52 protein-coding genes are annotated in these 57,671 nt (G+C 43.4%); 31 read left to right on the plus strand and 21 right to left on the minus strand.

Features of this window, described 5'->3' with window-relative positions; all coding sequences use genetic code 11:
* From QL886_RS11775 to QL886_RS11785, 3 genes are all read left to right on the plus strand, one after another.
* The coding region (locus QL886_RS11775) for a TRAP transporter large permease subunit (protein WP_290178841.1) at window positions 1-191 on the plus strand (191 nt) is incomplete at its 5' end.
* Window positions 192-436: 245 nt separating this feature from the next.
* The gene (locus QL886_RS11780; RefSeq protein ID WP_290178842.1) at window positions 437-1,489 is read left to right on the plus strand and encodes a 5'-nucleotidase; all 1,053 of its coding nucleotides are present in this window, start codon (window positions 437-439) and stop codon (window positions 1,487-1,489) included.
* A 40-nt stretch (window positions 1,490-1,529) separates the two neighbouring features.
* Window positions 1,530-2,135: a rhomboid family intramembrane serine protease gene (locus QL886_RS11785; protein ID WP_290178843.1), complete on the plus strand. Its 606-nt coding sequence runs from the start codon at window positions 1,530-1,532 to the stop codon at window positions 2,133-2,135.
* A 57-nt stretch (window positions 2,136-2,192) separates the two neighbouring features.
* On the opposite strand, the gene QL886_RS11790 is transcribed toward QL886_RS11785, so the two are convergent.
* The 3 genes from QL886_RS11790 to QL886_RS11800 form a co-directional block, all read right to left on the minus strand.
* Entirely contained in the window at window positions 2,193-2,741 is a 549-nt protein-coding gene (locus QL886_RS11790; RefSeq protein WP_290178844.1) for a hypothetical protein, read from the minus strand.
* Between the two features lie 169 nt (window positions 2,742-2,910).
* Entirely contained in the window at window positions 2,911-4,779 is a 1,869-nt protein-coding gene (locus QL886_RS11795) for a sodium:solute symporter family protein (protein WP_057761858.1), read from the minus strand.
* A 3-nt stretch (window positions 4,780-4,782) separates the two neighbouring features.
* Window positions 4,783-5,043: a DUF4212 domain-containing protein gene (locus QL886_RS11800; protein WP_057761855.1), complete on the minus strand. Its 261-nt coding sequence runs from the start codon at window positions 5,041-5,043 to the stop codon at window positions 4,783-4,785.
* A 755-nt stretch (window positions 5,044-5,798) separates the two neighbouring features.
* On the opposite strand from QL886_RS11800, the gene QL886_RS11805 reads away from it, so the two are divergent.
* A complete protein-coding gene (locus QL886_RS11805; protein ID WP_290178845.1) occupies window positions 5,799-7,295 on the plus strand; it encodes an alanine/glycine:cation symporter family protein in 1,497 nt (498 codons plus the stop codon).
* Between the two features lie 136 nt (window positions 7,296-7,431).
* Here the strand turns inward: QL886_RS11805 and QL886_RS11810 are convergent, their stop codons facing one another.
* Complete coding sequence (locus QL886_RS11810) at window positions 7,432-9,069, minus strand: electron transfer flavoprotein-ubiquinone oxidoreductase (RefSeq protein ID WP_290178905.1); 1,638 nt, start codon at window positions 9,067-9,069, stop codon at window positions 7,432-7,434.
* 551 nt (window positions 9,070-9,620) lie between these two features.
* Here QL886_RS11810 and QL886_RS11815 point away from each other — a divergent pair.
* From QL886_RS11815 to QL886_RS11830, 4 genes are all read left to right on the plus strand, one after another.
* A complete protein-coding gene (locus QL886_RS11815) occupies window positions 9,621-10,433 on the plus strand; it encodes a DUF1285 domain-containing protein (protein WP_290178846.1) in 813 nt (270 codons plus the stop codon).
* 209 nt (window positions 10,434-10,642) lie between these two features.
* Complete coding sequence (gene murI, locus QL886_RS11820; protein WP_290178849.1) at window positions 10,643-11,632, plus strand: glutamate racemase; 990 nt, start codon at window positions 10,643-10,645, stop codon at window positions 11,630-11,632.
* Window positions 11,633-11,803: 171 nt separating this feature from the next.
* Window positions 11,804-12,778 carry a DUF4062 domain-containing protein gene (locus QL886_RS11825; protein WP_290178850.1) on the plus strand — a complete coding sequence of 325 codons (975 nt, stop codon included), beginning with the start codon at window positions 11,804-11,806 and terminating at the stop codon, window positions 12,776-12,778.
* Window positions 12,779-13,015: 237 nt separating this feature from the next.
* A complete protein-coding gene (locus tag QL886_RS11830) occupies window positions 13,016-13,315 on the plus strand; it encodes a hypothetical protein (RefSeq protein WP_057761845.1) in 300 nt (99 codons plus the stop codon).
* A 117-nt stretch (window positions 13,316-13,432) separates the two neighbouring features.
* Here the strand turns inward: QL886_RS11830 and QL886_RS11835 are convergent, their stop codons facing one another.
* The 4 genes from QL886_RS11835 to msrA form a co-directional block, all read right to left on the minus strand.
* Window positions 13,433-14,893, minus strand: a complete 1,461-nt coding sequence (locus QL886_RS11835; protein WP_290178851.1) for a lytic murein transglycosylase — start codon at window positions 14,891-14,893, stop codon at window positions 13,433-13,435.
* A 227-nt stretch (window positions 14,894-15,120) separates the two neighbouring features.
* Window positions 15,121-15,834 carry a DUF1499 domain-containing protein gene (locus tag QL886_RS11840; RefSeq protein ID WP_290178852.1) on the minus strand — a complete coding sequence of 238 codons (714 nt, stop codon included), beginning with the start codon at window positions 15,832-15,834 and terminating at the stop codon, window positions 15,121-15,123.
* 51 nt (window positions 15,835-15,885) lie between these two features.
* Window positions 15,886-16,578 carry a thiopurine S-methyltransferase gene (tmpT, locus tag QL886_RS11845; RefSeq protein ID WP_290178853.1) on the minus strand — a complete coding sequence of 231 codons (693 nt, stop codon included), beginning with the start codon at window positions 16,576-16,578 and terminating at the stop codon, window positions 15,886-15,888.
* Window positions 16,579-16,756: 178 nt separating this feature from the next.
* Window positions 16,757-17,278, minus strand: coding sequence for a peptide-methionine (S)-S-oxide reductase MsrA (msrA, locus tag QL886_RS11850; protein WP_290178854.1), 522 nt, complete (start codon window positions 17,276-17,278; stop codon window positions 16,757-16,759).
* Window positions 17,279-17,549: 271 nt separating this feature from the next.
* On the opposite strand from msrA, the gene cmoA reads away from it, so the two are divergent.
* The 4 genes from cmoA to QL886_RS11870 all read left to right on the plus strand — a co-directional run bounded on the left by cmoA (window position 17,550) and on the right by QL886_RS11870 (window position 21,242).
* The gene (gene cmoA / locus QL886_RS11855) at window positions 17,550-18,335 is read left to right on the plus strand and encodes a carboxy-S-adenosyl-L-methionine synthase CmoA (RefSeq protein ID WP_290178855.1); all 786 of its coding nucleotides are present in this window, start codon (window positions 17,550-17,552) and stop codon (window positions 18,333-18,335) included.
* A 31-nt stretch (window positions 18,336-18,366) separates the two neighbouring features.
* The gene (locus tag QL886_RS11860; protein ID WP_102091756.1) at window positions 18,367-18,930 is read left to right on the plus strand and encodes a hypothetical protein; all 564 of its coding nucleotides are present in this window, start codon (window positions 18,367-18,369) and stop codon (window positions 18,928-18,930) included.
* Window positions 18,931-19,033: 103 nt separating this feature from the next.
* The gene (cmoB, locus tag QL886_RS11865; protein ID WP_290178856.1) at window positions 19,034-20,080 is read left to right on the plus strand and encodes a tRNA 5-methoxyuridine(34)/uridine 5-oxyacetic acid(34) synthase CmoB; all 1,047 of its coding nucleotides are present in this window, start codon (window positions 19,034-19,036) and stop codon (window positions 20,078-20,080) included.
* A gap of 34 nt (window positions 20,081-20,114) precedes the next feature.
* Entirely contained in the window at window positions 20,115-21,242 is a 1,128-nt protein-coding gene (locus QL886_RS11870) for a DUF1176 domain-containing protein (protein WP_290178857.1), read from the plus strand.
* A gap of 151 nt (window positions 21,243-21,393) precedes the next feature.
* On the opposite strand, the gene QL886_RS11875 is transcribed toward QL886_RS11870, so the two are convergent.
* Complete coding sequence (locus tag QL886_RS11875) at window positions 21,394-21,612, minus strand: DUF2788 domain-containing protein (protein ID WP_290178858.1); 219 nt, start codon at window positions 21,610-21,612, stop codon at window positions 21,394-21,396.
* 378 nt (window positions 21,613-21,990) lie between these two features.
* Here QL886_RS11875 and argS point away from each other — a divergent pair, with 378 nt between their 5' ends.
* From argS to QL886_RS11890, 3 genes are all read left to right on the plus strand, one after another.
* The gene (gene argS, locus QL886_RS11880) at window positions 21,991-23,820 is read left to right on the plus strand and encodes an arginine--tRNA ligase (protein WP_165597600.1); all 1,830 of its coding nucleotides are present in this window, start codon (window positions 21,991-21,993) and stop codon (window positions 23,818-23,820) included.
* 87 nt (window positions 23,821-23,907) lie between these two features.
* The gene (locus tag QL886_RS11885) at window positions 23,908-24,711 is read left to right on the plus strand and encodes an SPOR domain-containing protein (protein ID WP_290178859.1); all 804 of its coding nucleotides are present in this window, start codon (window positions 23,908-23,910) and stop codon (window positions 24,709-24,711) included.
* A gap of 126 nt (window positions 24,712-24,837) precedes the next feature.
* Window positions 24,838-25,932, plus strand: coding sequence for a PTS sugar transporter subunit IIC (locus QL886_RS11890; protein WP_290178860.1), 1,095 nt, complete (start codon window positions 24,838-24,840; stop codon window positions 25,930-25,932).
* Between the two features lie 160 nt (window positions 25,933-26,092).
* On the opposite strand, the gene QL886_RS11895 is transcribed toward QL886_RS11890, so the two are convergent.
* From QL886_RS11895 to clpP, 3 genes are all read right to left on the minus strand, one after another.
* The gene (locus QL886_RS11895; protein WP_290178861.1) at window positions 26,093-27,079 is read right to left on the minus strand and encodes an SDR family NAD(P)-dependent oxidoreductase; all 987 of its coding nucleotides are present in this window, start codon (window positions 27,077-27,079) and stop codon (window positions 26,093-26,095) included.
* Between the two features lie 341 nt (window positions 27,080-27,420).
* Window positions 27,421-28,695, minus strand: a complete 1,275-nt coding sequence (gene clpX, locus QL886_RS11900; RefSeq protein ID WP_290178862.1) for an ATP-dependent Clp protease ATP-binding subunit ClpX — start codon at window positions 28,693-28,695, stop codon at window positions 27,421-27,423.
* A gap of 186 nt (window positions 28,696-28,881) precedes the next feature.
* Entirely contained in the window at window positions 28,882-29,514 is a 633-nt protein-coding gene (clpP, locus tag QL886_RS11905) for an ATP-dependent Clp endopeptidase proteolytic subunit ClpP (RefSeq protein WP_290178906.1), read from the minus strand.
* 918 nt (window positions 29,515-30,432) lie between these two features.
* Between clpP and QL886_RS11910 the strand changes: the two genes are divergently transcribed.
* From QL886_RS11910 to QL886_RS11940, 7 genes are all read left to right on the plus strand, one after another.
* The gene (locus tag QL886_RS11910) at window positions 30,433-31,461 is read left to right on the plus strand and encodes an urease accessory protein UreD (protein ID WP_290178863.1); all 1,029 of its coding nucleotides are present in this window, start codon (window positions 30,433-30,435) and stop codon (window positions 31,459-31,461) included.
* Window positions 31,462-31,579: 118 nt separating this feature from the next.
* Window positions 31,580-31,882, plus strand: a complete 303-nt coding sequence (gene ureA / locus QL886_RS11915; protein ID WP_057761815.1) for an urease subunit gamma — start codon at window positions 31,580-31,582, stop codon at window positions 31,880-31,882.
* A gap of 56 nt (window positions 31,883-31,938) precedes the next feature.
* The gene (gene ureC / locus QL886_RS11920; RefSeq protein ID WP_290178864.1) at window positions 31,939-34,128 is read left to right on the plus strand and encodes an urease subunit alpha; all 2,190 of its coding nucleotides are present in this window, start codon (window positions 31,939-31,941) and stop codon (window positions 34,126-34,128) included.
* Window positions 34,129-34,290: 162 nt separating this feature from the next.
* On the plus strand, window positions 34,291-34,923 hold the full coding sequence (gene ureE / locus QL886_RS11925) for an urease accessory protein UreE (RefSeq protein WP_290178865.1): 633 nt from the start codon (window positions 34,291-34,293) through the stop codon (window positions 34,921-34,923).
* A complete protein-coding gene (locus QL886_RS11930) occupies window positions 34,913-35,707 on the plus strand; it encodes an urease accessory UreF family protein (RefSeq protein ID WP_290178866.1) in 795 nt (264 codons plus the stop codon). The genes ureE and QL886_RS11930 overlap by 11 nt, the downstream gene beginning before the upstream one ends.
* Before the next feature lie 57 nt (window positions 35,708-35,764).
* Entirely contained in the window at window positions 35,765-36,454 is a 690-nt protein-coding gene (gene ureG, locus QL886_RS11935) for an urease accessory protein UreG (protein WP_290178867.1), read from the plus strand.
* A gap of 50 nt (window positions 36,455-36,504) precedes the next feature.
* Entirely contained in the window at window positions 36,505-37,257 is a 753-nt protein-coding gene (locus QL886_RS11940; RefSeq protein ID WP_290178868.1) for a HupE/UreJ family protein, read from the plus strand.
* Window positions 37,258-37,455: 198 nt separating this feature from the next.
* Here the strand turns inward: QL886_RS11940 and tig are convergent, their stop codons facing one another.
* Both tig and rdgB read right to left on the minus strand, forming a co-directional pair.
* Window positions 37,456-38,799 (minus strand): trigger factor, encoded by a 1,344-nt coding sequence (gene tig / locus QL886_RS11945; protein WP_290178869.1) that lies wholly within the window; start codon window positions 38,797-38,799, stop codon window positions 37,456-37,458.
* Window positions 38,800-39,333: 534 nt separating this feature from the next.
* The gene (gene rdgB / locus QL886_RS11950; protein WP_290178870.1) at window positions 39,334-39,987 is read right to left on the minus strand and encodes an RdgB/HAM1 family non-canonical purine NTP pyrophosphatase; all 654 of its coding nucleotides are present in this window, start codon (window positions 39,985-39,987) and stop codon (window positions 39,334-39,336) included.
* Window positions 39,988-40,539: 552 nt separating this feature from the next.
* Here rdgB and QL886_RS11955 point away from each other — a divergent pair.
* Window positions 40,540-41,169 (plus strand): superoxide dismutase, encoded by a 630-nt coding sequence (locus tag QL886_RS11955; protein WP_101205324.1) that lies wholly within the window; start codon window positions 40,540-40,542, stop codon window positions 41,167-41,169.
* A gap of 135 nt (window positions 41,170-41,304) precedes the next feature.
* Here QL886_RS11955 and QL886_RS11960 read toward each other — a convergent pair whose 3' ends face one another.
* The 4 genes from QL886_RS11960 to QL886_RS11975 all read right to left on the minus strand — a co-directional run bounded on the left by QL886_RS11960 (window position 41,305) and on the right by QL886_RS11975 (window position 45,081).
* Window positions 41,305-42,045, minus strand: coding sequence for an SDR family oxidoreductase (locus tag QL886_RS11960; RefSeq protein WP_290178871.1), 741 nt, complete (start codon window positions 42,043-42,045; stop codon window positions 41,305-41,307).
* A 284-nt stretch (window positions 42,046-42,329) separates the two neighbouring features.
* Window positions 42,330-43,106: a hypothetical protein gene (locus tag QL886_RS11965; RefSeq protein WP_290178873.1), complete on the minus strand. Its 777-nt coding sequence runs from the start codon at window positions 43,104-43,106 to the stop codon at window positions 42,330-42,332.
* A complete protein-coding gene (locus QL886_RS11970; protein ID WP_290178874.1) occupies window positions 43,106-43,924 on the minus strand; it encodes a DUF72 domain-containing protein in 819 nt (272 codons plus the stop codon). Before QL886_RS11970 ends, QL886_RS11965 begins: the two co-directional genes overlap by 1 nt.
* 71 nt (window positions 43,925-43,995) lie before the next feature.
* Window positions 43,996-45,081, minus strand: a complete 1,086-nt coding sequence (locus QL886_RS11975) for a polyprenyl synthetase family protein (RefSeq protein ID WP_290178875.1) — start codon at window positions 45,079-45,081, stop codon at window positions 43,996-43,998.
* An 825-nt stretch (window positions 45,082-45,906) separates the two neighbouring features.
* Between QL886_RS11975 and fadB the strand changes: the two genes are divergently transcribed.
* From fadB to QL886_RS11995, 4 genes are all read left to right on the plus strand, one after another.
* Window positions 45,907-48,066: a fatty acid oxidation complex subunit alpha FadB gene (gene fadB / locus QL886_RS11980; RefSeq protein ID WP_101205329.1), complete on the plus strand. Its 2,160-nt coding sequence runs from the start codon at window positions 45,907-45,909 to the stop codon at window positions 48,064-48,066.
* 230 nt (window positions 48,067-48,296) lie between these two features.
* The gene (gene fadA, locus QL886_RS11985; protein ID WP_191114290.1) at window positions 48,297-49,469 is read left to right on the plus strand and encodes an acetyl-CoA C-acyltransferase FadA; all 1,173 of its coding nucleotides are present in this window, start codon (window positions 48,297-48,299) and stop codon (window positions 49,467-49,469) included.
* 284 nt (window positions 49,470-49,753) lie between these two features.
* On the plus strand, window positions 49,754-50,329 hold the full coding sequence (locus QL886_RS11990; RefSeq protein ID WP_101205330.1) for an isochorismatase family protein: 576 nt from the start codon (window positions 49,754-49,756) through the stop codon (window positions 50,327-50,329).
* 233 nt (window positions 50,330-50,562) lie between these two features.
* Complete coding sequence (locus QL886_RS11995; RefSeq protein ID WP_290178876.1) at window positions 50,563-51,192, plus strand: HD domain-containing protein; 630 nt, start codon at window positions 50,563-50,565, stop codon at window positions 51,190-51,192.
* Window positions 51,193-51,286: 94 nt separating this feature from the next.
* Here QL886_RS11995 and asd read toward each other — a convergent pair whose 3' ends face one another.
* On the minus strand, window positions 51,287-52,123 hold the full coding sequence (gene asd / locus QL886_RS12000; protein WP_290178877.1) for an archaetidylserine decarboxylase: 837 nt from the start codon (window positions 52,121-52,123) through the stop codon (window positions 51,287-51,289).
* A 274-nt stretch (window positions 52,124-52,397) separates the two neighbouring features.
* On the opposite strand from asd, the gene dtd reads away from it, so the two are divergent.
* The 3 genes from dtd (at window position 52,398) to phoR (ending at window position 54,817) form a co-directional block, all read left to right on the plus strand.
* Entirely contained in the window at window positions 52,398-52,850 is a 453-nt protein-coding gene (gene dtd, locus QL886_RS12005; RefSeq protein ID WP_290178878.1) for a D-aminoacyl-tRNA deacylase, read from the plus strand.
* A 112-nt stretch (window positions 52,851-52,962) separates the two neighbouring features.
* Complete coding sequence (gene phoB / locus QL886_RS12010) at window positions 52,963-53,667, plus strand: phosphate regulon transcriptional regulator PhoB (protein ID WP_057761786.1); 705 nt, start codon at window positions 52,963-52,965, stop codon at window positions 53,665-53,667.
* Between the two features lie 58 nt (window positions 53,668-53,725).
* Entirely contained in the window at window positions 53,726-54,817 is a 1,092-nt protein-coding gene (gene phoR, locus QL886_RS12015) for a phosphate regulon sensor histidine kinase PhoR (RefSeq protein ID WP_290178879.1), read from the plus strand.
* 107 nt (window positions 54,818-54,924) lie between these two features.
* Here phoR and QL886_RS12020 read toward each other — a convergent pair whose 3' ends face one another.
* Window positions 54,925-55,515 carry a M23 family metallopeptidase gene (locus QL886_RS12020; protein WP_290178880.1) on the minus strand — a complete coding sequence of 197 codons (591 nt, stop codon included), beginning with the start codon at window positions 55,513-55,515 and terminating at the stop codon, window positions 54,925-54,927.
* Window positions 55,516-55,711: 196 nt separating this feature from the next.
* On the opposite strand from QL886_RS12020, the gene QL886_RS12025 reads away from it, so the two are divergent.
* Complete coding sequence (locus QL886_RS12025; protein ID WP_290178881.1) at window positions 55,712-56,434, plus strand: DUF3820 family protein; 723 nt, start codon at window positions 55,712-55,714, stop codon at window positions 56,432-56,434.
* A gap of 48 nt (window positions 56,435-56,482) precedes the next feature.
* Here QL886_RS12025 and QL886_RS12030 read toward each other — a convergent pair whose 3' ends face one another.
* The gene (locus QL886_RS12030) at window positions 56,483-57,370 is read right to left on the minus strand and encodes an alpha/beta fold hydrolase (protein WP_356626081.1); all 888 of its coding nucleotides are present in this window, start codon (window positions 57,368-57,370) and stop codon (window positions 56,483-56,485) included.
* Between the last annotated feature and the right edge of the window lie 301 nt (window positions 57,371-57,671).

The following is a 57,671-nucleotide window of genomic DNA, read 5'->3' on the forward strand; positions in this document are numbered from 1 at the left end:
CGGTATTGACGGTGGAGCTTGGTTTGATTACGCCGCCAATGGGGATGAATATCTTCGTGATTAAGGCGATGGCACCGCACATTAAGCTGAGTGATATGTTCCGAGGGGTGGCACCATTCATTGTCTCTGATGTGATTCGTCTGGTTATCTTGGTGATGTTCCCAGCCATCTCACTTGTGCTGTTGGGGTAGCGGAATATAAACTGAAACTTAAACCATAGTTTATAGAGTTATTGTATGAAGCCATATTGCTAATAAAGCAGTGTGGCTTTTTTAGTGTCTGATATTTTGACTAAGAATTAAGAGAGGAACATTTTACAAACTCACAATCTACGATGCTGCGTGATGGTAACTTTTCTTAGTGTTATAAAGGCTTGTGAATGTAGTAAACTGGTTTTCATTCATTTTCCTATATAACTTTATAAGTAGAGATAGTCATGGCTGTCGATTTTAGTAATACGCTTATCGTCGCAATTTCTGCGACGGCACTTTTTGATTTGACTGAGTCAGAAAACTATTTGCTAGAGCTGCTAGAGCAACGACCTTCAAGTGCTATAAAAGAATTTAGGGAGTACATGACCGAGCGTGAAAATGATCCTTTGAATATTGGTGCAGGTTATCCGCTAATTAAAGCATTATTAAACGTAAATAAGTATTCTGATAATAGCGATGGACAGGATTCAGACATTGAAACACCATTGGTCGAAGTCGTTATCGTCTCAAAAAGTAGTCCAGACACTGGTATTCAGGTACTTAATGCAATTCTAGAACATGATATTAATATCTCTCGTTCTGCTTTTGTTTCAGGTAGCCCTGTTGCGCCTTATATCAAAGACTTTAACGTTGACCTATTCTTGACCACCAATCGCGACGATGCCCAGCAAGTGGCGGATGCCAATATCTGTGCCTGTGCCATACTAGACGCTACGCCTGTGAATACTTATGAGCTGGATACTGAGCAGCTGCGCATTGCCTTTGACGGGGATGCGGTGCTTTTTGATGATTCAGGTGAACTGCTATACAAACAAAAAGGACTGCGAGCCTTTCATGATCGTGAAGTACAAATGCGTGATTTGCCGATTGAAAAAGGCCCTTATGCTGAATTATTGATTAAATTATCAAATCTGCAAGAGCGCCTGCCTGCTAGTTTAAAATACTCGCCAATAAAAATTGCGCTAGTGACGGCGCGTAATGCACCAGCTGACTTACGGGCTATCAAGACACTACGAGAGTGGGGCGTGAATGTTGATATGGCGTTTTTTTTGGGAGGATTAGAGAAAACAGCAGTACTCAGAACATTTGCGCCACATATCTTCTTTGATGATTCAATCAAGCACATTGATGCGGCACGTCGCTTTATTCCTACGGCTTTGGTTCCTTATCATTCAACGTCGTTATTGCATGGTGATAACTATCTCACTGCTGATGAGGATGCCTCATTGTTATCATTCAAACCTGCTGTACGCCCACTATTTGCTGTAAATCATTAAATAGGCATAAAAAATTTAGATAATAAGGATAGGATGGTATATGAATTGGCAGCAGTTGCTTCACTTAATTGTCGTACGAATAAAGCAGGTCATCGGACTATATGCTTTTGTACTTATACCGATGTGGGGCATGTTTTTTCTAAATGAAGTGGCCTTATTTGGTATGTGGAATATCTTTGGTATTGTACCGCGTGCTTTAGATGTGGGTAGTATGATAGGGGTGTTTGCTTCATGGACCATGCATGGCAATTTGTCGCATTTGACTGGCAATACGGTGACGCTATTACAGATTTTGTTTTTGTTTGGACTGTTTGAGAAGAATGCTTATCGCACGGTAATTAAGCTAGTGGTTGCCTCAGGACTGGTTACTTGGGTTATCGGGTCGCCATCTTCTATCCATATCGGCGCATCAGGACTTTGTTTTGCAATGTTAGGTTATATGATAGGTGGGGCTATATTTGCGCGGCGCTGGGGTTATCTGATAGCTTGTATTGTCATGGGAACTGGCTATTGGTTGACCATTAAGCAAGGATTGATGCCGCAACAAGGTATCTCGTTTGCGGCACATTTTGGTGGTTTGTGTGCTGGGCTATTGCTAGGAGCCAATTCAAAGCATACTTATTCAGCCGCTTCTCAACGCTATTAAACGCAACTGGATATCAGTATTTAATGAACCAGAATTATCATATCAAGTGTTACTGTATTAGACGCTTGTATCAGTACAGATTTTGATAAATAAAGGATCATCTGTAGTCAGCTCTCGCCATGCAGTAGTCTGTTTAACATGTTCATCCACCGTGAGCGTGCTACCTTTTTCTGGTATCACATAGTCCGCTCGTGCAGGTGTAGTACAGTCTATTACCTGTAAAATCTTTTGCACGCTTCTGCGTCTTTCAAACAAATATAAATTAACTAAGTGCATGTCTGGATTGTCTGCATGCATGCTAGCATTGCCCGTATCTGCAGCAATAAAGCGTAAGACTTGCGGTTTAATATAAGACCACGGGCGAAACCATTCTGTACTTTCTGCAGTTTTTATGACCTCAACACCATCCGGCAGCTGACGGACTTGCTGACCGTACCAGTTATATTCTTGATGTACCTGAAACCCAAAAATACCAATCGCAGCAAATAAGGGAATCAGCCACTTTGGCGCGCGCTTACCTGACAGTTTACAGAGGTGAGTTATGATCAGTGCCAATCCAGCCATGCCAAATGCGGCAGCTATGGTAGCGATAAACTCAAAAAGCATAAAATATTCCTTAATGCGCTAGGCACTTTTATTCAGGTATGTTCAATTGGACAAAGCAAAACTATAGTCTAACTATTATTTTAATAAGTGTTAGATAAAAAATCACTCACCAGCAGTGGCTGCCAGTGAGTGATATATAGTAACAGAAGACATATCATCATTCGTCAGATTAATGGTCGACCGCACCGCCTGCACCGCGTGGTGAGCGAACGCTTTCAACCAACTCTTGAATGTGTAGCGGTGGCGCTTTGGTCGCATAAGAAACGATGAATGCAACGATAAAGTTAAGCAGTGCACCAATCACACCGAATGACAGTGGTGAGATACCAAATAGCCAGTACTCCGCTGTATCAGGGAAGTTGGCAGTACCGCTGATGAAGAACCAACCTTTGAAGACGAAAATGTAAACCAAGATACTGATCAAACCTGTCAACATACCAGCGATAGCGCCAAGGTTGTTGATACGTTTTGAGAAAATACCCATCATTAGTGCAGGGAAGAGGGACGCACCAGCGATACCAAATGCCAATGCAACTACCTGTGCTGCAAACCCTGGTGGATTCATACCTAAGTAAGTAGCAACTACAATCGCAATACCCATCGTAATACGTGCGACCTTGAGCTCTCCTTTGTCAGTAATGTTTGGATTGAGGTTTCGTTTGATTAAATCATGACTAATTGCTGACGAGATAGCGAGCAATAAGCCAGCAGCAGTTGATAGTGCAGCGGCTAGACCACCTGCGGCGATCAAACCAATTACCCAAGATGGCAGTTGTGCAATCTCTGGATTGGCCAATACCAAGATATCAGCATTGACGTCGAGCTCGTTACCAGCCCAGCCTGCGTCTGCGAAGCGACCATCAAGTTCTAGGTCATGTGCAGCACGTGCTGTCTCAACCGCAGTTGTTGCAGCGCCTACATCACCGCCTTCAGTCTGTGCATTGGTTAGAGCAACTTCTGCAGCGCCCAGTCCACTATCGTTGTACATCTGGATACGACCATCGTTATTAAGGTCAGTATATTTGATCAGGCCAGTATCTTCCCAAGTCCTCATCCAGTCTGGACGTTGGTCATAGTCGATAGCAGGCTCTGCAACACCTTGTGGATAGATAGTATCGATAAGGTTTAGACGTGCCATTGCGCCAACAGCAGGTGCTGTAAAGTACAATAATGAGATAAATACTAATGTCCAACCAGCGGTCCAACGTGCATCGGCAACCTTAGGAACGGTGAAAAAGCGAATAATAACGTGAGGTAGACCAGCGGTACCAATCATGAGTGATAAGGTGAACAGCACCATGTTTAGCTTGTTAGGTACGTCAGCTGTATATGCTGTGAATCCCAAATCGGTCACGACTTGATCAAGCTTGGTTAAGATAGGGACGCCAGATTCGATATGGTTTGAAAATAAGCCCAAACCTGGAATTGGATTGCCGGTTAATTCAAGTGAGATAAAGACAGCAGGAATGGTATAAGCAATCATTAGAACCACATACTGCGCAACCTGCGTGTAGGTAATCCCTTTCATACCGCCAAGAACTGCATAAAAGAATACAACAACCGCCGCAATAATAAGACCTGTGTTGTTATCTACTTCTAAGAAGCGTGAAAATGCGACACCAGCACCTGTCATCTGACCGATAACGTATGTGGTAGAGGCAATAATCAAACAAACCACGGCAATCATTGCAGCCGTTTTTGAATAAAAGCGATCTCCAATAAAATCAGGCACCGTGAATTTGCCGAATTTACGTAAGTAAGGCGCCAGTAGCATGGCTAGTAGTACATAACCACCTGTCCAACCCATCAAATAGGTTGATGCGCCATAACCGCCAGCAGCAAGCAAACCTGCCATAGAAATAAAAGATGCTGCACTCATCCAGTCAGCAGCTGTCGCCATACCGTTAACTACTGGATGTACACCGCCGCCCGCCACATAAAATTCACTGGTTGTCCCAGCCCGAGCCCAAATCGCAATACCAAAATACAGAGCGAAAGATAGGCCTACGAAAATAATATTAACTAAATACTGACTCATGGTCTATTCCTCATCTACGCCATATTGTTTATCTAACTTATTCATACGCCATGCGTAGAAGAAAATTAAAATGATAAACACCCCTATAGAGCCTTGCTGAGCAAACCAAAAGCCCAAGTCAGTGCCGCCGACTTTGATGCCGGCTAAAAGAGGACGCAATAAAATAGCAAAACCATAAGAACATAGTGCCCAAACTACTAGGCTACCTAAGATGAGACGGACATTGGCACGCCAATAACCGGATGGATCGTTATGATCTTTCATAGGACAACTCCTTTTGTCTTCCCTAAAAAATACCAACAATATAAAAAGAACTGCGATTATTTCTTACCATAAAAAGGATAAAAAATAATCAGGTACTGCTTTATATAGTGAAAACGATGATGCGTGATAGTACGTTGAATGCTCGGTAGTTCTTTACTTCAAATAAAAGTAGTTAACTATTTAAGCATCGCATTGACTTAAACCATCGAATGGCAAAAATAACATTTCTTGAGGAAGACAGAAGGGGGGACTATCCAGTGTCTTTTTAACAATCTCGTCTTCCTGACAAGAGTTTTAATCTTTTTAACACGTTAACCTATTGTACTGCTTAGTAGCTTTGATAACCGTAAAACAGTCTAAACAGATATGGAATTCATATTAGCACGGTTTAATATAGATAATTGCAAATTACTGCGCATGAATAATAATTAAATTACTAAAAATTAGTTTGCTTAGCCTTCATTGAAAAACCCGACGTTACGGAAACGGTACGGCAATCGTGTAATTTGTGCGTTTAAATTATCACTTAATCTATTCTATATAAGATGAAACATAAGCATTATTTATTTTAAAAATAATTATATGAAGTCGATAAGCAAACGTGATGGTCGCATGTCGCTCAATATCTATATCATGCACGTGTCTTTTCGGTATCAGGTATTTTGTGCAAAGAACTTATATAGTCCATCGCCATCAAAATATGATATCGATATGGAATTTAAGTAACACATATAAAGAATGAATAAGGAGCCCATATGAACGAAGGGATAATAGGTTGGTTTAATAACATCGTAAATTATGGTGTCGGTATTATCTGGGGTAACAATGACTGGCTGATTGCTAGCAACCCTTGGTATGGATTACTGATGTTCTTACTAATTGGTGCAGGTCTCTACTTCACCATCGTGACACGTTTTATTCAGTTTCGTCATTTTGGTCATATGTGGAAGTTGCTACGCGTGTCCAACCAAGGACGCAAAGATGGTGGTATTAGCTCATTTGAAGCATTGATGACGTCGCTGGCTGCGCGTGTTGGTACTGGTAACTTGGCAGGTGTGGCAATCGCAATCTATTTGGGTGGCCCAGGTGCTGTATTTTGGATGTGGATGACGGCACTTGTCGGTATGTCGACCAGCTTTATCGAGTCAACCTTAGCACAGGCCTACAAAGTACCGCACAACGATAATGTGTACCGCGGTGGCCCTGCTTATTACATCGAAAAAGGTCTAGGCAAACGCTGGCTTGCCGTGTTTTTCTCATTATGTTTGTTAGTGGCCTTTGGTTTGGCGTTCAATGGCGTACAATCCAACACCATCGCTCAAGCGACCAATGAAGCCTTTGGTGTGCCAACGTGGATGACAGGTTTGGTATTAGTTGTACTGGTAGCGCCAGTGGTATTCGGTGGTTTGCGTTCAGTAGCTCGTATCGCGGGTAAAATCGTACCAGTGATGGCTATCTTGTACATCTTACTAGCACTATTCATTATCGTGACTAACTTTAGTCAATTCCCAGCAGCGATCGCGTTGATTGTAAAATCAGCATTTGGCTTTGAGCAGGCGGCAGGCGGTGTCATCGGTTATGGTATTGCACAGGCGATGATTAACGGTATCAAACGCGGCTTGTTCTCTAACGAAGCAGGTATGGGTTCAGCACCGAATGCTGCAGCAACGGCAAAGAGTCATCCTGATCACCCAGCAGTACAAGGTTTTATGCAGATGCTAGGCGTATTTATGGATACTCTTATCATTTGTACCGCAACGGCATCAATTATTATCTTGTCTGGCGTGGTCGACCCTAATGTCGAGCAAGAAGGTATTCAGTTAACTCAGTTAGCCTTATCACAGTATGTGGGGGACCTAGGCGTGGTGTTCGTGGCGATTGCGATTTTCTTCTTCTCATTTACGTCTATCATCGCCAACTATAGCTACGGTGAGTCAAATCTTGAATTTATCTCTGGTGCCAAAAATGCCAAAGTAATGATTATGGTTTTCCGCTTCCTAGTGTTAGGTATGGTATTTATCGGCTCTGTTGCTAGTTTACCTGCTATATGGAACTTCGCTGACTTGTCTATGGGTCTGATGGCCTTAGTCAACTTAGTGGCTATCTTGCTGTTGTCTCCTGTAGCGCTAAGAATACTACGTGACTATGAGCGTCAGGTAAAAGAGGGTAAAACAGGCGATCAGATAAAGTTTGATCCTGATAACTTTGTAAAACTCAGAAATGAAGCCAACCGTGATGCTTGGACAGACTAAGCAGTATTGATTGGTAAACATAGCTTGTTCTCAGCACTAAAAAACCGCCCGACTCTTATAAAGAGAAGGGCGGTTTTTATTGAAGTACAGTTTTAATGATATTAACTGTACCAGCTCAAACCAGAATTATCCTGATTTACATGTTTGGATAGTTAGGACCACCGCCACCTTCTGGCGTTACCCAAGTGATGTTCTGTGAAGGGTCTTTGATATCACAGGTCTTACAATGCACGCAGTTCTGTGCATTGATGACAAACTTAGCGCCCTCAGCGTCTTTGACCACTTCGTACACACCGGCTGGGCAGTATAAACGTGCAGGCTCAGCATACAACGGTAAGTTGATTGAAATAGGTACAGTCGGATCAGTAAGTTTTAGATGCGTTGGCTGATCTTCTGCATGGTTGGTATTAGAGATAAATACCGACGACAATTTATCAAATACCAACTTACCATCAGGCTTAAGATAAGTTGGTTGATAAGCATGATTAGCACGCTCCAACTGATCGTAATCTGGGGTATTGTCATGTAAAGTGAACGGCATTTTACCTTTTAACAAGTTGTGCTCGATAAAGGTGAAAGCGCCGCCCATGAACAGACCCATACGGTGAATCGCCGGTGAGAAGTTGCGCGACTCATAGTTATCTTGATACAACCATGACTCTTTGTACATTGTGCTATAAGCAACCACTTCATCATGCTGACGTTCAGCTTGCAGCGCCTCAAAAATAGCTTCGGCGGCGAGCATGCCTGACTTCATCGAGGTATGCGTGCCTTTGATTTTTGCTGGGTTTAAGAAACCAGCATCATCACCTACCAACACGCCACCTGGGAAGGTGAACTTCGGTAGTGAGTTTAGACCACCTTTGGTCAACGCACGGGCGCCATAAGAAATACGCTTACCGCCTTCTAAAACATTTTTGATAACAGGGTGCGTTTTCAAGCGCTGCATTTCATCAAATGGAGACATATAAGGGTTGTGGTAAGACAAATCCGCCACAAGACCAAAGCTTACTTGGTTGTTTTCATCAAAGTATAACCACCAGCCACCAGTAGAGCCAGTTTCAGTCAATGGCCAGCCAAGACCATGCATGACAACGCCTTGCTCATGCTTTTCAGGCTCAACTTCCCATAGCTCTTTTAGACCGATACCATAATGCTGAGGATCCGAATCTTTATCTAGATCAAAACGGCTGATTAAGCGTTTGCCTAAATGACCACGGCTACCTTCGGCAAAAATAGTGTATTTGGCAAGAAGCTCATAACCAGGCTCAAAGCTCGGCTTGGCTTCACCATTGGCGGCCACACCCATATCACCCGTTAATACACCTCTGACCGAACCGTCGTCGTTGTATAAGATGTCATCGGCAGGGAAGCCTGGGAACATCATGACTTCAAGCTCTTCTGCCTGTACGGCCAACCAACGAACGACATTACCTAGCGAGACAATATAGTTGCCATCGTTGTGCATCGGACCTGGAATCAAAGAGTCAGGCACTTTAGTTGAGCGTGTGGCAGAGTTTAAATAATAGAAACGATCTTCTGTCGCTGGCACGTTAAGCGGTGCGCCTTTTTCTTTCCAGTCAGGGATTAGTTCATTTAGAGCGCGTGGCTCGATGACTGCACCAGACAACGTATGGGCACCAAACTCAGAGCCTTTTTCGACCACACAAACCATAAACTCATCATTACCAGCTTCAATAGCGAGCTGGCGCAAACGGATGGCAGCAGACAGACCTGCAGGTCCACCACCAACGATGATGACATCGAACTCCATTGATTCGCGTTCGACTTCAGGTTCCGCGGCAACTGGCGCTACGACTGGTTCTGCTTTATCTAGCGTTGCGGTCTCTGTCGCTACTGGTGCGTCAGCATTCACAGTATTACCATCAATAACTGGCGTTTGATTGTCTTGCTCTTGCATACCTACTCCTAAACTTTTAGTGGCTTATCTCAGGGCATCATTAGCTTAACAACTGAATAATAGACTTGCGGCGCTAACGTCACTCAGACATATGGCTGCCCGATAAAACTGTCTTTGCGGCATCAATTGACCCGTCATGGTTAATACCAATTTATCTAAGGATATCAACACATAACGCAAGATGTGTCATCAATACAACACCCACTTGACCATTTCAATAAAAAATCGTTACTCATTATAAAAGAAAAGTCCTACAAACACGATACGCATTTATGAGTATCGATGCTAAGGTAATGCTAAGAAAATGAGGTTGTTATAACGATAAAGTTTCATCATACCTGAAACAAAAATTTATAGTAATAATAGATAAGCCAAACTTTGAATACTAAATAAAGGGATTAATAATGAATGACGATAATAATGGCAATAAAGAAAGCCGTGAGAAAATAGCAGAAGTCCCAAACAGCAAGCCTTCTAGCCTAAATAACTTAGATAATTTGGATGCGCTAAGCCAGTATATTAAGTCTGCAAAAGGGACTCGCGAAGGACGTGCGATACCACCGCTTGAAAAATGGCATCCTGAAGATATTGCTGATATGGATTTGACTATCAAAGCAAACGGGGAGTGGTGGCATGAAGGCGGGCAAATGACCCGTGAGTCATTGGTCAGCTTGTTTGCCACAATACTATGGAAAGAAGAAAATAATGGCATTACTGAGTACTTCCTCAAGACCCCTGTACAGAAAATCCGTATCCAAGTAGAAGATGCACCACTGCTTATCAATGATGTTGGTATTGTCCATGAAGATGATATGAGTTGGTTGGAGTTTACAACGACGACAGGAGATGTGGTTCGCTTAGACGATGAACATCCGATCGTATTAAAGGCGTATAATTCTAATAAGAGCGATTCTAATGAAAGCGATTCTAATGAAAGCGACTTTAGTGAAAGCGACTTTAATAACAGTGACTTTAGTGAAAGCGATCAAGCGAATCAAGTGAGTACCGCTGACGATGTTGCAGATTCTCAGGAATTAGCGTCTACAGAACAGGTACGCCCTTACATGATGGTTAGAAATGGCTTGACTGCACTTATTGGCCGCAATACTTTTTATCACCTGACTGAAATTGGAGCATTATCAGAAGACAATGGTAAGACGATATTAACGCTACAGAGTGGTGGTCAGTCTTATTCATTATCGATGCCTACTGATTAGGTATTATGTTTATCTCTTAATTGCTGTATGCCGATGAGTGCTATAATTTTATAATGTCGCCTGATTCTATTGGTCTGAAAAATTCCTATCGTATAAAGGTAGTTGATAGATAGCTGACGTAGAGTAACGCCACACACGCAATATACATATAGCGCATTTAACTGGGTAATGAGATTGATGAATAATATGATAATGGCATTAGCATAAAGATGGATATCAAAAACCAGACAGTCGGAAAGCTCAGACCGTGTGTCGATATATCTGTTGACCAAAGTCCCAAAGCTATTGATCTAGTAGATGTCAATAAACATGCTAGTAACACAGTTGTAAGCGATAAAAAACGTAGCGCGCCCATTGGCGTGTTTGATTCTGGTGTTGGCGGTTTGTCTGTTTATTTGCATTTAGCACAGCAGCTGCCTACTGAGCGTTATGTATATTACGCCGATACGCTAAATGTACCTTATGGCAATCGCGACAGCGAAGATATTGAAACGCTAACGCTAAAAGCCGTAGAATGGTTACATAAGCAAGGCTGTAAGCTAATAGTTATTGCTTGCAACAGTGCCTCAGCATATGCGCTAGATACTGCCCGACGCTGCTATCCACATATACCTATTGTAGGTCTTGTCCCTGCATTAAAGCCTGCGGTATTGGCGAGTAAGAGTGGTCATGTAGCGGTGCTAGCAACCAAAGCAACTTTGAATGGCACCTTGTTAAATGATGTTATTATCAATTTTGCTCAACCTAATAAAACAGTAGTCACTAAGTATTTTGATCCGCAACTGGTTCCTTGGGTAGAAGCAGGTATGTCAGAACAAGACGAGACAGCCGAAAGATTACGTCAACAGGTACGAGTATTTGCTAATGAAGGTATCGATCAGTTAGTGTTGGGATGTACGCATTACCCATTTTTTAAGACATTCTTATTGGATGAGATTGCACAGCAGCAGCTATCAATACAAGTCATTGATTCTGGTCAAGCGATTGCTGAACGGGTTAGACAGCTATTGATTGCAAACAACTTGTCTGCATCATTGATGAGTGAAAAACGAGAAAATCTGTCACAAAAAACCAGTAATAAAAATACCATTACTAGACCGCCATTAACTTTTCACGCCACTAAATATAGTGATAGACTATGCGCTTTAGTTGAGCGCTTACTCGGTACAGAAATGGCATTGCAATATTACTCTCACTAGTTATTATCAAGGTTAGTGATATCAATACGCTGTATGCAACGCTGACTCAGTTAAAATAAATTGAGTGCATCTTTTCAAGCTAAGAGTATGCTAGGCTGAGCAAGACAAGATTTTTGTGTTCTATCTCACACCCTATCCTTTTTATGTCACGACCTACGCTTAGAGGTAATTGTGCCGAATCGTCGCTATCATATTCATATTATATGCGCTGACAACGACCAGTTGTTGGTTCTAGACAGCTTAGCGATATTTTTTCAGGCCCGCGCATTTCTGACCTATGATGTTTCTAGCAAATTATCCAAAGCCTCTTTTTATGGCCGCCAGTGCATTGACTCTTGTGATTACGCAGTCATGATCGTTGGCGACAGCTACGGAACTGTGCAAAAAAACGGCGTTAGCCAAATGCACTTAAGTTATCTAAATGCCAAAGCAAAGCTTAAGCCGCTAATTGTTCTGGTCAAAAACCACTCTCCAGACGCTGTTATCAGCCGACAACTTCAAGAGTTTATTAAGTTAGTGACCAAGCAAGATAATCAGCTACATTACTATGATACGGAAGAAGATATTGAGCCATTGCTAGTACAGGCTCATTATAATGCAATCGCCAATAATAAAATGGTAGGTGGCTGGGTCAGAGCGAATGACGAAGAGAATACGACTAGTAAAAAGGTTATTCATGAGAAGACCGTCGATGTATTACCTAGTACTACCGAGGTAGAGAGAAACAGTCCTGATGACGAAGACTTTATCTCGGATAAGGTTAGCGAGCCAATTGAGTTAACGGAGTTTTTTGAGATTCAATATAGTGCTCAAGCTTATGAGGGTGGCAATCTAACGGACGTGACCCGTTCACTAACACTCTCGTGGCACGAGATACTTATGACCCTGATGAGAATACCGTCTACTTTTTCAAGTTATGGCTTGCAAAATGCTATCAATCGTTTGATCACTGCTAAAGCGGAAGTAGACATCAAAAAAGAGATGCCAAACGTTCATGCTGTCTCACGTTGCCAAATCTCTCAAGCTGATATCAATAATTTGCAACGTAAGCTAGTCGGTGCAAACTGGATACAACTGATGACTTATGGTACGCGGGTCTCACAGGAGCTTTGGAAACTTACCTTCTATGCAAAAAACCTACTGTAAAATCATACCGCAAGTACAAACAAAAAGGACTAGTAATTATTTGCTAGCGTGCTCAACAATAATTATCTAAAACGTCCACTGTGGCATCACGACTACGTTTTGTAATACAAAGCATACGTGCAATGCTTGTGAATCTTCCTCAGACCCGTAATAATGAAGTCAGTCAGTTAACTATGCTAACAACGTTAGCTGTTTGAGAATGACAACTATAATATTAATAATTAGGGAGAGCGTACGATGAGCAATGCTAAAAATGACGAGTTAAAAAGAGAGATTGATGGTCTAGAAAAGTCTATGCATGATGCTGATCAGTTTCATACGTTAGAAGAGCAAGTAGCAGATATGAAACGTCGCGGTATAGATCCTAGCAAGGCCTACAAAGATTTAGACAGTAAAGCCGAAGATGAAGATTGGGGCGATGCGACTTGGAAAGAAAATGGTAAGTGGGAGCCAAAAACGGCTGCCGATTTAGATGATAAAGCTCGTGAAAACTGGAATGGTGACAATGGTCAGCCTAAGCCACCACCTATTGTCTAGACCCATATTTTAAGAAAATGAGATAAGTTCTATTAATAACTATATATAAATAAGAAAGCCACGCTATCGTTAGCGTGGCTTTTTTGATGCGTATAAATAGCATCACCTATCTTGCTACTATGAACCTTGGTCTATACGAACAAGCTTGATAGTGCCATCGGCATCAGTAACGCGGCGATAACGTGTATTGCCAGAATTTGATGAGCTCACTGATGGTTGAGATGAGTAGCTACTAGGAGCAGTCGTTTGCTGCTGAATCAATTGCCCCATGCGATCGGCCGATGTAGGATTCAGAGGTTTGCTGTTTGCAGGCTGGCCGTATTGAGTTTGACTCGGCGCTGCATTACCAACGATGGCACGATAGAATTTTTGACCTGCGCGTCCGTCAGCTGGGAAAATACCGCGACTAGTCTGGTATTGTTGGATAGCGGTACGAGTATTGTCTCCGATGATGCCATCTACACCGCCGATATCATAACCTGCGTTTAACAACGCTTGCTGAATGTCTTTGGCCTGCTGGCGGCTGATACCAGGATCATCTGTCGGCCACGCAGTGATAAAGTCTGTTTTGCTGCTGTCTTCGCGAGTGATTAGATCTGATAAGTGTGCGATAGCCAGTGCGTAGTTTTCTGAGGCATTATAAGAGTAGAAAGTGTCGAAGTTTTTACCCACTAAGAAAGCAGGGCCTTCCATCCCAGCTGGTAATAACAGGCCTGCACTGCTCAATTCATACGGTAGCGGACTGCCATTAGCCAATGTCAGGCCTTGGTCGCGCCAGTGGCTTATCGACTTTTTGTCTTTGCGATTAGAAGCAGCCCAGAACCCATCAGGTAGTTTGACTTCATAGCCCCAAGGCTCGCCAGTACGATAGCCACGATTGTCTAAGAAGTTCGCGGTAGAAGCGAGTGCATCAGGTACGCTATTGACCAAATCACGACGTCCATCACCATCGAAATCCACGGCCAACTCTAAGAAAGTACTCGGCATAAACTGCGTCTGTCCAAAGGCACCTGCCCATGAGCCTGTCATATCATTAGGTGCGATATCGCCATTTTGCACGATTTTTAGCGCATTGGCGTACTCACCTTGAAAGTAGCTCTGACGACGATCAAAACAAGATAAGGTCGCCAAAGACTCAAATAATGGCTTTTTACCTAACGTTTGACCAAAGTTAGATTCTACGCCCCAAACACCGAGCACATGCTCAGCTTTTACGCCATAACGCGATTCGATTTGACGTAGCGTCGAGCCCCATTGACGCTTGGCTCGGATACCGTCCTCGACACGCTCTTTGTCTACCAATGCTGATAAGTAGTCCCAGACGTCTTTTTGAAACTCTGGCTGGTAGTTGAGTGACTGAATGACACTAGGATCAGGCTGGCTTGGGCGATAGTTATTAAAAGTATAGCTATCAACACCGCTAAATTTGCTAGAGTTTTTTAGATTGTCTAAGCACTGTTGAAACTCACTATTGGATAAATCAGGTGCTGGCGGCTGAGCAGCTTGAGCAGTGGTAGCAAGGCTAATGCCGACAGCCACACTAAGCAGCGACAAAGTAGAAAAAGGAGTCAAACGCATGAAAATATCCTATAAACGTTAAAATAGTTATCGAAAGGCAAAAAATGATATTAACGTAGAGTAACCAATCTAAACAGTAAAGAAAAGCTGTCGCAGTACCAAGGTTATAAATGGTTACGATAAATTGACGCTGCCGTGAGATTAGAAGAGGATTTCATAGAGCTGAAAATGCAAAGCGTCAGACAGTATTTCAACTCGAGGACTATTCCTTAGAAGGTAGAAACTGTTTATTTGGCTAGCACACTATCTAGTTCTTCTATAAAGCTATGAATACGCGCCGCATTTTTGCCCAAATCGCTCTGTCCAACTCGTGACTTACTGCGAATATCAACCCAGCGCTTGCTATCGTTGTCAGCCACACGAATGATCACATCATCTTTAAAGCCAAACCAAGCAGTCGTCTCTGTCGCTTCAACGATGCCTTTGTCTGCATCAGTATTGACTAGCTCCCATCCTAAATTCTCAATGGCTTGTTTGGATGCCTTAACCAATTCAGGCTTTGACTGAGCATAGGTCAATGTCTGCAAGTCAGGGTAGGCAGTACGTTGTTGTTCAGCCACTTCTGCACCTGCGTACGCTACGGGATTCGGTGCATCTGCACGCAGTGGCGCAATCATGACAAACTCAGGCGGATTCACCAAATCGGTAGAAATATCGTGAATAGGCGGTACATTTTTGGCCGTATTCATCATGCTAAGCGGGACAGCGATTGCAGTGACAGCAAGTACGGATGAGGCTAATGCGCTCCCAATACTGGCTGTATTTCGTTTAAATAATAGCTGAATAGCTAACAATACCAATGCTGCGATACCAGCAAATAACCCAAATTTAAACCCTGTAAACGCAGTGCCTAATTCTACAACGCCAAACTTGTACATTGGGCCTGCCAAAGCAACTAGCAGAATAGCAATTACACTCATTAGACCGACTATCATTTTCATTGAATTTCTCCGTTGCGATTTAGCAGTGTATTAAAGGTTATATGGTTTTTTTTATTTACTGCTCAATAGCCAAACCTGTTCTGTGACGGTGATATCAGGTGCAGAACCTATAGAAGAAGGCTCACACGCTAGCTCACTGATTTGGTAGTGATCGCTATAATACTGCTCTAGCTGGTCGGCATTAATAGAGAAGGGTGGTCCATTCTTTTTACGCTGATCGTAATTTAGCGTGAGTAAAAGCTGCGGTGTTATTTCATTGTTAGCACCATCAACTTTATTGGTATCGCTACTAAGTTTCCGCACTTGCTCACTATATCTCACACGCATATCGGCTGGCAGGGCGATTAATGCCGCTTTATCATATACTGCATCAATAGAGCCAATATCTTTAGCGGTCAGTGCAAAGATATCAGCGACCCATAAAGTGATGGTTTGTCCCGACCACTGGCCTTGATAGTATTTCATCGTTGAATTGTCTGCCTGTTGATAGACGGTAGGTTCAATGTTTTGCTCAGCAAAAAATGCTTGTACGGCTGTTTCGACTAACTCAACGCCCACCACGTCATAGCCTTGCGTCGCTAGCCAAACCATATCGATAGATTTGCCACAAAGCGGAACGAAGACGCGGCTACCCGCTGCTAAATCTAAGTGATCAATATACTCAGTTAATAATGGATTAACAGCTGATTGATTAAAACCAATGCGACCTTCTTGCCAACGTTTTTGCCAAAACTCAGGGTTCATGCTGTGATCCTCTATTTGCAAGTTTGTATATATAAGGTTCTAATATTGATCTGATATATCAAAGGAATAACTAATAAAAAGCCAAACACCTATAGTATAAGTGTTTGGCTGGTATCTAACATTAGGCTAAGAAAAACTTTGAATAAATAATGTCTTATTCAATTTAGCGAACCCTCATTTAACTAACCATATATTTGCTAAATTCTTTACGCAGTTTGGCAAGCTTTGGCGGTATCGCAAAGTTGCAATAAGCCTGTCCTGGATTTCTGTTGAAGAAATCTTGATGTGAGTCTTCTGCTTGGTAGAACTCAACGGCAGGATGTACTTCCGTCACTACATTGACACCCATATCGCGTAACTTATTGATGGTACGGTCAACAGTCGGTTTTTGACTGTCTTCGGTGTAAAAGACCACGCTGCGATACTGACTACCAACGTCATTGCCTTGACGATCTATCGTGGTGGGATCATGCGTGGCAAAGAAGACATCGAGTATTACTTCTAACGGGACGATAGACTCATCAAATTCGACTTTGATGACTTCGACATGGCCAGTCGTTCCACTACAGACAGCTTCATAGTTAGCAGAGACAGCATCGCCGCCCATGTAGCCTGAGACGACAGATTGCACACCTTTTACCGATAAAAATACAGATTCGGTGCACCAGAAGCAGCCGCCACCTAATACGATCGTTTGCATAATTTTTTCCTATTATTATAAATATGGGTTAAGCGCTATATTTGGTAGTGATGCTCTCGTTTTTCAATGCTTCTTTCAAACGCCTCATTACCTTTGGCACTATTTATTCAGCTTAGCAGGCAAGCCAAAGGCGATAAGTAACAAACAGTAATGTTATAATGGGCTTTTGCTATCTTACTTCTTTATCAACTGATAATGACAAGCGAAACTACCAAGCAAAATTCACCAAGTAATTCTTACTTTCAGTTCTATTCTAAAAACGAGTCGTCCCATGAGCCAATCTCAGCCTGCTATCAAACATGACACCCTATTTGATAAACCGTTTACCACGCCACTGGATAAGGCCGCACGCTTTTCGTTTGATGAGCAGGTGGTGGCTTGTTTCCCTGACATGATTCGCCGCAGTGTACCTGGTTATGGTCAGGTATTGGCGATGCTACCTATATTCGCCCGTCGTCATTGCAAGTATCGCCAGCAGAGCGATAGTGGTCAGCGTGTTAGTCGTGTTTATGACTTGGGCTGTTCATTGGGTGCAGCCAGCATGACGCTAGCTGGTGAGTTCGACCCACAAGACTTGCAGATTAAAGCAATTGATATCTCACCAGCGATGACGACAGAGGCGACCACGCTACTGAGTGAAAATTATCCTGAGCATGACATCGAAGTGATCACAGCAGATATCCGCGATATTGAGCTTGAGCCGTGCGATATGGTGATTTTGAACTTGACGCTACAGTTTTTGCCAGCTGCTGATAGGGTCGCAGTATTAGAGAAGATTTATGCGGCATTGAGCGAAGGCGGCATATTGGTACTGACTGAAAAAACCCATGCGTTTGATGAGCAATATGATGCGTGGTTGGTAGAGCGTTATTACGACTTTAAACGTGCCAATGGTTACACCGAGATGGAGATTAGCGGTAAGCGTAATGCATTGGAAAATGTCCTCATTACTGACACGTTAGATGAGCATCATGCACGGTTGAGTAATGTTGGGTTTGCGCGTCATCTGACGTGGTTTCAGTTTTTGAACTTCGTCTCTATTGTGGCGTTTAAATAGGATTTACTTTGGGAGCGAACAAGGTGTTCATATGATTCCGTCTATAGTTGAACAAAATATTCATCAAGTGTTAATAAAAAAAATGAGCGTACAATCATTTGAGCAATGGTTATATGAAGATGATGTATTAGAGTCTAGCAACCCTGATTTGTATCTTGAACTGATTTCATTTAATTATAGTTCTGAAGATAATTTTTATTACCGTTTTTATGATAGTTTTGCGCAATACGTCCATTTTTATAAATTTGAAGCTGATCGCATAAAAGGGTACTTAAACTCAATTATTGATAGAGATGGAAATTGTAGTAATGCGATTTGGGTGATGTATGAGTTATATTGTAAGGGTTATGGTTTTCTCGGCAAGCTAGGAATTATATACGGGTTCTGCCTAGTAGACTACGAAACTTCGGAATCTAACCATAATATAGATACTATCTTAGATAAGTTGTATCCCGAGATTATTGATGATGCTAAAAATGTACGGAACTGGTTAGAAGAAGGCAAAGTTGTTTTCAAAAGTCAGGACAATGGTTATGGTGTTTTTGAATACGACGATCTTCGTAGTGAAACGGAAATTCTGCAAGGAAATGCGTAGTTCACGAATTTCAAAGAGTTTACATATTAAAACTTATCTTTCTTTATTTTAACCCTTTTAATTTTATTAATTTGAATATTAATCAATACGGTAACCTGCTTTTATGCTCAACGATACTATCATCAACGCAGAACGCGAATTATATTTAACCCTGCTAGAGTTGGCACAGCAGCAGCCAAACGCTTATGAATGGCTCAAACGATTACCAACATGGCTAGGTGATATAAAAGACAAAGCTAACTATGCGCATGCGCCTGCCTACCAAGCGTCAGTCGCTCGTTTGCCAAACTTAGCTGTCAATAATGTCGATCTAAACAGCGATACATTGACGATTGAGGCAAATCTAAATGAGTCTCAGCGCAAACAAACAACGGCGTTATTAAAGCAGTTGATGCCGTGGCGTAAAGGCCCATTTCAGATTGGTGGTCAAATCGGCGATGATGAGTCAGGTATTAAGATCGATACCGAGTGGCATAGCGATTGGAAATGGAAACGCGTTGCGCCGCATTTAAGTAGATTGGACGGTCGCCGCGTATTGGATGTGGGCGGTGGCTCTGGTTATCATGGCTGGCGCATGGCAGGGGCTGGCGCAGATACGGTTATTATTATTGATCCGTCATGTTTGTTTTATCATCAGTTTGTGGCGATTCGTCATTTCGTTGGTGCCGCAGATGCTAGTGATACAGGTAGCTATCGGACGCATTATATTCCTGTACCGCTTGAAGCGTTACCTGAGCACAGTCAGCTGTTTGATACCGTATTTAGCATGGGTGTGCTGTATCATCGCCAGTCACCGTTTGAGCATTTACAACAGCTCAAAGGACAGTTAGTCAAAGGTGGTGAGTTGGTACTTGAGACGTTGGTGATTGAAGGTGATGCCAATACTGTGCTGGTACCACACGACCGCTACGCGCAGATGAATAACGTCTATTTCTTGCCATCGGTGGCGGCATTAATTGGTTGGCTAGAGAAAGCAGGATTTTCAGATGTGCGCTGCGTCGATGTAGCAGTCACCTCGACTGAGGAACAACGACAAACCGAGTGGATGACCTATCATTCGTTAGCAGATTTCTTAGATCCTAATGACTCTACTAAGACCGTCGAAGGATATCCTGCTCCCATGCGCGCGACTTTGATTGCGAAAAAGTAGCATTGATGGTGGTAGCTAATATAAGGAAAGCACTATGAAGACATTGAAGACTTTTATTGTAGCTACCATCAGCTTGCTATCGCTACCTGCTATGGCAGGTTATGGAACTGTATCCGAAGGCTGGGGCTTTGTACAAGACGACTGGCAAGTGGTTTGTGATAATACGCGGACTTGTCGAGCGGCTGGTTACGCTAGTGAAGCACTAATAGATGAGCCTGCCTCAATATTGCTCACAGCGTTGCCAAAAGTAGCTCTGCCAAAAGCGCAAATTCAGTTTATCTCAGAAGCGCCGCTAGATGATCTTAAGCCTGCTGAGCTTTGGCTGAACAACAAAAACTATGGTGTGCTGCAACCTAATAAAGAAGACAGTCTACTATACGACTTATCAGCCAAGCAGATTCAAGCACTGCTTGATCATGCTCGTGTCGCGACCAAGATAGAAATTAGAGTGGGCGACAACTACTGGCAGATTAGCGATAAAGGCATGTCAGCAGTGTTGCTCAAACTAGACGATGTACAAGGTCGGGTAGGGACGCCGATAGCATTGGTCAGTAAGAATAATCCAAATCGTCAACGTCCTCAAACAGCCTTGTCAAAACCAATCATTGAAAAAGCATTTGCGTATTCAGCAAAAGACAACAAAGCACTTGCTCCATCAAAGCTGGCGTATTTTCAGGAAAATATTGATAACTGGATCGATATTAATGCCGAGCAGCTTATAGGGTCTAAGGACGTGATGGGCGATTGTGAGCTGATTAATCCAAAAACTGAAACATATCAGCGGATGTCAGAGTATGGCTCTACGGTGCTTGGCTGGGACTTTATACCAGTTGATGATCGCTATACGTTAGCCGCGCATAGTTGCTGGCTAGGTGCTTACAATTCTAGTAATGGCTATTGGCTCATTGATAATGCAAAACCTAGCAAACCTACGCTTATCACGACAGCAGGGAATGATTATTTTGATGGTGAGATTTCGGCCACTCACAAAGACCGAGGTATCGGTGATTGCTGGAACCGTACTACATGGACATGGAATGGTAAGACATTTGCTAAAAGCGAAGAGTCGAGTACGGGAATGTGTCGGGGTTTTGCTGGTGGAGCGTGGGACCTACCAACATATGTGAGTCAGGTTATAGAGAATAATGCTAAGGCTCAATAGCTTCTTTTATTTAAAAGGTTTTGTTCTAAAAGGCTTTGATTTAAATGACTGATACCTTATAAAGTGCAGCAGTCATAAGCCATATATTACATTTTTAGTTGTTCTACTTATGTCCTAAGCGATATCAAAGAACAGTGATAAAAATGGCCAATTAGATTAACCATTTTTTGAACGCGACTTCCATGACTATCTTAAGGATAAAACCAATAGAACCTGCGCCTAGGGCTAAGAATATCCAAAAAGTACCAGCGCGCCCAGCTTCAGACGTTTTAGAGATATCCCACATAATAAAAAACAAGAAAGCGATGAATATCGGCAACAGGACGTACAGTCCCCAACTGGTGACAGTACTGGCGGCAATAGCAAACATGGCGTAATCCTATAATAGAGTAGTAACGCGTCTTCTATATTTTAGAAGAGCCGTACAAACCATCATTATAACGTGGAAGCAGTCAGGTATAAACGACTGCCCAGTATTGAGCAACAGTAACGCTACAATTCAGGTTATGAGTTATTTATCAGTTTTGCATCATTGATATTAGTCAGCCCAAATTCTGATAAAGGTAAGATTTTAGTGCTAATTTTGGCGCAAATGGTGCAATAAAGCGCAAAGATTGTTATATTTACAGGTTACTTATCTTTTTACATTATTCTATCCCTGCAATGTCGGCCGCTATTATAATAAGCAGTTATCGATTGCTCGCATTCGCACCGTTTTTGTTGTTTATTTAATTGAGTTCAAATTCCTATGTCACAAGCCCAAATTGATACGCTTGCATCCCTATTTAACGATGCAATTCAAACCCTACAAGCAGATGGTACGCTACCAAGCGATTGGCAAAATAACAGTCAAATTACCCGTACAAAAGATTTAAGTCACGGTGATTTTGCCAGTAATATCGCGCTAACGGCAGCGAAAGCGGCCAAGGCTAATCCGCGTCAACTTGCTGAAAAAATCGTCAGCGCATTGCCTGACAACCAAGATATTCGCCAAGTAGAAATTGCAGGTCCAGGGTTTATCAACGTATTTTTAAACTCGGAAGCTAAGTTTTCTGTATTGGACGATATCTTTACATTGCAAGATCGCTTTGGCTTAAGTAATCAGTTTGACGGTCAAAAAGTTCAGGTCGAATTTGTCTCTGCCAATCCAACATCAAGTCTGCACGTCGGTCATGGTCGCGGTGCTGCATTTGGCATGAGTGTTGCTAACTTGCTAGAAGCCATCGGCTATGACGTTACGCGTGAATATTATGTCAATGACGCTGGTCGTCAAATGGACATCTTGGCCACCAGTACATATTTGCGTTATCTACAACTAAATGGTGAAGAGATAACTTTCCCAGTCAACGCTTATCAAGGTGATTATGTCAGTGACATCGCACAGACGCTAAAAACACAACATGGCGATAGCTATGTACATAGCTTTGCAGATGTTGCCAAAGATGTGCCAGAAGATGCTCAGTTTGAGATTAATGCTGATGGCGAAAAAACCGTTATCTCAGGTGATAAAGAAGCTCATATTGATGGCTTGATTGCCAATAGCAAATCATTGCTAGGTGACAGCTACGCGTTATTTTTAAATGCAGCATTGAGCAGTATTTTGGCGGATATCAAAGATGACTTAAATGACTTTGGTGTGAGCTACGAGTGCTGGTTTAGCGAAAGATCTATCGATAGCGAGATTGAGCCTGTATTACAGATACTAGATGACAAAGGCTACCTATACGAAAAAGATGGCAACATCTGGTTTAAATCGACCGATTTTGGCGATGAGAAAGACCGTGTTGTACGCCGTGCCAATGGTCAATCGACGTATTTTGCTTCTGACATCGCTTATCATAAAAACAAGTTTGATCGCGGCTTTGATAAAGTCATTAACGTTTGGGGCGCAGACCACCATGGTTATGTCCCACGCGTAAAAGCCGCTCTACTAGCCCTTGGTATCGATGCCGAACGTCTGGATGTGGTGCTTGTACAGTTTGTGGCGTTATGGCGCGGTAGTGAAAAAGTACAAATGTCTTCGCGTTCTGGTCAGTTTGTGACCTTGCGTGAGCTACGTGCAGAAGTCGGTAACGATGCTGCACGATTCTACTACGTAGCGCGTAAGCCTGAAGTGCATGTTGATTTTGATTTAGAACTTGCCAAATCACAAAGTAAAGACAATCAAGTGTATTATATTCAGTATGCTCATGCGCGCGTTTGCCGTGTGTTAGAAAAACTGGCAACTTACGATTTGACCGTAGATGATGCCATCGGTTTGGCACATCAAGACTTGCTAAGTGCGCCAAATGAAGACGAGCTGATTAAACTGTTAGCAGGATATCCAGCGACGTTACTTCGTGCAGCGACTGGTTACGAGCCACACGTCTTGACTAACTACCTAAAAGAGCTAGCGGCATTGTTTCATGGTTGGTATGACACCAATCGTATCTTGCCTATGAGCTTGACTTCAGGTGAAACGCCAAGTCAGGATGAGTTAGACTTAATGCAAGCACGTTTGCGTCTGTCAAAAGCCGTTAGACAGGTATTGGCAAATGGTCTTAGTCTGCTAGGCTTGTCTGCACCGTCTAGCATGTAGTACTTTTCTAATATGTGATATGAGTATAGACAGCTGATAGCATTAATTCGATGATGATAGTTAAATCCAGTAGGGAGAACGAGATCCATGCTAGCCAAAAAACCTAAAGGCGCAACAGAAAAGCGCAAATCAAGTAGCGTATCAGGCTTATTGTGGATGTTTGTTGGGGCCGTATTGACCCTTATGATCGGGGTGTTTATCTACCTCTCACCATTATTTAATTTCAGCCCCGCTGATGGTAGTGCTGAGAACGACCCTGATCGCCAAGTACAGCCACGTGTGGATACTGATACCGACAATGGCGATTATGAGTTCTACGATATCTTGCCTAATCAAGAGATGGCAACCATCCCTGATGAAGATATCGCTGATATTGATAATGATCAAATAGGTGATATCGGTGCGTTTGAACCAGACGTCGTTGTGACTCAACCAGAGATTGATGCAGGCAGTACAGAAACGGGCAGCTTCGGTGGTTCGGAAAATGCGACTGTCGAACCTGCTGGTAGTAATAATGCTGGGTCGAGTGAGGATATCGTTGTCGTTGAAGAAGATGCAACCTATGATGGTACGCCGCCTGCTACTAGCAACGCTACAACCCGCAATAACAGTGCAGCAGCAGGTACGGCCAGCATCCAAGCTGCTAAACCTGCGGCGACCTACATCTTGCAGATCAATAGCTTTAGTGATGCAGATGAAGCGGATCGTCGCCGTGCGCAAGTACTGATGGCGGGTGTCGATGCTCGCGTGGTTAAAAACACGACGGGTAATGGCTTGCCTATTTATCAAGTCATCTCGCGTCCTTTGAATAACCGTCAAGCAGTAACGACGGCACAGCAGCGCCTACAGAACAATGGTATAGACTCTATTATCGTTGAGCAGCGTCGCTAGGTTCAGTCGTTTACAGTTATTGTATTTATCAAAAAAAGCGTCGTAATGACGCTTTTTTTATCTCTTTATTTTATCAAAAGCTTTCTAGCTGTTTTATCCTATTAAACGTCCATTAAGAGTATGGTTATGACCGTATCTAACTCAGTAACACCGCAAGCAGGCATTATTAAAGCGTTCTTTCAAAAATACTTTATCGATGCTTTTACTGGTATGGCTCTCGGGCTATTTGTCACGTTGATTGCAGGTTTGATTATCTCGCAAATCGGTGGCTGGTTAGATTTGCCAGCATTGGTCGCGGTCGGGAAACTTGCCTCGATATTGATGGGTGCTGGTATCGGTGTAGGTATCGCTTACTATCTCAAAGCGCCAACGCTAGTGATGCTCAGCTGCCTCGTAGCGGGTATGCTTGGTGCCCATTCTGAAGCACTAATGGCGGGCACGCTCTTTACGCCGCAAGTGGGGGGACCTGCAACCTTTGTAGCACTGCCGGGTAATCCAATCGGTGCTTATTTGACCTCTGTGTTTGCTTATCGTGCTGGTACTTGGGTTGCTGGTAAGACGAAGCTTGATATTTTATTGGTGCCATTGGTTGTATGCGGTATTGCTCTCTTAGTGTGTGCTCTGCTCAATCCACCTATCGTAGCAGGGGTCGCAGCTATTGGTCAGGGTATTCATGCCGCTACTGAATTACAGCCACTTCTAATGGGTATCGTCATCGCCGTAGTGGTTGGTATTTTATTGACCCTGCCAACGTCAAGTGCAGCTATTTGTATTGCTATTGGGCTTGGTGGCTTGGCGGGCGGGGCAGCAGTGGTAGGCTGTGCCGCGCATATGATTGGTTTTGCTGTTGCAAGTTTTAAAGACAATGGCGTTAGTGGTGTCATCTCTCAGGGCTTGGGTACCAGTATGCTGCAAATCCCTAACGTACTCAAAAAACCTATCGTTCTGCTACCTGCTGTCATTGCTAGCGCTATCGTTGGGCCTATCGCTACTGTCGGTTTTGGATTAGCCTGTACGGCGACAGGTGCGGGTATGGGTACTGCTGGTTTGGTCGGTGTGTTTGGGGTCATCGAGGCATCACAAGAAATCATGAGCACCGGTCAATTATGGACAGCGATTATTCTATTGATGTTTGTATTGCCTGCGGTGATTGCAGGGTTGGTGGCTTATATTATGCGCCGTATGGGCTGGTTAGTCGCTGGCGATATGAAGCTGCCTTAATGTTTAGAAGGTTGAGCTAAAATATCATCACCAGTCTCAAAATTCAGTCTTATCCTTCATCAATAATGGCAACTTTCAAAAAGCCCAGCTACGACTATAGCTGGGCTTTTTATATATAAATTCATCAATTTCTCATGATAGAGGGAATGTTGATAACATACTATTTAACGGTCTTTAGCTTTTTATGACGACGTGGTTTTAGTTTGCGGGACAGTTGATGGAAGTCGTTCAGCACTTGGCTATAATGTGATGGAAATACACGTTGGATGGCATCAATCATCTTGGCATCGTTACCAATCAGGCAGCGCTGCTGATTAGTCGCTGCTGCCTGTAGGATAATCCAAGCCGCTTCATTGGCATCGAATTTTAAGAATTTATTAAAACTTCTGATGGCTTTGGGCCCAGTACTCATGCCAATATCATGGATACTCTCATTACCGCGCGCGCTATTGGCAATATTGGTTTTGATGCCGCCCGGATGGATACAAGTTGCTGATACCCCGCAGTTCTGGATGTTTAGCTCTTGGCGTAAGCTCTCTGTGAAGCCGCGTACGGCAAATTTGCTAGAGTTGTAGGCTGACTGTGATGGCTGAGCGGTCAAACCAAACAGACTTGAGATATTGATAATATGTCCATGCTCGCCAAATTGGTTTTGTTTAACGCTGTTTTTGATTAACGGTAAAAACGCCTTAGTGCCGTAAACCACACCCCAAAAATTAATATTCATTACCCATTCAAGCTCACTAATACTACTGCCTTCGACGGTAGAGTAGAGCGCAACACCTGCATTGTTAAAGATAAAATTTACTTTGCCATGATCGCTCATGACACTATCAGCCCATGCTTCCACCGCTGTATTGTCTGATACATCGAGTACGGTCATAGTGACGTTGACATCATAATTGGCAAGTAACTGTTTGGTCGCTGCCAGCTGTTCAGGATTGATGTCTGATAATGCAACATGACAGCCCATTTTTGCTAAATGAATGGCCATCTCACGCCCCATACCAGAGCCTGCGCCCGTAATGGCAGCGACATGGTTTCGGTAGTAGGATGCGACGTCTGAGTCATCCAACGAGGTACGGTTAGAGGAAAACGGTAGGTTTTGGCGCAATGAAGTCGCCATAGCGGTCACATGGTTGAGCATAATAAACAATCCTTTGTCTTATTAATCATATGGGTTGTACAGGCTATATATGGCGGTATATAGAAATAAAGTCTAAAGGTCAAAATAGTCTATCTACATTAGCATGGTTTACACTGATGCTTACTCGCGATTGATAAACGCTGCTGTCATTTCAGAGCAGGTGTAATGGAAATCGCCAATTTTCAGTATGCAAGTTATATAGTATCAAGTTATCTAACGGGCAAGCTATCCAACAGATAAACTGGTTAAGTAATAGGCATAAAAAAAGCGCCTGAGCTTATTTAGCCAGACGCTCTTTAGTAGTCCGTTAATGATAACGGACTGTTTATATTAATTATAAATTAAGCAATTTTAGGCGCTTTACCTTCATTGATAACATCAGCATCAACCATTACAGTTTTAGCATTTTCCATAGAAGGCAATTCATACATAGTCTCAAGCAACGCATTTTCTACGATAGAACGTAGACCACGCGCACCTGTCTTGCGCTCCATTGCTTTTTTGGCGATGGCATCTAGGGCTTCTTGGGTAAAGCTAATCTCAGCACCTTCCATATCGAACAAATACTTGTACTGTTTTACCAGTGCGTTCTTAGGTTCTGTCAGGATTTGTACTAGAGCTGCTTCATCTAGCTCTTGCAGTGCCGCAAGTACTGGCAGACGACCGATTAGCTCGGGAATCAGACCAAACTTGATCAAATCTTCTGGCTCGACTTCTTGTAGCAAGTCTGAGCTGCGACGGCTGTCGTCTTTTGAGCTGACATCAGCGTTAAAGCCAATACCGCCTTTTTCAGTACGTTGCTGAATGACTTTATCAAGTCCAGCAAATGCACCACCAACGATGATTAGAATATTACTGGTATCAACTTGGATCAGCTCTTGCTGTGGGTGCTTACGACCACCGTGCGGCGGGATAGCAGCCACAGTACCTTCGATTAGCTTTAGCAACGCTTGCTGTACGCCTTCACCTGATACATCACGAGTGATAGATGGGTTGTCGCCTTTCTTACTGATTTTATCGATTTCATCAATATAGATGATACCTTGCTCAGCTTTGGCTACATCATAGTCAGAAGCTTGGAGGAGCTTTTGTACGATGTTTTCAACGTCTTCACCAACATAACCAGCTTCGGTCAAGGTCGTGGCATCAGCTATCGCAAAAGGTACATCTAATAGACGAGCTAAGGTTTGCGCAAGTAGCGTCTTACCAGAACCAGTTGGACCGATTAGCAAGATATTACTCTTAGCCAATTCTACCATTGCATCGTCAGCGCCGATCTTGGCTTTTTTGCTGTCGTTGGCTAGTGTTTGGCTAACTTTTAGGCGTTTGTAATGGTTATAGACGGCAACAGCCAATGCTTTTTTGGCAGCGTCCTGACCGATGACATATTCATCAAGCTTGGCACGAAGCTCTTTTGGCGTTGGTAGTTTTTTATTGACCCAAGAAGTGTCTACTTCGCTATCATCATCACCGTGCTCTGCGCTGTCTGCGATTAAGTCAGTACATAGCTCGATACATTCATTGCAGATGTTGGCATCGTCAGCAGCAATCAGTTGCTGTACATCGCTTTTGGCTTTACCGCAAAACGAACACTGCGGGGTATTATCTTCTGCCATAAAAGGCGCTCCTAAAATTTAAAACTGGTTAGTTTATTTGTAGTATATCGATTATCGTATTCATTCAATGGTCATACCTTCTAATGGTCAGGTATGACATTGATAACGGTTTACTGTACGGCAAATAAACTATAAAAGGTCTTATGACTGCACTCTCAATGAAGAGGCATCACGTTAATGCTTAGATTACAAAGATTCAGGACGACGCTCTAATACTTCGTCAACCAAACCATACTCTTTGGCTTCTTGAGCATCTAACCAATAATCACGCTCAACGTCTTTTTCGATTTTCTCTACTGGCTGACCAGTGCGCTCAGCTAAGATGCTATTTAGACGTGCACGAGTTTTAAGAATTTCACGAGCATTAATTTCGATATCGGTTGCTTGACCCTGCGCGCCGCCTGAAGGCTGGTGAATCATAACGCGAGCATTAGCCAGTGAGTAGCGCTTGCCTTTTTGACCAGCAGCCAATAGGAATGAACCCATGCTATAAGCACCGCCCATACAGATAGTAGATACTTCAGGTTTGATAAAGTTCATAGTATCAAAAATAGCCAAGCCAGCGCTTACTGAGCCGCCTGGTGAGTTGATATACAAATGGATATCTTTGTCAGGGTTTTCAGCTTCTAAGAATAATAACTGGGCGACGATAAGGTTAGCCATGTTGTCTTCGACCTGACCGGTCAAAAAGATAACACGCTCACGTAATAGGCGTGAAAAAATATCAAACGAGCGTTCACCGCGTGAGGACTGTTCAACCACCATAGGTACTAAAGCCGCTTGTGTGATCTGTACTTCTTTGTGCGCACTCATCAGCATATCAAAATGCGGGTTGGCAGTGATGCGATCATAATCTGTCATAGAAAAGTCCTATCGATAAATGTATAAAATAAAAATGGATTGAATGATTTTATTGTCTAGTAGTTTTTGACTAATGGGTTGTTTATAAGGGGGCTGCGCTCACTATTCAAGCCTATAAAACGGGTTTGTGCATAAAATAGCTGAAAAAGTGACCCTCCGATATGTCTAGGACTCATTGCTTATATTGAAACTTATACTAAAAATACGTCTAGAAGTAGATAAATACTATCTTATCTATTATCAAGTCATACAGATATTGATAGTACCTGTATCGACAGTGTCTATATTGATACAAATAGCGTAAATCATGTTTGACCTGACTTTTTAACATAGAATACCTGATTAATAGCCCTACAATCTACCTATCTTACTGACTAAGCCTGCAAATAGTTATGCGTTTAGTATTTTTGCTTATCTAATGTCCTTAGAGGGTATTGCGCTAACAATAACGCTAAAAAATGCACTGTTATGGACAAAATGTACTATTTTGGTGCAAATATCTGCTGATTTTATAAATAGATAAGGCTCAAAAAACGTTTAGAAAATAGCTGGAAATATACGGTTATTTTTATCATTTAAGTTAAATAAAAAAAAGCGCAGACAAATCAAAGTTTTGAGCCGATAAGGTTGTCTATTTGATTCTCTGCTATCAAGAGTTGGCACAGTGCTTGTATCAATAAAAACATTGACGCCTTGATTTATCGTGGTGCGCTGGGCACGATAAATGATGTACGCTGTATTCCTCCGTTACTATTCTGACATTACTGTCGCTAATGAACTGTAGTTAACGATTGGTGATAGAGCCTTAACACATAGCAAATGATAGTTGTCACATAAAATACTGAAACATATTTAATTGGTAAATGAGTATATAAAATGAGTTGGGCCTCTTCTTTAGCATTAAGTTTTGACACTGTTAGCAGTACAAGTACGGCCAAAGAAGGTACGGCTGATAACTCAAAAACGCGGCTTTATCATCGTAAGCACACGGGTGCCTTGATGGTACAGCGTGCTCTATATCCTGAGCCAAGCGTACAGCAGGGTATTTGTCACATACTGATGTTGTACCCGCCAGCCGGTATTGCAGGTGGCGATACGCTGACTATAGACCTAAATTTGGATAGTGGTAGCCATACTGTTATCACCACACCAGGGGCAGGTAAGTGGTATGGCAAAGACAGTGTCAGTCAAAAACATAAAGGTTCGTTGGGCAGCGATGTTGCTCACCAAAGTACGGGTCAAAATGAAATAGCTGCCTATGCGAGCCAACATGTACAGGCCAAACTCGCAGCACATACCCGTTTAGAATGGCTGCCGCAAGAGAGTATCATTTATAACGAAGCCAATATGCATGCAGTGAGCCGCTTCGATTTGACGGATTCATCTAGTCTACTGACATGGGAGATTAGCGTATTTGGACGGCAAGCTTACGACGAGCAGTTTTTGCAAGGGCGTTATCATACTGGATTGAATATCTACCGAGATGGTAAGGTTATCGTTGCTGAGCGAGTGGCGCAGGCAGCACAAAATCGCTGGTTTACCTCAAATTTAGGACTAGCGAACCAGCATATTTACGGATCGTTTTGGGCAGTCCCTAGCTTAAGCGACGTACATGACAATCTTGCACTCTCCGCGTCACAGACTATGCAATCGACCGAAACAGCCCAAGCAACTATCAAGCAATCATTGACCCGCTATCTAGATAATACTGTCGTAGCATTACGTCAAGTCATTGCTCAAGCACAACTACCTGTCTACTGCACTCATAATTACCAAGCGATCAATATCCGCTACATCGGCTCAGATGTACGTGGTTGTTTTGAAGCGTTTTATCAGTTAAGAGAAGTCTTACGAGATCATTGGTGGCAACTTGAGCCCTGTCGTCCACGTATTTGGGACACCTAATACGGCCACTTTGAATAATGAAACTAAGATATATTGCGACTATTTTTAATCGATATCAAATGCTTTGAAAACCTCTAATCTGCTATAAATATAATGATAAGTACAACAAGGAATTGTCATGCACCTGACCCCAACAGAAAAAGACAAACTCATGCTATTTACGGCTGGTATGGTGGCTGAGCGCCGTAAAAACCGAGGCGTAAAACTCAACTACCCTGAAGCCATCGCTTATATCAGTATGCTGCTGATGGAAGGCGCACGAGATGGCAAAAGAGTTGCCGAGCTAATGAGTGAGGGTGCTACGTATTTGTCTGCTGATGATGTCATGGAAGGTGTCGCAGAGATGGTAGATGAAGTGCAAATCGAGGCGACCTTTCCTGATGGCACCAAACTGGTCACGGTACATAATCCCATCGTGTAACGCTGTATACCATTGTTATAGCACTGAAATGCTCACTATAAAATAAGGCGGCTACCATGCAAGCAGGTGAATACCATATCCAAGATGGCGATATTATCTTAAACCAAGGGCGACAGGTGCAGACGATCAGTGTCAGTAATACTGGTGATAGACCTATCCAAATCGGCTCGCATTATCACTTTTATGAAGTCAATGATGCCTTGAGTTTTGACAGAGAGCAGACTCGGGGTTTTCGCCTAAATATTATCTCTGGGACTGCTGTACGTTTTGAGCCGGGCCAATCGCGGGAAGTCGAATTGGTAGCATATGCTGGCAAGCAAGATGTATATGGTTTTGCTGGACGCGTCATGGGCGCAGCTCATCCAGACAAAGCATCAGAGAGCACTACTGATAAAAAGGTAACCGCTACTTCGCAGAAGCGAGTCAGTCGTCGTATTTATGCTGAGCATTTTGGCCCTACCACAGGTGATAAAGTCCGTCTTGCCGATACCGAGCTTTGGCTACAGGTTGAAGCAGATTTAACCAGTCATAAAGATACTGCTGTTGACCAAGCGAATACGTTACAAAGTGGTGAAAGTAGCAGCAAGCCTATTGAAATCAAAGGTGAAGAAGTTAAATTTGGCGGTGGTAAAGTCATCCGTGATGGTATGGGGCAAGGGCAGTTACTAGGTGCGGAAGTTGCCGATACAGTTATTACCAATGCATTGGTTGTGGATTATACAGGCATCTATAAAGCGGATATCGGCATCAAAAATGGTCGTATCAGTGCCATTGGCAAAGCGGGCAATCCTGATATCCAGCCTGCCATCGATATTCCTATTGGCGGTGCTACCGAAATCATCTCTGGCGAAGGCAAAATTCTCACAGCAGGTGGCGTCGACAGTCATATTCATTTTATCGCGCCTCAACAGTGTGAGACGGCGCTTATGTCAGGCGTGACCACAATGCTCGGCGGCGGTACAGGGCCAGCTCAAGGAACGCTCGCTACTACTTGTACCCCAGGGGCGTATCATATTTCCTCAATGCTAAAGTCTACTGATAGTATTCCAATGAATATTGGACTACTGGGTAAAGGTAATGTAAGTGTACCAGAGCCCATTGCTGAACAAATCGAAGCAGGTGCTGTGGGGCTAAAGCTACATGAAGATTGGGGTACAACCCCGCAAGCCATCGATAACTGCTTGAGCGTTGCTGACGACTATGATGTGCAAGTGGCCATTCATACCGATACTTTAAATGAAAGTGGCTATCTCGAAAGTACGCTCGCTGCTTTTAAAGACCGCTGTATCCATACTTTCCATACTGAAGGGGCGGGCGGTGGCCATGCGCCCGATATTCTAAAGGCTATTGGCGAGTCGCATGTGCTGCCATCTTCAACCAACCCAACGCGACCATATACCGTCAATACCATTGATGAGCATCTCGATATGCTGATGGTTTGTCATCACCTAAGTCCTGCTATTGCTGAAGATGTGGCCTTTGCTGAGAGCCGTATTCGTCAAGAAACCATCGCAGCAGAAGACATCTTGCATGATTTGGGTGCTATCTCGATGATGAGTAGTGATTCTCAAGCGATGGGGCGAGTGGGTGAAGTGGTCATCCGTACATGGCAAACCGCGCACAAAATGAAAGTTCAACGTGGCCATCTGGCGCCAGATGTAACAGCGACCATAGAGGATGAGCAACAGTACATCACTTTGACAGACTATGACCAGAGCGCGGACAACGACAACTTCCGTATCAAACGCTACATCGCAAAATATACAATAAATCCTGCGATTACTCACGGTATTAGCGATATGGTTGGCTCAATCGAAGTGGGTAAATGGGCAGATATGGTGCTCTGGTCGCCCAAGTTTTTTGGGGTAAAACCTGAGTGCATCATCAAAGGCGGACTCATCGCTGCGGTACCGATGGGCGATATCAATGCCTCTATTCCTACTCCCCAGCCAGTGCATTATCGTCCTATGTTTGCGACATATCCAAAATCGGTTGCCCAAACTAGCATTACCTTTATGTCGCAAGCAGCGATCGACAAACAAGTAGATAAGCAGCTTGGATTGACTAAAGTCATTCAGCCAGTACACGGCATCCGTAAGATTCGTAAAAGCGATATGCGCTTTAACAGCTACTGCCCAGATATGGACATCAATCCTGAGACCTATGAAGTACGTGCGGATGGTAAGACACTCACCTGTGAGCCAGCTGATGTACTACCCATGGCACAGCGTTACTTTTTATTTTAGAGCTTATGATGCACGTTTATAGGATCTTTAGGACAATGAGCCATAAACCATGTATGCCAATGGTCAGTTGGTTTCTTGAGTGATATCGTATCTTTATTTCCAATACTTTTACCATCAATACTATTGACCAATAGTTTGAGCAACAACAGCCAGAGAATAATAATGAAAATATTTAATACCCGTCTAAGTACGCCTAGCGATGTCCAAAAAGCGCAATTGGCAGAACAGTATCAAGCTGATGATTACCTGCTATTAGACTTTGATACTCGTCAGCATTCTCGCTTTAGAGCTATTACTGTCTCAGGCGAAGCGGTTGGTATTGACCTACCTCGTACAGGCGTCTTAAAAGGCGATGATGTCCTTATCAATGAATCAGGGGAGTTAATGCAAGTCATCGCCAAGCCGCAAGCGGTGACTAAGGTGACTGCTGACAATGACTTTCTACTAATGAAAGGCGCTTATCATTTGGGCAACCGTCATGTGCCATTGATGTTTGACCATAGTTTTGACCAAGGTGATGCAGGCTATGCCTTGTATTTTGAAAATGATCATGTACTTGCACAAATGTTAGAAAACCTCGGTCTACATATCGAGTCTACCTCAGTGCCATTTGAGCCTGAGACAGGCGCTTATCAAACGGGCCAAGGGCATGCGCATGGCCACTCTCACTCTCACTCTCACTCACATGCACATTCGCATAGTGACTCTCATAGTCATAAGGAAAGTCATGACCATAGCCACGGACATAGCCATAGTCATCATGATGCGCTTGTAGGTCGTTCAAATGATGGTTGATACCAGTGCTCAGCCTGCTCAATCTGCCCAACTTGGACAGCTACTGATGCTGGCATCGAGCAATTTGCCGATTGGTAGCTATACCTATTCGCAAGGTGTGGAGTCAGCGATTGAGTCAGGGGTTGTCTCTGATGAAGCTAGTACGCTTACATTTATGCAGGACTATCTAGCGCTTGCGGTTGTTGGCTACGAGCTGCCTGTATTAGGGCTGATAATGTGCGCACTCAGCCAAGGTCATGAAGCGCTAGCGGCAAATCTAGCACACGATTATCACGCTGGCCTCGAGAGTAAAGAGTTTGTACTGGAGTCGCAGCAGCTAGCACAGGCGATGGTGTCTTGGCTAAACGAAGTATTGAATCTTGGCATACCGGCCGAAATACCTGAAGATGGATTTCTGCCGCTATTTGCTCATATTGCTCAGCATTGGCAGCTGCCACTAGCGCAGTCAATGACTACTTATGGATTTGCGCAATTAGAGAATATGGTACTTGCCGCTGTTAAGACAGTACCGTTAGGACAAATGGCAGGTCAGCGTATCCTGTGGCAATTGCAAAGCGATCTGGGTGCTCAGGTCGATGTTCTAAGCGCTGATGTGCAACAGGCCTTTGATACTTTAATCACATCGATAAATACTATGGATAACTTAGATACAAGTGAAGAGTCATACTGCCAGCAGCTATGCCAAGACCTCTATGAATCGCTTAATATCTCTAATAACTTGCCCAATTTGGCTATCCTCTCGAGTATGCATGAGGAGCAATACAGCCGGCTGTTCCGCTCATAATTTTACCTTTATTTCTATTTATACTTATTAATATACAAACTGTTTTAGGAAATCAATATGTCTCTAACTCCGCTCAAAACAAAAAACTCTCACGCTGCATCAGACGTACAAACTGATAGTAATAGCCAGAAACCGTCTTCTGCTTTGTCGTGCTTACGCCTTGGTATTGGTGGGCCAGTTGGTAGTGGTAAGACTGCTTTGACTTTAAGGCTATGCCAAAACCTGCGTGATACCGTCAATATGGCAGTCGTGACCAATGACATCTATACCAAAGAGGATTCAGAGTTTTTGACCCGCAATGATGCCATGCCTGCTGAGCGTATCCGCGGTGTAGAGACGGGCGGCTGTCCGCATACAGCTATCCGCGAAGATGCTTCTATTAATCTGACTGCGATTGCTGAGCTACAAGCAACTTTTGAAGGATTGGAGTTGATTATCATTGAGTCAGGTGGCGACAATCTAGCCGCGACGTTTAGCCCAGAGTTGTCTGATTTGACCTTGTACGTCATCGATGTCTCTGCAGGCGATAAGATACCTCGTAAGGGTGGTCCTGGTATTACCAAATCTGATTTGTTGATTATCAACAAGACCGACCTTGCACCAATGGTTGGTGCTTCGCTTGAAGTGATGGAACGCGATGCCAAAAAAATGCGTGGCGACAAACCTTTTGTCTTTAGCAATATGAAAACGGGTGATGGGCTAGACGAGATTATCGCCTTCATTAAAGAACATGGCATGCTTGCCTAAAAAGCAGATGAGCTTTTACCATTAAAATATAAAGAATAAGGAAAAACCGCATGACACAGTGTACAAAAGGTCTTCACATCGAAAAATCTCGCTTTTCACAAGCACTCTCAGCCCGTCATATCGTGTCTGGTTCGGCTGTGATGATGACATCGCTGATGCTACCGTCATTGGCGCAAGCGCATTCAGGGCATATTCAATCGACTACCGCGCAAGCGCCGTCATTTTTAGGTACGCTGCAAGCAGGACTGATGCATCCAGTGACTGGCCTTGATCATCTGTTTTTGGCCGTAGGCATGGGTATGTTGTTTTATGGACTACAAAAGCAGCGCTTAGGCATGATGTCATTGACCGCAGGGTTGTCATTAGGTGCGATATTGGGCACGGCTGGCGTACTGATTGGCGGTATTACATTTGCTGCATCATCTGGACTGATTGAAGTGGCGATATCACTGTCGGTGGTTGTATTGGCTATGGTCTTGATGAGCCAAAAAAGCAGACAAGAGGCATTCTCTGCGCAGACCCATACAGCACGCACGCCAAGTATTCAGCAGGTGTCACTATTTGGCTTTGGTGGTCTGGCGGTGTTTCATGGCATGGCACACGCGATGGAAGTACCAGCGAATGTCGGTATAAGTGGACAGCTGGGATTTTATGCAGGAATGATGATTACGATGCTAGCGCTATATGCAGTTGGTACGCTGGTTAGCCAGCAGTTGCAGCAACGCTTTAGTGATAGCTTGTGGTTACAGCGCGGGCTGGTACTGCTAGGATTGAGCGCCGTATTTGCACCTGTTTTGGTGTAAAACGCGCTTTATAGTACAAGTACTATGCTTATAGATTCGATGATTGTAGGTTTGATGTTTGTAGAGTCGATAATTGTAGCTGATTTTATCTAGTTAGCGAACGCCATAAAAAATGCGCCCCCGATCAAAAGGTCGGGGGCGCATTTTAGTTTTGATAACCGACTACAGCATATCTAAAAAGATAGCTTGTCGTATCAATTACATTGCTTGCTGCTGTTGTTGCTGAGCAGCTAGCAAGTCTTGGTAGCTAACTTCTTTGTCAGTTACTTTACCTTGAGCGATCAAGTAATCTACTACTTGGTCTTCTAGTACTACAGACTCAATGTTAGCGCGCTGCTGCTTGTCATTGGTGTAGTACTCGATAACTTCTGCTGGATCTTCGTAGTTTTCAGCGGCTTCTTTGATGAAGGTTTCTACACGCTCTTGATCTACTTCTAGGCCTTTAGTATCGATAACACGGGCAACGATGATGCCAAGACGGGCAGCACGCAGTGCTTGCTCTTCAAATAGCTCATTTGGTAGCATGTCTTTATCGAAGCTATCAGCATTTGCGCCGAACTGCTGAGAGAAACGTTGCATCATCATGTTGCGTTGACGCTCGATTTCTTGCTCTAGCATAGCGTTTGGTACATCAAACTCGTTCTTTTCTAGCAATGCGTCAAAAGTCGCTTGCTTAACTTGGCTACGCGCAGCGTTTTTGATTTCGCGTTCCATGTTTTTGCGTACGTCTTCTTTCAATTTCTCAACGCCGCCTTCTTTCACGCCGAATAGCTCAAGGAACTCTTCGTTGATTTCAGGTAGCTTAGATTTTTCAACCAATTTTACGTTGATTTTGAACTGAGCTTCTTTACCCGCTAAGTTTTCAGCTTGGTAATCTTCTGGGAAAGTGACGTCGATTACTTTTTCTTCACCAGCTTTCATGCCTTTGATACCAGCTTCAAAACCTGGAATCATTTGGTTGCTACCGATAACTAGTTTGAAGTCTTCAGCAGAGCCGCCTTCAAATTTTTCGCCGTCGATAGAGCCTTCAAAGTCAAAAGTCACTTGGTTGTCTTTCGCAGCCATGCCCTTTTTCTCAACGAATTCTTCACGTTGCTTTTGTAGGTTTTCGATCATGGTGTCAACGTCTTCTTCACTCACTTGTGCAGTGTGACGCTCAACTTCGATCTCATCGATACCTTGTACGTCTACTTCTGGGAAGATTTCAACAGTGGCTTGATATACCAAGAAATCGTCTTCAAGTTTTACGTCGTCGATGTTAGGCATGCCAACAGCACGGATATCTTCAGATTTGATCGCTTCAAACACAGTATCACGGATGACATCGTTGATAACTTCTTGTTGAATGCCAGCACCGTACTGAGAGCGGATGTGTGACATAGGGACGTTACCTTTACGGAAACCGTCAATCTTGGCAGTTTTCGCAACTTGGCGAATACGGCCTTCAACTTTGTTTTGAATTTTTTCAACGGGTACTTTAACCGTTAGCTGGGTTTCTTTATTAGATAGCTTGTTGGTTGTGACTTGTAAATCTGTAGCCATGTTAATTACACCTTTAGGATTAAGTAGTACGTTTGATTAATGAAATAGTACTTAGGGTTAAATTGTAATAGACAGACCGCGCCTCAAATTACGGGCATGTACGACGGGCTGCCGTTGAAATAAATAGGGGATAGCGATAGTGCACAACGTCAAATTCAGTGCCAGTAGCAATCGCCGCTGATACCAAAAGGTGAACCTGTTGAGGTTGTCCATGCTATCAAATATCGATAATAAACCGTTAATGCACCGCATAATAACGCTTTTTGGTGAATTATACAGCCAAATAACGGATTTCAACAAAATTTTAAAAGTAGAACAGTATAATCTATCTGTTTATTAAAGTAAAAATTATCTCTTTGATGGCATGTTTCCTTATGTTGCTTACTCTTGTATGACTTAATTTTATATAAAGAGTTAGCCATATTCATAATCAATAAATAAGATAACGGACAAGAAACAGCGATAAGGTTGCAAGCGCATTATGAGCATTGAGCGCGCTTACGGATAGTTATGGATAGAACAGCTATAAAGCACTTATAAAGGTAGCTGCGCCAATAACTGCTGGATTGCCTGACCACGATGGCTGATACTGTTTTTATCAGCAGCGCTCAGACTAGCCGCACTGGCTTGCAAGTCAGGTAACCAAAACAATGGATCATAGCCAAAACCGCCGTCACCATGCGCTGTCTCTGAAATCTCACCATGCCATAATCCTTGGGCGACAATCGGTAGCGGATCATCGGCATGACGCACCATTGCCAATACGCAAACGAACATACCTTTGATCGGAGTATCCGGCTCTGCTGCGCGGATAGGCTGCAAGTCAGCGATGAGCTTGGCGTTATTTTTACTATCGTTGCCGTGCTCACCAGCGTAGCGAGCAGAGTAGATACCTGGCGCATTACCTAGTACAGGCACGCACAGTCCTGAATCATCAGCGATAGCAGGAAGTCCACTGATACGGCTGGCATGACGGGCTTTGATAATGGCGTTTTCTACAAAGCTTAAACCATCCTCGATCGCATCTTCAATATCAAGCTGACCTTGCGGGACAATCGTCACGTCCAAGTTCGCTTCAGCAAATAGTCGTTTAAACTCAGCCAATTTGCCTTTATTGTTACTAGCCAGTACCCATCGGTTGGCTGTTGTTGGGTGGGTAGCATTTAACGAGGTATCAGCAGTACTCATAGAGTCAGTCCATTATATTAAAATGATGAAAAATTATTATTCGCGTGGGTTTTATTTATCTTCGGTAGCGTTAATCGGTAAATTATTTGTCGATTTAATTGGTTATGCTAATAATGATAACGCATGAGTTTGGAGGGAGCGCAATTACTGCTTAATAAATAACCAATCGCTATACAGATTGTACGGGCTATAACATTTGGTAACTGATATTATTGGTCACTATTGCTATAATAGATACCAAGCTACAGTGAATTATATCTTATAGCTTGTGAATATTAAGTTAATAAAAGTCTATAAAGTCAGACACTTGGCTTTTTGGCAAAGAATAATAGCAATAAGTAACCGCTAGGTTAATTTTGGATTCATAATGATACGTGATATTGTATTGAGCAGTACCGTGTATCAAGCGATAAAGTTCATTTCAAACAATAAACTCAGCCAATTTAGTCCGCTATTTTATAGTGTTTTTTGCGGTGTAAAAATAGCGTAAAATTCAGTTTCTATAAGCAAGTTTTTATAAACTAACGGCTAAACAGCAAGGATAAAATAATTATGTCAAACATTACTTTACCAGACCTACCATATGCAAAAGATGCACTAGAGCCACATATCAGTGCCGAAACGCTAGAGTATCATCATGACAAGCACCATGCTGCTTATGTAAACAAGCTAAAAGACATGTTGCCAGGTTCTGGTCTAGAAGACAAAACATTGCCAGAAATCATCGTAGCGACTGCTAAAGATGACAGTAAGCAAGGTATGTTCAACCAAGCAGCTCAAGTATGGAACCACACGTTTTATTGGAACTGCATGACGCCAACGAACGGCGGCGGCGAACCTACTGGCGATCTAAAAGCAAAAATCGAAGAAGATTTCGGTAGCTACGACAAGTTCCGTGAAGAGTTCAAAAATGCAGCGTTGACTCAGTTTGGTTCAGGTTGGGCATGGCTAGTTGCTGATAAAGTCGGTGGCAAATTGTCAATCGCCAAAACTGCTAACGCTGACACCCCACTTGCACATGACCAAGTAGCTGTATTGACTTGTGATGTATGGGAACACGCGTACTATGTAGATTACCGTAACCGTCGTCCTGACTATGTTGACACGTTCCTAGACAAGCTAGTGAACTGGGACTACGCGAACGCAAAATATAAAGGTCAAGATGCTGGCGTTGAAGAGTAATCTTTAACGACTAAGTATTTGATTGAAAAAAGGACACCGCGAGGTGTCCTTTTTTTATGTGCTAGCTTTCTATATAGCTATCTATTTCGATATCTAATCAAAACATATTTTTGATAGAGCATCGCCATTACGATATTAGGCGATACCGCCGTTTGCGCCGATATTTTGTCCAGTAACCCAAGCTGCTTCTTCACTGACCAAAAACGCTACCACACGAGCGATATCAACTGGTTCACCGATACGGTTAAACGGTGACATGCTAGCAAGTCTCTCTACCGTGTCATCCGATTTACCTTGATGAAATAGTTCAGTGTCCGTAGGGCCGGGAGATACTGCATTGACCGTGATGTTACGCGCGCCGACTTCTTTGGCAAATATACGGGTTAGCTGATCGACCGCGCCTTTGGTCGCACAGTAGGTGCCGTAACTAGGTAGCAGCATGCGAGTGGTTGTGCTTGAGAGATTTACGACACGACCACCGTCATTGAGTTTAGTCGCAGCTTCACGCAATGTATTGAACGTGCCTTTTACATTGATAGCAAATATACGGTCAAAGTCTTCGTCGGTGGTCTCGGCAATAGGTTTATTAATCATTATGCCTGCGCTATTGACCAGAATATCTGGCTTACCAAACGCACTGATAGTGGCATCAAACATTGCTTCGACTTGTTTGGCATTACTGACATCTGCTTGCACAGCGATGGCTTCACCGCCTGCGGATTTAATCTGACTTACGATATCATTGGCTGCTGAATCATCATTTGCATAATTAATGACGGTTTTAGCTCCTGCTGCTGCGAGCAATAGGGCTATCTGTGCGCCGATACCTTTTGATGAACCGGTTACAATCGCGACTTTATTTTTTAGTGTTGTCATCGATACTTTCTCCAATAGTATAAGTGAATATCAGTACGCTTATATTGCGTTTTGACTGATGTCTCTTGATTAGTAGGATATAAGTTACCAGTGTGCAAAACGAATAAGTAGAGCGATTCTGTATGCTTGTTTTGGATAAATTTATCTATTGTGTCTATGCGGATGTAAAGCATAGAGTTTAAGAGGTTGGCGTGGAAAGTTAGTCTCTAGCTATTGAGAGTTTGGAAGAAAAAAGGACACGGCACGGTGTCCTTTTTTTTAGCTTTAAATTTGATTAAAAGAAATTACCAATATTCAGCACCGAAAATCTGATTATCTCCTAGTGAGTCCATTGAATCATCTGTTATTTCACTGGCTTTTTCTATCAATGTTTCAAATAACTTCTGCTCTTTAGGATTCAAACAATATCTTGTAATAACAGTTTCATAGTCAGCAGGGTAATATAGAATTGCTAAGTAATGGAGACAAATCTTTTCTTTTTCATAAGATAATATAAGCTCAAAGCTAGATCCTGACTCTACCCCATGTAGATACAAGTAGTCTCCTACTTTACATTTTTCGAGGTCTTGAACGTTTTCCCAAGTTGACGCCAAATTATCTTTATATTTTAGAAAATAGGGTACATAGACACTTTCTGTTTCATGAATATTGACAAAGTAATCAATTAGCCTTGTACGACTCACAACCTGAAAGTCAAAAAAATACTCACGACTCTCGTAGTTTGAAGTGGCATTGTATAAATCACCTTCTAATACATAAGATTTTAGGATTTCAGAGGGTCTTTTGTCGTACCAACCATTAAGCTCTGAATGTGGTGGTAGCCATAAAATGTATACTTTTCCTTCTTTAGCATAGTTTTCGTTTTCATCAAGTTTTATAGAGTAGGTTTTACCTACTTCTGGTAATAAGCCTTCTAGCGCTATCACTTCTTCCCAGCTTTCATCCCAGCATAATTTTGACCACTGCATCGTTTGCAAAAGCTGAATAGATTTTTCGTGCTCATTTTCTGGTTCTTTATGAGACCGAAAAAAATCAAATAAGTTCGCTAAGTTTATCGACATCACAAAACCTCAAACCCAAAATTACCCAACGCTTCTCGCAGCATCGCGATATTATAATAAGCATGGGCGTTGACGGTGTTCTGAAAGAAGATATATAGCGTATCAAAATGCTGACGCTGATTAGCAATCGCTTGTGCCCAGTCCTGCATTTCTGTCTCGCTATAACGATAGTCATGGCGATCAGCCGCACTCATCGCATCCCACCAGTTTAGATTATTGCCGTGCATACGCAGATAGCCAGTGCGCTCAGTGAATATCAACCGTGACGGTGGCAACCCGCTGACTTTGGGGTAATCTACGCTGCACCAAATCAAGCCTTGCTGCCGAAAGCTATCGACCACTTGCGGCGTGTGCCAAGCGTTATGACGAAACTCAATGGTGAGTGGGTAGTCTTGAAACCAACTGACAAGCTCTGCTAGATAAAGGCGATGCTCACGAGTACGATCAAAGCCGTGTGGGAACTGAAGTAATAATGGCGCTAAAGCATTTGCTTCGATAAGTGGAGATAAGGCGTTTAGAAATGCCTGTGCGTGCTCAGCAGTGCCTTTGCGAGCGTGGGTAAAGTCTTGATGCAATTTGACGGCGAACTTCAACTCGCTTTCAGCTTGTACATAAGCTTTATCAACCATCCCAGCAAACGCTTTCTGTCCGATGGGCGCATAAAAGGTGCTGTTGATTTCGACTGCGCCATATTGTTTGGCGTATTCACGTAAGAAATCGGTCTTTTTGGTACCGGTGGGATACAGCGTACCGAGCAAATCGGTATCGCTATAGCCACCAGTGCCAAGATAAATGCGCGGGGTAGGGGAACTATCCATGTTGACCACTCACTGCCGTTTTGGGTAATGAAATTTACTACGATATCTGTTTTCAGCTGCTATTCGACAAGCTAATTTTTACGCGACCAGAGCCATTCAATCAGTGCCAGTAACGCATCATTATTTGTGCCAATGACATCTTCATTGTCGCTAAGCTCACGACTATGTAGTTCATGAGAAATGGCTGCACGTCCGTCATTAAACAGTGATTGCGCATAGCTGGTCGCTTGATCAACACCCATCAGTTTTACATAGGTAGATTTGTCTAGTTTTTCATCGCTACCCGCAGGCTTACCAAGCGTATCAGTCGTCATCGTGACGTCTAGCACATCGTCTTGGACTTGAAAGGCGAGACCGATATGTTGCGCGCACTCCTGTAGTGCCATGCGCTGCGGAGCAGTTGCACCAGCACAGACGCCGCCCATGAGCATCGCCGCTTCAATCAATGCCCCTGTCTTATCACGATGAATGGCTTCCAAATCATTCTGCGCGATATTGGCACGGGCTTCGGCATTGAGGTCTAGCATTTGACCCGACACCATACGTCTGGCGCGCGGCGCAAATATAGCCATGAGCTGACTTGCGATAATTGCATCAAACGGCGCAAAGGTTGGCATCTCCGCAGTTAGTACTTCAAAGGCTAGTGTCTGCAATACATCTCCTGCCAGCAGAGCCGTCGCTTCATCAAAGGCAATATGCGCAGTCGGCTGCCCACGGCGCAGCTCATCATCATCCATACAGGGCAAATCATCATGCACTAACGAATAAGTATGCAGCAGCTCTACCGCCAATGCAGCACGGCGAGACATATCATAGTCTGAGTCGTTTTCTAGTAGTGCGTCCAGATCAGCATCGAGAGTATCGATGTCATCAATGTCATCATTAGGCTCATCTGTACGTTCATTATTACTGCTATTAATACTGGCAAAAGCGCTGGCAACCATCAGTGGGCGTACCAGTTTGCCTTGACCCGTCATGACATAGCGGCAAGCATCCACTAGCGGGCTAGGGAGCTTGGCATAAGCGAACAAGACTTCGATATCTTGCGCCAATTGCTCGCGTACAGCCCCATGAAACTGCTCAGTGCTTTGAAAAGAGACAAAGTTAGAAGGGATAAAGCCAGTAGAGGTAGTGCTAGAAGTAAGGGAAACAGTCATAATCCAACCATTTATCAGGGACACAGTAAAACTTATTAAGGATAAGGTAAAAACGCTATTAGTGTAGCATGATAGGTCATATCGCTTATGTGACACACGGTATCAATTGATTATTTTTTGCGTTTTTCTACCAAAGTCTATTCGAAAGTTGAACAGTTTTAGCTGCAATATAACGACAAGATTTCGTTACCGATGGATGATGTCACTCTCTGGTTGAATATGTTCTGATAAAAGAGCAAGCTAGGCTGGCACGTTAATTTTATTACAGTAGAAAAATGGTACTGAATAAGTAGCGCTGACAAACTGGTACTTAAGTAGTGGCATAAATGAAGTCAACAACACGAAATAAATCTAAATTAACAACTCAGTATACATTTATTCACTAAAACACTTTTATCGTAAGGTAAATGCCTGCAAGTGATTTAAGAGTGACTTGCGAGTATGGTATTAGCTTGTGACAGTTAGGGGCATAATCCCCTACACTAATTGACGTGAAAATGGTCTGATGGTGACCCTACTGGGTTTTTTCTCAGGATGTTCAATCGTCGATACCGAGTGTTAGACCAAGTCTCAGTCAATATTTTGAACATCAGTACTTGCAACAGCAGTATATAAATGAAGCGTCATATGACGTCATGCAAGAGACGCAAAATACGTGCATCATGATGAACGCTGGATAATAAAGACATCTTCACTTGTGAGCTGGTTATATGTTTGTCTTTATAACATGACAAGCGCACAGTGCTATTACCCATTTTACTAACAGTAACTGGCTATTTATTTTAATTCAAAACGTAGCTTTCGTTATATAGAAAGGAGTTTCAAATGGTATACCAAGGAAATCGCATCACGGTGACAATGCTAGAGGATGGCATCGCCAACATGCAGTACAACGCCGAAAATGAGAGCGTGAACAAATTTGATGCCGAAACCAACAAACAGTTTGGTGAAGCAGTTAGTGCGTTAGAAAAAGCCGACAACGTAAAAGGTCTTATCGTTACTTCAGCCAAAGGCGTGTTTATCGCTGGTGCTGATATCACAGAATTCGTCGGTTCTTTCAAAAAATCAGAAAGCGAGATCAAAGATTGGGTCGTTCATGTTAATGACGCTTTCAATCGTTTTGAAGACCTACCATTCCCTAAAGTTGCGGCTATCAATGGCGCGGCGATGGGCGGCGGTTGTGAAATGACTTTGGTTTGTGAATACCGTGTCATGAGTGACAAAGCCATCATCGGTTTGCCAGAAACTCAGCTAGGTATTTTCCCAGGTTTTGGTGGTACAGTTCGTAGTACGCGTATCATCGGTATTGATAACGCGCTTGAGCTGATCGCGACTGGTAGCCCAAAGAAAGCATTGGCAGCATTGAAGCTAGGTTTGGTTGATGCGACTGTACCTGCTGATGACTTGCAAGATGCAGCAATTGACCTAGTCAAAAAATGTATCTCAGGTGAGCTTGATTGGAAAGCAAAACGTGAAGAAAAACTGGCTCCAGTTAAGCTAAACCAGCTTGAGCAAGCGATGGCGTTCAACAGTGCCAAAGGTGCTATTTTCGCTAAAGCCAATCCTAAGCAATACCCAGCACCAGCAATCGCTATCGAAACGATTGAAAAGCACGTTAATTTATCACGTGACAAAGCAATCGAAGTAGAAGCTGCTGGTTTTGCTAAAGCCGCTAAGACGCCACAAGCAGAAAGCTTGGTTGGTCTATTCTTAAACGATCAGCTAGTCAAAAAACTGGCTAAAAAACACAGCAAACAAGCACATGACATTAGCGAAGCCGCTGTACTAGGCGCTGGTATCATGGGTGGCGGTATTGCTTATCAAGCAGCCAGCAAAGGCTTGCCAATCATCATGAAAGATATCAAGTCTGAGCAATTAGACCTTGGTATGGGCGAAGCGAGCAAACTGCTTGGCAAAATGGTAGAACGCGGCAAGATGACTCCAGCAAAAATGGGTGAAACCTTAAGCCGTATCCGTCCTACTTTGAACTACGGTGACTTTGCTGAGACTGATATTGTAATCGAAGCGGTCGTAGAAAATCCAAACGTGAAGCGTGCGGTACTAAAAGAAGTAGAAGGCTTGGTAAAAGATGATTGTATCCTAGCGTCAAACACCTCGACTATCTCTATTACGTTCCTAGCAGAAGCGCTTGAGCGTCCAGAAAACTTCGTTGGTATGCATTTCTTCAACCCAGTACATCGTATGCCATTGGTAGAAGTTATCCGCGGTGAGAAATCATCTGAAGAAGCTATCGCGACTACTGTTGCCCTCGCTTCTAAAATGGGTAAAGTGCCTGTAGTAGTTAACGACTGCCCAGGTTTCCTCGTAAACCGTGTATTGTTCCCATACTTTGGCGCGTTTGACTTGCTGCTTAAGCAAGGTGCTGACTTTGCTCATGTCGATAAAGTTATGGAAAAATTCGGCTGGCCAATGGGCCCTGCATATCTAATCGACGTGGTCGGTCTAGATACAGGTGTACATGGCGCAGCAGTAATGGCTGATGGTTTCCCTGATCGCATGAAGCCTGATTATAAAGGTGCGATTCAGCATCTATATGACAATGAGCGTCTAGGTCAGAAAAACGGTATCGGTTTCTATAAATACGAAATGGACAAGCGCGGCAAGCCAAAGAAAGTTGCTGATGAAGCCACTTACGAGTTGCTAAAAGCCACGACTGACAGTGAAAAGCAAACCTTTGACGATCAAGCAATCATCGATCGCACTATGATTGCCTTCTGTAACGAAACCGTTCGCTGCCTAGAAGACAACATCGTAAGCACCCCAAGCGAGGCTGACATGGCAATGATCATGGGTGTAGGTTTCCCTCCATTCCGTGGTGGTCCTTGCCGTTATGTCGACCAAATGGGTCTAGATAACTACTTGGCACTATGTGAAAAATACGCACATCTTGGCAAAGCTTATGAAGCGCCACAAAAGATTCGCGACATGGCAGCCGCAGGCGAGACTTTTTACGCAACAGCGTAATAGTCAGTCATTACTAGGATGAAGTGCAGTACGTTTGCTATTTTGCATGAAAGCAATTGAGACATGAGTCGTCTCCAATAGCGAACGTACGATTATAGTTGGTTCAGTTTAATGCTAGTACGAGTAAATCAAGCGCAAATGTACCTATTGTACTTTGAGTGGGATTAACAAGGTAATAGTCGTAAATTGGGCTGACTACACTGACAATAAAAATTGAAAAGGAATATGGTATGACAATTTTAAGTCCAAAAGATGTGGTCATCGTAGATGGCGTACGCTCGGCAATGGGCAAGACCAAAAACGGTATGTTCCGTCATGTACGTGCTGATAGCATGTCAGCGGAACTAGTACGTGCGCTAGTAGAACGTAATGACTTTGACACCAATGATATTGAAGACATTATCTGGGGTTGTGTCAACCAGACGCTAGAGCAAGGCTTGAACATCGGTCGTAACATCGGTTTGCTAGCTGGTATCCCAAAGACTGCTGGTGGCCAAACGGTTAACCGTCTATGTGGTTCTTCTATGCAGGCGCTACATACTGCCGCTGCACAAATCATGACTAACCAAGGTGATGTATTCATCATCGGTGGTGTTGAGCATATGGGTCACGTAGGCATGATGCACGGTGTTGATTTGAACCCTGCTGCTTCTAAGCACTATGCAAAAGCGTCAAACATGATGGGCTTGACTGCTGAAATGCTAGGCCGTATGAACAACATCACGCGCGAAGAGCAAGACGCGTTTGGTCTTGAGTCACATCGCCGTGCATGGGCTGCAACCACTGAAGGTCGTTTCGACAATGAAATCATCGGTATCGAAGGTCATGATGCTGCTGGTCGTCTGCAACTATGTACTGTTGATGAAGTAATTCGTCCAGACGCAACGATGGAGCAAATGCAAAAACTACGTCCAGCGTTTGATCCAAAAGGCGGTACAGTAACAGCAGCAACGTCATCTGCATTATCTGACGGTGCGTCAGCGATGCTAGTAATGAGCGCACAAAAAGCCAAAGATCTAGGTCTAAAGCCACGTGCCCGTATCCGTAGTATGGCTGTTGCTGGTTGTGACGCTGCTATCATGGGCTATGGTCCTGTACCTGCGACTCAAAAAGCATTGAAGCGTGCTGGCATGAGCATCGATGACATGCAAACCATCGAGCTAAACGAAGCGTTTGCTGCTCAAGGTCTATCAGTATTGAAAGGTCTGAACCTGTCTGATAAGCAAGACATCGTTAACATCAACGGTGGTGCCATTGCTCTAGGTCATCCACTAGGATGTTCAGGTGCTCGTATCACAGTGACATTGCTAAACGCAATGGAGCAGTCAGATACTGAAATCGGTCTAGCGACAATGTGTATTGGTCTTGGCCAAGGTATCGCTACTATTATTGAGCGTGTTTAATCTTATTTATATAAACAAGATTATTTGAATAATAAATAAGTAGCTACTCGCTAATAAAAAACCTCTAGTCATCATGGCTAGAGGTTTTTTTATGGTCAAATTAATAGTTTGCCAGTTAGTAAATCACAGAGTCGAAAAACACAGTATTACGGCGATTAAAAATTATCTCCATTGACGCATTCATGAAACTATGACTAAATAAGAGAAAGATGAACCATGGCACTGTTTATGATAATTCTAAAATAGTTTTTAGTTGCAACTGTCAGCCGTACAAGGAGTGTACTATGTCTACTATGATTAATGATCGCACCTATCGAATCGCTCGTGAGAATACCCAAGCGATGATTGTTGATGTGCAAGAGCGCTTAACGCCGCATATCTATGACCACGAAAATATCGTCAAAAAAACCGTTACCTTGATTAAAGGGCTGCAAGCGCTCAATATTCCAATCATGCTCAATGAACAATATAAAAAAGGCTTGGGCGATACCTTACCAGAGCTGCGCGACGTACTTGAAGGAGATAATGCCAAGAGCTTTGAAAAGGTTACCTTTAGTGCCTGCGATAATAATGATTCATGGCACCATCTAGCGCAGCAGAACCGTAGTACTGTTCTGCTTTTTGGTGCTGAAGCTCATGTCTGTATTATGCAGACGGCACTAGATTTATTGGACAATGGTATGCAGCCTGTCATTATTGGGGATGCAGTGGGTTCTCGTTTTCCTTACGACAAAAAGCAAGCCATTCGCCGTATTCGCCGTGCAGGTGGGGTGATCAGTACTGTCGAATCAATCTTATTTGAACTGTGCCGTAGCAGCGAAGATCCTGCGTTTAAAACCATTATTAATTTGATTAAGTAGGCGGTTAAGGTTTAGGTGCTCAAAGACTTGGATAAATGTCAATTTAACCATTTATCTTCTAACTTATAATAGATAGCGCTTGGTAAAATAAGCGCTATTTTTTTGATAGCGATAATAGCTTTTTAATCATTGCTAGATATCAAACTAACTATAATACCTTGAGCAATGAAACTTAAAATCGCTAGAACTTATAAGCGTTAAAACCAATAACTAGAGAAAGCCAGAGAAAATCAATGTCGCAAGCCAGCTCTATATCACTCACTCATTCCGAATCTACTTCACATATCGATATCGATGATGTCACTCACTTCTTATTGGAGTTAGATGCGCTCAAACGCGTGAATCGCCGCAGCTATGTGACACAGACCACTCGCAAAGAAAACTCTGCCGAACACTCTTGGCATTTAGCAATGGCCTGTTGGTCGATTGCTGAATTATTTGCGCTAGACGTCAATCATGAAAAGTTGCTGAAGATGGCGTTGGTCCATGATTTGGGTGAGATTGATGCTGGAGATACTTTTTTGTATGCTGATACGCGTACTGATGCACACGTCGAAGAGCGTGCAGGCATTGTCAGATTGCAACGTGAGCGAGGCAATGGCATTAGTGATTTGAGTGAGGTTTGGGAAGCGCAAGAAACAGGAAATAGCAAAGAAAGTCAGTTGCTCAGAGTCGTTGATCGCTTATTGCCGTTTTTACTCAATCTAAATACTAACGGTAAAACGTGGATTGAGCTTGGCGTTACACGCTCGCAGGTGGCAGGTGCGCATGCATTTATCAAAGACAGCTTTCCTCCTATCCATGATTGGCTCTCACATAATATTGCATACGCAACTCAGCAAGGCTGGTTGATTGATGCGTAAATCTGCATAAGTAACAGGCATAAAAAAAGCCCGATTAAGCATTATGATTCACGCTTAACTGGGCTGATATTTTCAGTACTCTTATACAGGCGTGTTATTGAGCGTTTGCCATTCCTAGCAATTGACCCATTTGCACGACGCCGTTGGCTTGCATACTATCTAGCCAGTCAGCCTTTGCTGCTTTTGGTAATACTACAATAGCCGTTGAGCCCAAATAAAAGCGTCCAAGCTCTTCGCCTGCTGCAAACTGCATATCATGATTAGCTTCTTGTATGTCGTCGGTACGAGCGATCTTGCCAGTGGCAACAGTTTCAATACCAGCGACGATCATAGCGCCAACCATCACAACAGCTGCTTTTCCGTATTTGGTATCAAACATACAGACCAGACGCTCATTACGTGCAAACAAGTCCGGCACGTTAGCCGCCGTAGTATTGTTGACCGAAAACAGTGTACCAGGTACATAGCGAGTCTTGGTCAATGTGCCAGTAAACGGCATATGCACACGGTGATAATTGCTAGGTGCTAAGTAGATAGTTGCAAAACTACCATCAGCAAAATAACTGCCATCTTCACTATCAGCAAGCAATTGGCCGACATCATAGTGACGACCTTTTGCCTGTAGCAGTTTGTGATCTTCGATTTGTCCTAGCTGAGAGATAATACCGTCCGCAGGGCTCACGATACCATTTGCCGTGGCGTCGATGGTACGAGCGTCTTCTTTTAACTCGCGGGTAAAAAAGTCATTAAAACTTTCATAAGCGTTGAGGCTTTGGCGTTCGTACTCGTCTAAGCTGATATTATAAGCTTTGGCAAAGCTACGGATAAAGGTGCGTTTGACATAAGGGTGGCGACTGGCGGCCAAACGTCCAGCGACTTTACTGAGCTTTTGCTGCGGCACAAGCTGTTGTAAGGTGGTAAATACATTCATAATAAGGCTACCAAAATAAGGTGTAATGTAATAGGGGCGTGTTGGAAATTCGACTATGGCACTGACAGTGGCTAAAATTGCGCCATACTACGCTGTAAATCTAGATAAGGCATGAGCATTATTGTCGTTTTACGCCTTGTCTGGAACAGTTTTAGCGATCCGCAGTACCTATTTGTGAATATCAAACACGCCCTAATAATAGTTAAGTTAATGACAGTATTTTATCATGGACAGCATATTATTGTATGGCCATAATCTGTTAAGGAAACAGTAAATGAAAGCACTCATACAACGGGTGAAGTACGCTAGTGTGGTCGTCGATCAACAGTGTATTGGTGAGATTGGGCATGGGGTATTGGCATATATTGGCTTGGGGCATGAAGACGATTTCGCCGCTGCCCAGCGTATGATTGACAAAATACTGACCTATCGCATTTTTGAAAATGACGATGATCCTGTCAAATTTGGTAAACTGGATAAAAACGTTCAGCAGGTCGGTGGTGGGCTATTATTGGTTTCACAATTCACCTTGATGGCAAAAACAGACAAAGGGCGCCGACCAGACTTTGGTGGTGCGATGGCACCTGCTGCGGCGCAAGCGTTATTTGAACAACTGGTCGATTATGCCAAAACTAAGCATCCAAATGTGGCAACTGGTCAGTTTGGTGCTGATATGCAAGTGTCGAGCGTCAATGATGGACCGCTTAATTTTTTACTAGAAATCTGATTTTAGAGTGTCATCAAGCTGTCATAATTAATCCGTTTAATAGGTAGAGACTGGTGAGTATATATCGCCTTTTTACATGCTAGATTTTGTCCTCTAACACCGAGAATGTCCTATGTATAATGAGCAAATTTTGATTGTTGAAGATGAGCCTGCGATTCGTGAAATGGTTGTCATGACGCTAGAGATGGCTGGGTTTGATAGCTTGCAAGCGGCTGACGTATCAGAGGCGCATCAGCAGGTGGTCGATCATAGACCATCACTGATACTGTTAGATTGGATGTTGCCTGGTGACAAGAGTGGTGTGGATTTTTGTCGCATGCTAAAAAATGATGAGCTGCTCTCTGAAATACCAGTAATTATGCTAACGGCAAAAAGTGAAGAGGACAGTAAGGTGCATGGTCTTGATGCAGGGGCTGATGATTACATGACCAAGCCTTTTTCGACTCGTGAACTGATCTCCAGAATCAAAGCCGTACTACGCCGCAGTAGTGCTATGAGCAGCGACAAACCTATCGAAATTGGGCAGTTAAGTTTAGATACCAAGAGTCAGCGCGTGACAGCTGCAGGTAAAATCGTTGATGTTGGGCCCACAGAGTATCGTCTATTAGCATTTTTTATGAGCCATCCTGAGCGCGCCTATACACGAACGCAGCTGCTCGATCAGGTATGGGGCGGCAATGTATATATCGAAGACCGAACCATCGATGTACATATCAAACGTCTACGAAAATTACTGCGACCTTATGACTGTGATACATTGATACAGACAGTACGTGGAACAGGCTACCGATTTTCTAGCCTGATTGAGCCAAGTTAATCTTGTACAAATAATGCCGCAGCGATATTGAGGCAGCGGATAGTGGTAAGGATAAAAAATGGACAAGATAGCGCCAGCACAAAGTGAGCAATCAGCTCTACTAAAGCAAATATCTACTCAAAGTACAGCGGAGCAACTCAAAAAAATCGGCAGTGCACTACGAGCCTTGCGCGATGCAGTGATTTTGCTCAACAATAATGACGGTCTAGAATGGTGGAATCAGGCGGCACAAGACTTATTGCTGTTACAGCCAGAAGATAAAGGTCAGAACATTTTCGACTTTATCACTGTACCTGAGTTCCGCCAGTATTATGAAGGTACGACGGTACCTAACGATGGCGTCCATATAGAATCATGGCGAGATCCTAGTCGCTACTTAAAGTGCGAACTGACCCCTTTCGGTGATGAAAAATTGCTGTTTGTATATGACGTGACCCGTCTGCGGCACTTAGAGCAAATGCGTCAAGATTTTGTGGCGAATGTCTCGCATGAGCTTAGAACACCACTAACTGTGATGATGGGCTATCTGGAGAATTTCTCCGATCAGCCAGATATGCCGCCGCAATGGCGTCGCGGTTTTGAGCTGATGACGCAGCAAACGGCCCGTATGAACAGAATTGTGAACGATTTACTGCTACTGTCTAAGATCGAAATCGAAGAGTCACACGAGCTGCACTACATAGATATGACTAAGCTACTGACCAATATCTATGACGACGCACAGGCCTACAACCAAGCATACAAACACATCATTCATCTGCATATAGATACGTATGATGGGCTGTACGGATCAGAGATGTACTTGAATAGTGCGCTATCCAACTTGGTAATCAATGCAATCAAATATACGCCAAAGGGTGGCAATATCACTATCAGTTGGACAAGGACGTCTGATGGCTGCCGTTTCGCTGTCGAAGATGATGGGATTGGCATTGCGTCAGAGCATATCACCCGTTTGACAGAGCGTTTCTATCGTATCGACAAAGGTCGTAGCCGTGCGACAGGTGGTACAGGGTTGGGATTAGCGATTGTAAAACACGTGTTGCACCAGCACGAAGCGCAATTGCAAATCGATTCAGTAGAAGGGGAAGGGTCGACATTTAGTGTGGTATTCCCTTCAAGTTATGTCAGATCTGTCACAGCCAATTAATACAATTTCTGGCTTATATTAGCGTTGTTTTTTCGGCTTCAGTTTTGTGATTAATGCAAACTTAGCACTACTTCAGCTCGGGACAACGATATACTTTTCTGTATTCGTTAATCCTTTTGCAAAAGCGGATAAGGATTGACCGCACTGCCATTAATATAGATACCATAATGTACATGTGTCGGTGTTCCTTTTGCATTACCGCTATCGCCCACATAACCTATTACATCGCCCTGATTGACCCAGTCATTGGGGAAGATGTCAGCATAGTCTTCTAGATGAGCGTAGTAATGTCCTGCGCCACCAGGCCCTACCACCACGACCACGCGTCCACCCAATGTGTTCTCGCCAACTTTGCTTACTACGCCTTGCGTGGTCGACTGCACGGGAGTATTACGCGGCGCAAAGATGTCAATACCTTCGTGGGAGCGGCCTTGACTACGTGCCGCGCCCCAAGTGTCTGTCAGGTTTCGTTCTGGTAGTGGACTGGGCAAGCTGTTTTCGGTCGGCAGTTCTTGTTGCAATAGACTCAATTGCTGCCATTTGGCAACCACAAATGACTGTGTTTGTTGACTGATACTAGGTAGTAGCTTATCGAAGACAAATAACAGGGCTAGCAATACGACAGTCTTAATCAATAGGCTTATTAAACGACTGAAAAAAGAAAGTCTGGGAGGCTGGTTGTTTCCATCTGCTAGCATTGATGTCTCATATATATTTTATATCATTTGAGATTTTATTATAAAAGCTTCGTCTGATAACGTATGTATCGCATTGTTATCTATCGTTTTTACCCCCATAGATATTCTTATGGTTAAGGATATAGACAGCAAATATAGTTTATTTACTTAACATTTTTGCTGAGCATAGACAGTTGCTACTGATGGTTAATACTTTATGAATGATGCTTTTAAGCCTGCTGATATTTCTGCCACGCGCGGAACAGCTCTGGTTATCGATACCGAAACAGATCAGGGCAGTGATCCCAGACCTATCCAAGTTGCTACTATCAATGTAGCAACTGGTTTCGAGTGGATGAAATACTTTAATAGTGGTCGATCTATTTCACCTATTGTTATAAAGGTGCATGGTATTACCGATGATGATGTGGCTGGACTAGAACGTTTTGAGCTAGAACAGTTTGAATTACCAGAGTACTTGATTGGTCATAACGTACGTTTTGATTGGCGTGTGATTGGCAGTCCTTCTGCTAAGCTGATTTGTACAGTGAGACTTGCGCGGGTAGCTTTTCCAGAATGGCGCGCTTACGGTCAGTCTAAGTGTATCGAGCAGTTATTGGGCAAGGGTGAAGCGAGTGCAATGACAATTGCCGCTCATGACGCGCTTGGCGATGCTCGAATGTGCTATTTGCTGTATCAAGCATGCTGCGAGCGTCTAGAAATTGCGCCGACAGATTTTGCAGCAGCACATGCTATTTCTAATAAAGCGACCCCTGTGAGCAAGATGCCGTTTGGTAAGCATAAAGGCAAGCCGATCAAAAACGTGCCCATCAGCTATGTTAAATGGATGATAGGCAATATTCATAATATGCAGCCGTCCCTGTATTCGGCACTGACTAAACGCTTAAAACTGGAAGAAGCAGAAAATGCAAAAAAGTAACCTGAATTATCGAGGGTCTACCATGTATGGTGCGACATGGTGCTAAGCTTATGGTTGGTCGTGCAACCATGTCACCGCCATCTGCCATAGCTGCGGCGCTTTGATATTGGTCTTGCTACTAAAATAGCGCATATGACCAATATGATTTAGACCAAAATCCTCAGGGTCTAAGAAACGCTTTTCGACAGGCATTTTTGTAAATACCCTTATCATATCGTCCATGTTTTCACTGTTGGCGATATCGTCATCGCTAAAGCCAAGCCACAATGCCGGCATGCTGAGCTCATCGTAGAAATGCGTGTGTATGCTTCTGCCAAACGCGGTCTTGATATAGCCTGCGCCATTACACCATTCACGCCATTGACGAGCCACACCGCGTGGCAGTGGCTCACCCATACCGATTTTATCTGACGGCGTATAGCCTAGTGTTAAATTAGTGAATGGAATAAACGCATCCATAAAGCCCATGGCTTTGAGCTTATATGGCATGCCCATATTTTTGATACGCCCTGACGAGCAAGCGACATTGAACACTGAGCCAATCGCCTGATAATTGGGCATCAAGCCGATGAGCTGACCGCCTGCGCTATGACCGATAAGATGATAAGACGCATCAGGAAACTCATCTTGTAAGGCATCAAGTACGGCAGGCATGTCATGGCGACCCCAACTGATCAAGGAAGCGCTACATTTTGCCAGATCGGTCGATAGTGACTCACCGATTCCTTCATTATCAAAGGTCAGCACCCCAAAGCCGCTTTCTGCTAGGTAGGTCGCAAAATTATGATAAAAGTGGCGCTTAATACCTGTGGCGGGTGCCATCATGACGGCTTTTTTTGTCGCATCTTTAGGGCGATAGACAGTGGCTGCCAATGCTTGGTTGCGATCGGTCATGATGCTTAATGAGTAAGTATCAATATTGCTCGCGTCATTCATATTACTTTTATTAGTGAGAGTGCCATTAAGCACAGAGCTTGATAGCTCGGCAGTAGGAGAGACGTTGTGATTATCCATGGGTATACCTTAGTATTTTTATTAGTAGATAATGAATATCGAACTATGATGAACAATAAATGCGCATCTTGAAAGTGTAGTCGTTGCGTAGTGATAAATCGTTGTGACTATGTGGTAGCATTGCTTATGTTAAGATAAATGCTGGCAAGACAGTTGCGCAAATATGACTTCCAAGTTTTGTATAGCTTGGTTGAGTTTGTCTTATGAATCATGTGCATGACAA

Source organism: Psychrobacter sp. APC 3281 (genome assembly GCF_030407815.1).
Taxonomy (GTDB): Bacteria; Pseudomonadota; Gammaproteobacteria; order Pseudomonadales; family Moraxellaceae; genus Psychrobacter.

Excerpts from the sequence above, each read along its gene's own strand:
- QL886_RS11780 (WP_290178842.1), top strand. The coding sequence starts at position 437 with ATGGCTGTCGATTTTAGTAATACGCTTATCGTCGCAATTTCTGCGACG.
- QL886_RS11785 (WP_290178843.1), top strand. The coding sequence starts at position 1,530 with ATGAATTGGCAGCAGTTGCTTCACTTAATTGTCGTACGAATAAAGCAG.
- QL886_RS11790 (WP_290178844.1), bottom strand. The coding sequence starts at position 2,741 with ATGCTTTTTGAGTTTATCGCTACCATAGCTGCCGCATTTGGCATGGCT.
- QL886_RS11795 (WP_057761858.1), bottom strand. The coding sequence starts at position 4,779 with ATGAGTCAGTATTTAGTTAATATTATTTTCGTAGGCCTATCTTTCGCT.
- QL886_RS11800 (WP_057761855.1), bottom strand. The coding sequence starts at position 5,043 with ATGAAAGATCATAACGATCCATCCGGTTATTGGCGTGCCAATGTCCGT.
- QL886_RS11805 (WP_290178845.1), top strand. The coding sequence starts at position 5,799 with ATGAACGAAGGGATAATAGGTTGGTTTAATAACATCGTAAATTATGGT.
- QL886_RS11810 (WP_290178905.1), bottom strand. The coding sequence starts at position 9,069 with ATGGAGTTCGATGTCATCATCGTTGGTGGTGGACCTGCAGGTCTGTCT.
- QL886_RS11815 (WP_290178846.1), top strand. The coding sequence starts at position 9,621 with ATGAATGACGATAATAATGGCAATAAAGAAAGCCGTGAGAAAATAGCA.
- murI (WP_290178849.1), top strand. The coding sequence starts at position 10,643 with ATGGATATCAAAAACCAGACAGTCGGAAAGCTCAGACCGTGTGTCGAT.
- QL886_RS11830 (WP_057761845.1), top strand. The coding sequence starts at position 13,016 with ATGAGCAATGCTAAAAATGACGAGTTAAAAAGAGAGATTGATGGTCTA.
- QL886_RS11835 (WP_290178851.1), bottom strand. The coding sequence starts at position 14,893 with ATGCGTTTGACTCCTTTTTCTACTTTGTCGCTGCTTAGTGTGGCTGTC.
- QL886_RS11840 (WP_290178852.1), bottom strand. The coding sequence starts at position 15,834 with ATGAAAATGATAGTCGGTCTAATGAGTGTAATTGCTATTCTGCTAGTT.
- tmpT (WP_290178853.1), bottom strand. The coding sequence starts at position 16,578 with ATGAACCCTGAGTTTTGGCAAAAACGTTGGCAAGAAGGTCGCATTGGT.
- msrA (WP_290178854.1), bottom strand. The coding sequence starts at position 17,278 with ATGCAAACGATCGTATTAGGTGGCGGCTGCTTCTGGTGCACCGAATCT.
- cmoA (WP_290178855.1), top strand. The coding sequence starts at position 17,550 with ATGAGCCAATCTCAGCCTGCTATCAAACATGACACCCTATTTGATAAA.
- QL886_RS11860 (WP_102091756.1), top strand. The coding sequence starts at position 18,367 with ATGATTCCGTCTATAGTTGAACAAAATATTCATCAAGTGTTAATAAAA.
- cmoB (WP_290178856.1), top strand. The coding sequence starts at position 19,034 with ATGCTCAACGATACTATCATCAACGCAGAACGCGAATTATATTTAACC.
- QL886_RS11870 (WP_290178857.1), top strand. The coding sequence starts at position 20,115 with ATGAAGACATTGAAGACTTTTATTGTAGCTACCATCAGCTTGCTATCG.
- QL886_RS11875 (WP_290178858.1), bottom strand. The coding sequence starts at position 21,612 with ATGTTTGCTATTGCCGCCAGTACTGTCACCAGTTGGGGACTGTACGTC.
- argS (WP_165597600.1), top strand. The coding sequence starts at position 21,991 with ATGTCACAAGCCCAAATTGATACGCTTGCATCCCTATTTAACGATGCA.
- QL886_RS11885 (WP_290178859.1), top strand. The coding sequence starts at position 23,908 with ATGCTAGCCAAAAAACCTAAAGGCGCAACAGAAAAGCGCAAATCAAGT.
- QL886_RS11890 (WP_290178860.1), top strand. The coding sequence starts at position 24,838 with ATGACCGTATCTAACTCAGTAACACCGCAAGCAGGCATTATTAAAGCG.
- QL886_RS11895 (WP_290178861.1), bottom strand. The coding sequence starts at position 27,079 with ATGCTCAACCATGTGACCGCTATGGCGACTTCATTGCGCCAAAACCTA.
- clpX (WP_290178862.1), bottom strand. The coding sequence starts at position 28,695 with ATGGCAGAAGATAATACCCCGCAGTGTTCGTTTTGCGGTAAAGCCAAA.
- clpP (WP_290178906.1), bottom strand. The coding sequence starts at position 29,514 with ATGCTGATGAGTGCGCACAAAGAAGTACAGATCACACAAGCGGCTTTA.
- QL886_RS11910 (WP_290178863.1), top strand. The coding sequence starts at position 30,433 with ATGAGTTGGGCCTCTTCTTTAGCATTAAGTTTTGACACTGTTAGCAGT.
- ureA (WP_057761815.1), top strand. The coding sequence starts at position 31,580 with ATGCACCTGACCCCAACAGAAAAAGACAAACTCATGCTATTTACGGCT.
- ureC (WP_290178864.1), top strand. The coding sequence starts at position 31,939 with ATGCAAGCAGGTGAATACCATATCCAAGATGGCGATATTATCTTAAAC.
- ureE (WP_290178865.1), top strand. The coding sequence starts at position 34,291 with ATGAAAATATTTAATACCCGTCTAAGTACGCCTAGCGATGTCCAAAAA.
- QL886_RS11930 (WP_290178866.1), top strand. The coding sequence starts at position 34,913 with ATGATGGTTGATACCAGTGCTCAGCCTGCTCAATCTGCCCAACTTGGA.
- ureG (WP_290178867.1), top strand. The coding sequence starts at position 35,765 with ATGTCTCTAACTCCGCTCAAAACAAAAAACTCTCACGCTGCATCAGAC.
- QL886_RS11940 (WP_290178868.1), top strand. The coding sequence starts at position 36,505 with ATGACACAGTGTACAAAAGGTCTTCACATCGAAAAATCTCGCTTTTCA.
- tig (WP_290178869.1), bottom strand. The coding sequence starts at position 38,799 with ATGGCTACAGATTTACAAGTCACAACCAACAAGCTATCTAATAAAGAA.
- rdgB (WP_290178870.1), bottom strand. The coding sequence starts at position 39,987 with ATGAGTACTGCTGATACCTCGTTAAATGCTACCCACCCAACAACAGCC.
- QL886_RS11955 (WP_101205324.1), top strand. The coding sequence starts at position 40,540 with ATGTCAAACATTACTTTACCAGACCTACCATATGCAAAAGATGCACTA.
- QL886_RS11960 (WP_290178871.1), bottom strand. The coding sequence starts at position 42,045 with ATGACAACACTAAAAAATAAAGTCGCGATTGTAACCGGTTCATCAAAA.
- QL886_RS11965 (WP_290178873.1), bottom strand. The coding sequence starts at position 43,106 with ATGTCGATAAACTTAGCGAACTTATTTGATTTTTTTCGGTCTCATAAA.
- QL886_RS11970 (WP_290178874.1), bottom strand. The coding sequence starts at position 43,924 with ATGGATAGTTCCCCTACCCCGCGCATTTATCTTGGCACTGGTGGCTAT.
- QL886_RS11975 (WP_290178875.1), bottom strand. The coding sequence starts at position 45,081 with ATGACTGTTTCCCTTACTTCTAGCACTACCTCTACTGGCTTTATCCCT.
- fadB (WP_101205329.1), top strand. The coding sequence starts at position 45,907 with ATGGTATACCAAGGAAATCGCATCACGGTGACAATGCTAGAGGATGGC.
- fadA (WP_191114290.1), top strand. The coding sequence starts at position 48,297 with ATGACAATTTTAAGTCCAAAAGATGTGGTCATCGTAGATGGCGTACGC.
- QL886_RS11990 (WP_101205330.1), top strand. The coding sequence starts at position 49,754 with ATGTCTACTATGATTAATGATCGCACCTATCGAATCGCTCGTGAGAAT.
- QL886_RS11995 (WP_290178876.1), top strand. The coding sequence starts at position 50,563 with ATGTCGCAAGCCAGCTCTATATCACTCACTCATTCCGAATCTACTTCA.
- asd (WP_290178877.1), bottom strand. The coding sequence starts at position 52,123 with ATGAATGTATTTACCACCTTACAACAGCTTGTGCCGCAGCAAAAGCTC.
- dtd (WP_290178878.1), top strand. The coding sequence starts at position 52,398 with ATGAAAGCACTCATACAACGGGTGAAGTACGCTAGTGTGGTCGTCGAT.
- phoB (WP_057761786.1), top strand. The coding sequence starts at position 52,963 with ATGTATAATGAGCAAATTTTGATTGTTGAAGATGAGCCTGCGATTCGT.
- phoR (WP_290178879.1), top strand. The coding sequence starts at position 53,726 with ATGGACAAGATAGCGCCAGCACAAAGTGAGCAATCAGCTCTACTAAAG.
- QL886_RS12020 (WP_290178880.1), bottom strand. The coding sequence starts at position 55,515 with ATGCTAGCAGATGGAAACAACCAGCCTCCCAGACTTTCTTTTTTCAGT.
- QL886_RS12025 (WP_290178881.1), top strand. The coding sequence starts at position 55,712 with ATGAATGATGCTTTTAAGCCTGCTGATATTTCTGCCACGCGCGGAACA.
- QL886_RS12030 (WP_356626081.1), bottom strand. The coding sequence starts at position 57,370 with ATGAATGACGCGAGCAATATTGATACTTACTCATTAAGCATCATGACC.